The 57671-nt window shown below is 61.1% G+C and carries 41 protein-coding genes (1 of these 41 running past the window's edge); 13 read left to right on the top strand and 28 right to left on the bottom strand.

What is annotated here, in order from left to right; translation table 11 throughout:
- Together PseAD21_RS08770 and PseAD21_RS08765 are read right to left on the bottom strand one after the other, a co-directional pair.
- Window positions 1-55: the 5' portion of an acyltransferase gene (locus tag PseAD21_RS08770; RefSeq protein ID WP_102355345.1), read on the bottom strand. Its footprint begins 971 nt before the window's first position; only the first 55 of its 1026 coding nucleotides appear in the window; it begins with the start codon at window positions 53-55; its stop codon lies beyond the left edge, outside the window.
- A gap of 183 nt (window positions 56-238) precedes the next feature.
- Entirely contained in the window at window positions 239-2533 is a 2295-nt protein-coding gene (locus PseAD21_RS08765) for a fatty acid cis/trans isomerase (protein ID WP_102355344.1), read from the bottom strand.
- A 155-nt stretch (window positions 2534-2688) separates the two neighbouring features.
- On the opposite strand from PseAD21_RS08765, the gene metH reads away from it, so the two are divergent.
- Complete coding sequence (gene metH, locus PseAD21_RS08760; protein ID WP_102355343.1) at window positions 2689-6399, top strand: methionine synthase; 3711 nt, start codon at window positions 2689-2691, stop codon at window positions 6397-6399.
- Window positions 6400-6456: 57 nt separating this feature from the next.
- Here metH and PseAD21_RS08755 read toward each other — a convergent pair whose 3' ends face one another.
- Window positions 6457-13578, bottom strand: coding sequence for an NEL-type E3 ubiquitin ligase domain-containing protein (locus PseAD21_RS08755; protein ID WP_256588110.1), 7122 nt, complete (start codon window positions 13576-13578; stop codon window positions 6457-6459).
- 115 nt (window positions 13579-13693) lie between these two features.
- On the opposite strand from PseAD21_RS08755, the gene PseAD21_RS08750 reads away from it, so the two are divergent.
- Window positions 13694-13912: a DUF2970 domain-containing protein gene (locus PseAD21_RS08750; RefSeq protein ID WP_102355341.1), complete on the top strand. Its 219-nt coding sequence runs from the start codon at window positions 13694-13696 to the stop codon at window positions 13910-13912.
- 6 nt (window positions 13913-13918) lie between these two features.
- On the opposite strand, the gene PseAD21_RS08745 is transcribed toward PseAD21_RS08750, so the two are convergent.
- The gene (locus PseAD21_RS08745; RefSeq protein WP_102355420.1) at window positions 13919-14992 is read right to left on the bottom strand and encodes an ABC transporter substrate-binding protein; all 1074 of its coding nucleotides are present in this window, start codon (window positions 14990-14992) and stop codon (window positions 13919-13921) included.
- 524 nt (window positions 14993-15516) lie between these two features.
- On the opposite strand from PseAD21_RS08745, the gene PseAD21_RS08740 reads away from it, so the two are divergent.
- Together PseAD21_RS08740 and PseAD21_RS08735 are read left to right on the top strand one after the other, a co-directional pair.
- Window positions 15517-17175, top strand: a complete 1659-nt coding sequence (locus PseAD21_RS08740; protein WP_102355340.1) for a nitrite/sulfite reductase — start codon at window positions 15517-15519, stop codon at window positions 17173-17175.
- Window positions 17159-17653: a DUF934 domain-containing protein gene (locus PseAD21_RS08735; protein WP_008080464.1), complete on the top strand. Its 495-nt coding sequence runs from the start codon at window positions 17159-17161 to the stop codon at window positions 17651-17653. Before PseAD21_RS08740 ends, PseAD21_RS08735 begins: the two co-directional genes overlap by 17 nt.
- 66 nt (window positions 17654-17719) lie before the next feature.
- Here PseAD21_RS08735 and sohB read toward each other — a convergent pair whose 3' ends face one another.
- The gene (gene sohB, locus PseAD21_RS08730) at window positions 17720-18751 is read right to left on the bottom strand and encodes a protease SohB (protein ID WP_102355339.1); all 1032 of its coding nucleotides are present in this window, start codon (window positions 18749-18751) and stop codon (window positions 17720-17722) included.
- Window positions 18752-19112: 361 nt separating this feature from the next.
- On the opposite strand from sohB, the gene PseAD21_RS08725 reads away from it, so the two are divergent.
- Window positions 19113-20258, top strand: a complete 1146-nt coding sequence (locus PseAD21_RS08725; protein WP_102355338.1) for a polymorphic toxin type 44 domain-containing protein — start codon at window positions 19113-19115, stop codon at window positions 20256-20258.
- Window positions 20221-20646 carry a hypothetical protein gene (locus PseAD21_RS08720; RefSeq protein ID WP_256588109.1) on the top strand — a complete coding sequence of 142 codons (426 nt, stop codon included), beginning with the start codon at window positions 20221-20223 and terminating at the stop codon, window positions 20644-20646. Before PseAD21_RS08725 ends, PseAD21_RS08720 begins: the two co-directional genes overlap by 38 nt.
- A 26-nt stretch (window positions 20647-20672) precedes the next feature.
- Here the strand turns inward: PseAD21_RS08720 and PseAD21_RS30230 are convergent, their stop codons facing one another.
- Entirely contained in the window at window positions 20673-20843 is a 171-nt protein-coding gene (locus tag PseAD21_RS30230; RefSeq protein ID WP_371859050.1) for a gp19.5 family protein, read from the bottom strand.
- A gap of 247 nt (window positions 20844-21090) precedes the next feature.
- On the opposite strand from PseAD21_RS30230, the gene PseAD21_RS08715 reads away from it, so the two are divergent.
- Together PseAD21_RS08715 and PseAD21_RS08710 are read left to right on the top strand one after the other, a co-directional pair.
- Window positions 21091-21801: a histidine phosphatase family protein gene (locus PseAD21_RS08715; RefSeq protein ID WP_102355337.1), complete on the top strand. Its 711-nt coding sequence runs from the start codon at window positions 21091-21093 to the stop codon at window positions 21799-21801.
- A gap of 64 nt (window positions 21802-21865) precedes the next feature.
- Entirely contained in the window at window positions 21866-22183 is a 318-nt protein-coding gene (locus tag PseAD21_RS08710) for an SCP2 sterol-binding domain-containing protein (protein WP_102355336.1), read from the top strand.
- Window positions 22184-22388: 205 nt separating this feature from the next.
- On the opposite strand, the gene PseAD21_RS08705 is transcribed toward PseAD21_RS08710, so the two are convergent.
- The 10 genes from PseAD21_RS08705 to PseAD21_RS08660 form a co-directional block, all read right to left on the bottom strand.
- Window positions 22389-23963: an ABC transporter ATP-binding protein gene (locus tag PseAD21_RS08705; protein ID WP_102355335.1), complete on the bottom strand. Its 1575-nt coding sequence runs from the start codon at window positions 23961-23963 to the stop codon at window positions 22389-22391.
- A gap of 14 nt (window positions 23964-23977) precedes the next feature.
- A complete protein-coding gene (locus PseAD21_RS08700; RefSeq protein ID WP_102355334.1) occupies window positions 23978-25000 on the bottom strand; it encodes an ABC transporter permease in 1023 nt (340 codons plus the stop codon).
- Window positions 25000-26064: a microcin C ABC transporter permease YejB gene (locus PseAD21_RS08695; protein WP_102355333.1), complete on the bottom strand. Its 1065-nt coding sequence runs from the start codon at window positions 26062-26064 to the stop codon at window positions 25000-25002. The genes PseAD21_RS08700 and PseAD21_RS08695 overlap by 1 nt, the downstream gene beginning before the upstream one ends.
- Complete coding sequence (locus tag PseAD21_RS08690) at window positions 26051-27901, bottom strand: extracellular solute-binding protein (protein ID WP_102355332.1); 1851 nt, start codon at window positions 27899-27901, stop codon at window positions 26051-26053. The genes PseAD21_RS08695 and PseAD21_RS08690 overlap by 14 nt, the downstream gene beginning before the upstream one ends.
- A 221-nt stretch (window positions 27902-28122) precedes the next feature.
- Window positions 28123-30765, bottom strand: a complete 2643-nt coding sequence (locus PseAD21_RS08685; RefSeq protein WP_102355331.1) for a TonB-dependent receptor — start codon at window positions 30763-30765, stop codon at window positions 28123-28125.
- A gap of 117 nt (window positions 30766-30882) precedes the next feature.
- Window positions 30883-31386 carry an RES family NAD+ phosphorylase gene (locus PseAD21_RS08680; protein WP_102355330.1) on the bottom strand — a complete coding sequence of 168 codons (504 nt, stop codon included), beginning with the start codon at window positions 31384-31386 and terminating at the stop codon, window positions 30883-30885.
- The gene (locus tag PseAD21_RS08675) at window positions 31383-31859 is read right to left on the bottom strand and encodes an MbcA/ParS/Xre antitoxin family protein (protein WP_178082109.1); all 477 of its coding nucleotides are present in this window, start codon (window positions 31857-31859) and stop codon (window positions 31383-31385) included. Before PseAD21_RS08675 ends, PseAD21_RS08680 begins: the two co-directional genes overlap by 4 nt.
- Window positions 31860-32128: 269 nt before the next feature.
- Window positions 32129-35050, bottom strand: a complete 2922-nt coding sequence (locus PseAD21_RS08670) for a TonB-dependent receptor (RefSeq protein WP_102355329.1) — start codon at window positions 35048-35050, stop codon at window positions 32129-32131.
- A 90-nt stretch (window positions 35051-35140) separates the two neighbouring features.
- A complete protein-coding gene (locus PseAD21_RS08665; RefSeq protein ID WP_102355328.1) occupies window positions 35141-36088 on the bottom strand; it encodes a FecR domain-containing protein in 948 nt (315 codons plus the stop codon).
- Window positions 36085-36594, bottom strand: coding sequence for a sigma-70 family RNA polymerase sigma factor (locus tag PseAD21_RS08660; protein ID WP_102355327.1), 510 nt, complete (start codon window positions 36592-36594; stop codon window positions 36085-36087). The genes PseAD21_RS08665 and PseAD21_RS08660 overlap by 4 nt, the downstream gene beginning before the upstream one ends.
- A gap of 296 nt (window positions 36595-36890) precedes the next feature.
- On the opposite strand from PseAD21_RS08660, the gene PseAD21_RS08655 reads away from it, so the two are divergent.
- The 4 genes from PseAD21_RS08655 to PseAD21_RS08640 all read left to right on the top strand — a co-directional run bounded on the left by PseAD21_RS08655 (window position 36891) and on the right by PseAD21_RS08640 (window position 42107).
- Window positions 36891-38609 carry a hydrogenase maturation protein gene (locus tag PseAD21_RS08655; protein WP_102355326.1) on the top strand — a complete coding sequence of 573 codons (1719 nt, stop codon included), beginning with the start codon at window positions 36891-36893 and terminating at the stop codon, window positions 38607-38609.
- Between the two features lie 310 nt (window positions 38610-38919).
- Entirely contained in the window at window positions 38920-39783 is an 864-nt protein-coding gene (locus tag PseAD21_RS08650) for a LysR family transcriptional regulator (RefSeq protein WP_102355417.1), read from the top strand.
- Window positions 39784-39894: 111 nt separating this feature from the next.
- Entirely contained in the window at window positions 39895-41040 is a 1146-nt protein-coding gene (locus PseAD21_RS08645) for an SRPBCC family protein (RefSeq protein ID WP_102355325.1), read from the top strand.
- Complete coding sequence (locus PseAD21_RS08640) at window positions 41037-42107, top strand: SMP-30/gluconolactonase/LRE family protein (RefSeq protein WP_102355324.1); 1071 nt, start codon at window positions 41037-41039, stop codon at window positions 42105-42107. The genes PseAD21_RS08645 and PseAD21_RS08640 overlap by 4 nt, the downstream gene beginning before the upstream one ends.
- A gap of 151 nt (window positions 42108-42258) precedes the next feature.
- On the opposite strand, the gene PseAD21_RS29745 is transcribed toward PseAD21_RS08640, so the two are convergent.
- Window positions 42259-42423: a hypothetical protein gene (locus tag PseAD21_RS29745; RefSeq protein WP_178082108.1), complete on the bottom strand. Its 165-nt coding sequence runs from the start codon at window positions 42421-42423 to the stop codon at window positions 42259-42261.
- A 109-nt stretch (window positions 42424-42532) separates the two neighbouring features.
- Complete coding sequence (locus PseAD21_RS08630; RefSeq protein WP_003225561.1) at window positions 42533-42775, bottom strand: YdcH family protein; 243 nt, start codon at window positions 42773-42775, stop codon at window positions 42533-42535.
- A 204-nt stretch (window positions 42776-42979) separates the two neighbouring features.
- Here PseAD21_RS08630 and PseAD21_RS08625 point away from each other — a divergent pair, with 204 nt between their 5' ends.
- On the top strand, window positions 42980-43501 hold the full coding sequence (locus PseAD21_RS08625; RefSeq protein WP_102355322.1) for a DUF4142 domain-containing protein: 522 nt from the start codon (window positions 42980-42982) through the stop codon (window positions 43499-43501).
- 211 nt (window positions 43502-43712) lie between these two features.
- On the opposite strand, the gene PseAD21_RS08620 is transcribed toward PseAD21_RS08625, so the two are convergent.
- From PseAD21_RS08620 to lexA, 10 genes are all read right to left on the bottom strand, one after another.
- Complete coding sequence (locus PseAD21_RS08620; protein ID WP_102355321.1) at window positions 43713-46346, bottom strand: excinuclease ABC subunit UvrA; 2634 nt, start codon at window positions 46344-46346, stop codon at window positions 43713-43715.
- A gap of 186 nt (window positions 46347-46532) precedes the next feature.
- On the bottom strand, window positions 46533-48644 hold the full coding sequence (locus tag PseAD21_RS08615; protein ID WP_102355320.1) for a PAS domain-containing sensor histidine kinase: 2112 nt from the start codon (window positions 48642-48644) through the stop codon (window positions 46533-46535).
- 134 nt (window positions 48645-48778) lie between these two features.
- Window positions 48779-49468 carry a GntR family transcriptional regulator gene (locus tag PseAD21_RS08610; protein ID WP_102355319.1) on the bottom strand — a complete coding sequence of 230 codons (690 nt, stop codon included), beginning with the start codon at window positions 49466-49468 and terminating at the stop codon, window positions 48779-48781.
- A gap of 352 nt (window positions 49469-49820) precedes the next feature.
- Complete coding sequence (locus tag PseAD21_RS08605) at window positions 49821-50480, bottom strand: DUF799 domain-containing protein (protein ID WP_102355318.1); 660 nt, start codon at window positions 50478-50480, stop codon at window positions 49821-49823.
- Entirely contained in the window at window positions 50477-50845 is a 369-nt protein-coding gene (locus PseAD21_RS08600) for a DUF4810 domain-containing protein (RefSeq protein ID WP_003225593.1), read from the bottom strand. The genes PseAD21_RS08605 and PseAD21_RS08600 overlap by 4 nt, the downstream gene beginning before the upstream one ends.
- A 29-nt stretch (window positions 50846-50874) precedes the next feature.
- On the bottom strand, window positions 50875-51561 hold the full coding sequence (locus PseAD21_RS08595) for a CsgG/HfaB family protein (RefSeq protein WP_178082111.1): 687 nt from the start codon (window positions 51559-51561) through the stop codon (window positions 50875-50877).
- A 259-nt stretch (window positions 51562-51820) separates the two neighbouring features.
- Entirely contained in the window at window positions 51821-54919 is a 3099-nt protein-coding gene (locus tag PseAD21_RS08590) for an error-prone DNA polymerase (protein WP_218244971.1), read from the bottom strand.
- Window positions 54895-56310, bottom strand: coding sequence for a DNA polymerase Y family protein (locus PseAD21_RS08585; protein WP_102355315.1), 1416 nt, complete (start codon window positions 56308-56310; stop codon window positions 54895-54897). Before PseAD21_RS08585 ends, PseAD21_RS08590 begins: the two co-directional genes overlap by 25 nt.
- Window positions 56311-56317: 7 nt before the next feature.
- Window positions 56318-56935, bottom strand: coding sequence for a translesion DNA synthesis-associated protein ImuA (imuA, locus tag PseAD21_RS08580; protein WP_102355314.1), 618 nt, complete (start codon window positions 56933-56935; stop codon window positions 56318-56320).
- Window positions 56935-57552 (bottom strand): transcriptional repressor LexA, encoded by a 618-nt coding sequence (lexA, locus tag PseAD21_RS08575; RefSeq protein WP_102355313.1) that lies wholly within the window; start codon window positions 57550-57552, stop codon window positions 56935-56937. Before lexA ends, imuA begins: the two co-directional genes overlap by 1 nt.
- Between the last annotated feature and the right edge of the window lie 119 nt (window positions 57553-57671).

Genomic DNA, 57671 nt, shown 5'->3' with positions numbered 1-57671 from the left:
GACAGACCACCGTCCATGCGGCAAGCGCCCGCAGGGCCTGCACTGAAATCAACATTGAGTGCTCCTGTCCACGATTCCTGAAACACCACTGAACCCTGTGGGACCGGGCTTGCTCGCGAATGCGGTGTGTCAGGCGACATCCATTTCGAATGAACTGACGCTTCGCGAGCGAGCCCGCTCCCACAGTTGAGATTTGCGGTGTTGCTAAAGGTTGGGACAGCAGGCCGGCCTCAAACGATCAAAGATTCTGGTAGCGGTTCATGTCCAGCACGCCCTCTTCCACCGGGTCGGTTTCGTGGATGTATTGGCTCAGGTCGTGGAAATAGAACCAGAATTGCGGATGACTGCGGCGAATTCCCCATCGTTCGACGATTTTCTCGAAACGGTTGGCGTCCTTGGCGTTTTCCATCGCATCGACAAACTCCGGTACTTGCTCGGCCGCAATGTTGAACATGAAGTTGGGGTAACTGCTGAGCACACCTGGATAAATGGTCAAGGTGTCCAGCCCCGGCTGATAGCGCAGCGATTCGCCCAACAGGAACGCCACGTTGCTGTGCGCGCGGTTGCGCAGCAGGCTGTAGACCTCGCGCTTGCCGCTGCGGGTTTCGATGCGCAGCATGGTGGCTTCCGGCAATTGATCGATCACTTTCAGACCGGCCGCCGGACGCGAGGTCAGGCGACTCAGCGCCTGCTCGGCGTTCTGCAGCGCCGGGTCGATATTCGGTCGCGAGCAGTAGGCGCCGTCACAACGGTTGATCGGATCCGGCCGCGCATTGAGGTCACCGTAACGCGCCAGCAACTGCATGGCGAAATCATATTTCGGGTCCTTCGAATCGAGTTTCAATGCGCTCGGCTTGTCGTCATCAATGGCCTCGTAATCGAGCCACATCTTGAACTGGCCGCTGCTCTGGTACCAATCGTCGAGATAATCCTCGCGGGAATCGGCCGGCATCAGGCGCAGGAAGTTCTGCTCGGCGCCGTTGCGGATCAGGTCGAAATACAGACGGGTCTGCGCCTGATGGGAGACGTTGCCGAACACATCGAAGTTGACCGCCAACTGGTAATAGGTGCGCTCCAGCAGCGGATAGTCGAACAGCCACATCGTCTGTGGCACTTCGCCGATCAGGCCTTTGGTCACCGAGGCGCTGTCGAAGTGGCGGAAGATGCTCAGCAGCGCGTTGTCGTTGCCGGCCCACAGGGTCGACCAGCTCGGCGGCGGTTGGTCGGCGTAGCTGTCGCGGCGCAGGGCTTCGTATTCATTACGCTTGTTACGGTAGTTGTGCCACAGACTCAGGACACTGCCGACGTCGTCGTTCTGCCCCGGCATCGCCAGCAGCGGCGTGGCCTGCCCGCGATAGTTGGGGTCGGTGATGTACAGGTCATGTTCCGGGGCCTGGAACAGTGCCCAGAAGTTGTCGCGGATCACGTCGGTCGCGATCTGCCCGCGGCACACCGGCCCGCGAATGAACGTGCGCACGAAGTATTCGGCGTTGTCGAGCATGAACTGGTAACGCGCCTGGGCCGGAATCGCCTCGAAGGTGGCGAACGGATTGGCCCGACTCTGCGGGCCGTAACCCGGCAGCGCATTGACCTGCCAGTTGCCGCTGTAGAACAGGCTCTTGACCCGCGCCATCTTCGCCGCGCTCAGCGGATAGGTGATGTGGGTCTTGTGCACGATCACCCCTTGCACCGGCCACAGGCGGTAATACACCTGAGTGCCCGGGTCATCGTTCGGGCGACGGGTGGCGATCAGGTCGATCGGCTGGCCCGTCGGCGTACGCGAACGCACCCACTGGAAGTAATGCCCCGGCTCGCCGTCCTTAAAGTAGATGTGCGCGAGAAACCAGTGCTCGAACAACCAGCGCCCGACCAGACTCTGCCGCGCTCCCGGGGTGTTGAGCAGGTTTTCCCACTGGACGATTTGCAGCGCCTCTTTGGCGCTCGGCGCCAGGCCTTGCTCGTCAATCGGCGCACCGGACGCCAGCCAGCGTTGCAACGTCTGGTATTGCTGATCGGTCAGGCCGGTCACCGCCAGCGGCATGCCTTCTTTCGGGTGGGCGCCGGCGTAGCCTTCAAACTCGGCGGGCATCGCGCACATGTTTTCCCGTTGCAGGCCGAGGGCGATCTCCTCCGGCAACCTGGCATTGGGGGTCAGCGGGGTTTTGTGTCCCAGCTCCAGCATCCGCGCCATCAGCGCGGCCTGACTGCCCTGGGCGTCGAGCACCGAATAGAAGCCCTTCTGCTGCCAGGCGCGTTTGCCGAAGGCGTCATAGAACAGTCGGGTGGTCGGTGCGGCCTGAGTGCGCTCACCGTCGTAGACCGGCATCTTGCTCGCGCCTCTGCCAGCACCTTCGCCGCTGCCCAGATTGAGCTGACAGGCGGAGTCGTAACACGCATGGCAGGCCACGCACTTCTCGGTGAAGATGGGTTGAATGTCACGGGCATATGAAATAGCGGGCGAAATCGAGAGCTCTTGCGCCACCGCGCCAAAGCTTAAGAACAGCAAGAAAATGCTGATGACGCGGTACGACATGCCCTTGATCCCGATCCTGAAAAAAACGCCGCGAGTCTACAGTATGACGCCCGCACCAACATGAACGATATTCATGCAAAAGCGTGACATGCTCCAAAACCGCACAGGTTTGTTATGATCCCGGCCCTTCGTAATGGTCTTTTCGAGTAGTCCAAATGTCCGATCGCAGCGTCCGCCTTCAAGCTCTCAAGCAAGCCCTCAAAGAGCGCATCCTGATTCTCGACGGCGGCATGGGCACGATGATCCAGAGCTACAAGCTCGAGGAGCAGGATTATCGCGGCAAACGCTTCGCGGACTGGCCGAGTGACGTCAAGGGCAACAACGACCTGCTGGTGATCACCCGTCCGGACGTGATCGGCGGCATCGAGAAAGCTTACCTGGATGCCGGCGCCGACATCCTCGAAACCAACACTTTCAACGCCACGCGCATTTCCATGGCCGACTACGGCATGGAAGAACTGGCCTACGAGTTAAACGTAGAAGGCGCACGTCTGGCGCGCAAGGTGGCCGACGCCAAGACCGCCGAGAACCCGGACAAGCCGCGTTTCGTCGCCGGCGTGCTCGGCCCGACCAGCCGCACCTGTTCGCTGTCGCCGGACGTCAACAACCCCGGCTACCGCAACGTCACCTTCGATGAGCTGGTGGAGAACTACACCGAAGCCACCAAGGGCCTGATCGAGGGCGGCGCCGACCTGATCCTGATCGAAACCATTTTCGATACCCTCAACGCCAAAGCGGCGATCTTCGCCGTGCAAGGCGTGTTCGAAGAGCTCCACATCGAACTGCCGATCATGATTTCCGGGACCATCACCGACGCCTCCGGCCGGACCTTGTCGGGCCAGACCACCGAAGCGTTCTGGAACTCGGTGGCGCACGCCAAGCCAATCTCGGTCGGTCTCAACTGCGCGCTCGGCGCCAGCGAATTGCGTCCGTACCTGGAAGAGCTGTCGAACAAGGCCAGCACCCACGTTTCCGCGCACCCGAACGCCGGCCTGCCGAACGAATTCGGCGAGTACGACGAACTGCCGTCGGAAACCGCCAAGGTCATCGAAGAATTCGCCCAGAGCGGCTTCCTCAACATCGTCGGCGGTTGCTGCGGCACCACGCCGGGGCACATCGAAGCCATCGCCAAAGCTGTTGCCGGTTACGCACCGCGTGAAATCCCGGACATTCCCAAGGCTTGCCGCCTCTCGGGTCTGGAGCCGTTCACCATCGATCGCAGCTCGCTGTTCGTTAACGTTGGCGAGCGTACCAACATCACCGGTTCGGCCAAGTTCGCCCGCCTGATCCGCGAAGACAACTACACCGAAGCGCTGGAAGTCGCCCTGCAGCAGGTCGAAGCCGGCGCGCAGGTGATCGACATCAACATGGACGAAGGGATGCTCGATTCGAAGAAGGCCATGGTGACCTTCCTCAATCTGATCGCCGGCGAGCCGGACATCTCCCGCGTGCCGATCATGATCGACTCCTCGAAATGGGAAGTGATCGAAGCCGGCCTCAAGTGCATTCAGGGCAAGGGCATTGTCAACTCGATCAGCATGAAAGAAGGCGTCGAGCAGTTCATCCATCACGCCAAACTGTGCAAGCGCTACGGCGCCGCCGTGGTGGTGATGGCGTTTGACGAAGCCGGCCAGGCCGACACCGAAGCGCGCAAGAAAGAGATCTGCAAACGCTCCTACGACATTCTGGTCAACGAAGTCGGCTTCCCGCCGGAAGACATCATCTTCGACCCGAACATCTTCGCCGTCGCCACCGGCATCGAAGAACACAACAACTACGCAGTCGACTTCATCAACGCCTGCGCCTACATCCGCGACGAGCTGCCATACGCCCTGACCTCGGGCGGTGTGTCCAACGTGTCGTTCTCGTTCCGTGGCAACAACCCGGTGCGTGAGGCGATCCACTCGGTGTTCCTGCTGTACGCGATCCGTGCGGGCCTGACCATGGGTATCGTCAACGCCGGTCAGCTGGAAATCTACGACCAGATCCCGCAGGAACTGCGTGACGCCGTTGAAGACGTGATTCTCAACCGCACGCCGGAAGGCACCGACGCCCTCCTCGCCATCGCCGACAAGTACAAGGGCGACGGCAGCGTCAAGGAAGCCGAGACCGAAGAGTGGCGCAGCTGGGACGTCAACAAGCGTCTGGAGCATGCGCTGGTCAAGGGCATCACCACGCACATCGTCGAAGACACCGAAGAATCGCGCCTGTCGTTCGCACGCCCGATCGAAGTGATCGAAGGCCCGCTGATGTCCGGCATGAACATCGTCGGCGACCTGTTCGGCGCCGGCAAAATGTTCCTGCCGCAGGTGGTCAAATCCGCCCGCGTGATGAAACAGGCGGTGGCGCACCTGATCCCGTTCATCGAACTGGAAAAAGGCGACAAGCCCGAAGCCAAGGGCAAGATTCTCATGGCCACCGTTAAAGGCGACGTGCACGACATCGGCAAGAACATCGTCGGCGTGGTGCTGGGCTGTAACGGCTACGACATCGTCGACCTCGGCGTGATGGTCCCGGCAGAAAAAATCCTGCAAGTGGCCAAAGAGCAGAAATGCGACATCATCGGCCTGTCCGGCCTGATCACCCCGTCGCTGGACGAAATGGTCCACGTCGCCCGAGAAATGCAGCGTCAGGATTTCCACCTGCCGCTGATGATCGGTGGCGCGACCACCTCCAAAGCGCACACCGCGGTGAAGATCGAGCCGAAATACAGCAACGACGCCGTGGTCTACGTGACTGACGCTTCGCGTGCCGTGGGCGTAGCGACGCAGTTGCTGTCGAAAGAATTGAAGGCCGGCTTCGTCGAGAAGACCCGTCTGGAATACGTCGATGTACGCGAGCGCACCGCCAACCGCAGCGCGCGTACCGAACGTTTGAGTTACGCCGCAGCGATCGCCAAGAAGCCACAGTTTGACTGGGCGACATACCAGCCCGTCAAACCGACCTTCACCGGCGCGCGGGTGCTGGACAACATCGACCTCAACGTTCTGGCCGAGTACATCGACTGGACGCCGTTCTTCATCTCCTGGGATCTGGCCGGCAAATTCCCGCGCATCCTCGAAGACGAAGTGGTCGGTGAAGCCGCGACTTCACTGTACAAAGACGCGCAGGAAATGCTCGCCAAACTGATCGACGAGAAGCTGATCAGCGCTCGCGCAGTGTTCGGTTTCTGGCCGGCCAACCAGGTGCATGACGACGACATCGAGCTGTACGGCGATGACGGCAAGCCATTGGCCAAACTGCATCACCTGCGCCAGCAGATCATCAAGACCGACGGCAAGCCGAACTTCTCCCTCGCCGACTTCGTTGCGCCGAAGGACAGCGAAGTGACCGACTATGTCGGTGGTTTCATCACCACCGCCGGCATCGGCGCCGAAGAAGTGGCCAAGGCTTATCAAGACGCTGGCGACGACTACAACTCGATCATGGTCAAGGCCCTCGCCGACCGTCTGGCCGAGGCTTGCGCCGAGTGGTTGCACCAGCAGGTGCGTAAAGAGCACTGGGGTTATGCCAAGGACGAAGTGCTGGACAACGAAGCGCTGATCAAAGAGCAGTACTCCGGTATCCGCCCTGCCCCGGGCTATCCGGCCTGCCCGGATCACACCGAGAAGGCCGCACTGTTCGCGCTGCTCGACCCTGAAGCTGCCGAAATGCGCGCTGGCCGCAGCGGCGTGTTCCTCACCGAACATTACGCAATGTTCCCGGCCGCAGCGGTCAGCGGCTGGTACTTTGCCCATCCGCAGGCGCAATACTTTGCCGTGGGCAAGGTCGACAAGGACCAGGTGCAGAGCTACACCTCGCGTAAAGGCCAGGAGTTGAGCGTGACCGAGCGTTGGCTGGCACCGAACCTCGGCTACGACAACTGATCCAACGGGTGGATCCCGGCGCCGGTTTGACCGGCGTCGGGAACTGCGCTTTCAGTTTCAGGCGTTGGACAGATGACTTGAAGAGCCCGGGACCGGCGTTTTTACAGCATTGATTGCATCGATTTCCTGCTGCGAAAGCTCGATCATCTTCACGTTGCGTTCGGCCGTACGATCGAACAACCGGTTCAAGTACTCTGGATCGTCGGCACTCAGTCCGTCATCTTCCCCGTCCTCGATCGATTGCAACGCATCCAGTTTCCTGAAGTCTTCGGGGTACTTATCCTGAAGGTATTCCACCCAGTAATCGCGCTGAATCAAATCCTCCAGAAATTTGTCCGATCGTTCGGCGTTACTGACTTCCGTCCGCGCCTCGACCAGTTGTTGCGGGCTGACGCCCGACGCATACGTCATGTTTTTCGGCTGCCCCGGCAACTCCAGGCCGTCCTCCCAACCTGCGGTCAAACCGATTCGATAACCCAGGCGCATCTCGGCTTCATCGAAACCACTGCGGGCTGCCGCTTTTTTCGCCAATTCATCGACCTTGTCCAGGCGAAACAGTCGCCGCGACAGATTCAACAACACCCCACCTTTTGTGCCTGATCGACCTGACGGCAATTCAAGCAATGCGTTATGGGTGAACACCTTGGTTTCCAGACCACTGAAGGTCAGGATCCGTCCATCAACGCAGGTGCCGTGGGTGGTCGAGCCGGCGAAGATGACTTCCCTGAGCTCGGTGTCGGTCGCGGCGGCTTCCATGACGGTCCATACCCGTCGCGTCAGGTCAGCGTTGGCCACCCTGAATTCGCGCGTGTCCTGCAGTCGTTCCAGCAGATGGAAGAACGCCGCACTGTCCGGCTCGGCAGCCAGTTGTTCCCACAGCGCATCGCGAACCGCCAATTGTTCGGGCGCGAAATTGGCCAGCCATGGGGCTTTGTACTGCGCCTGCGACGGCTCGATCGGCACGATCTCGTCGGATTCAACGCTGTCAGTCGTTTCGGTCAGCCCGCCCGCGCCGTCGTCAACCATCTCTTCCAGATCAGCGCGTGAAAAACCCAGTACCCGGTGACGTTCACCCGCGGCCTGATAAGCCCTGAGTCGCTCAAGACTTTCCTCGGACAAATTGTAGTTGTCGGTCAAGTCCGTACCATTCATCAACGCCTCGTGGGTACCGTCCAGTGCGTCCTCCGGCAGTGTGCTGATGTCGTTGCGGCTCAGATTGAGCATGCGCAGATGCTCCGCCTGCAACGCACCTTCGGGCCAGACGAACAGATTGTTGTTGCGCAAATCGAGCGCTTCCAGTCGCCCGAAATAATTGACATCGAACGACTCCAGGTTGTTGTAACTCACATCCAGCCAGGTCAGATGTTCCAGACCGGAAAGGGCCTCATACAAGTGCTCGGAATCGTAGAAACGGTTACTGGAAAGCTCCAGCCGCTCCAGCGCAGACATGTTGCGCACCGATTGAGGTAAAGCCTCCAGCTCATTGCCGCCAAGCTCCAGAGTCCGTAACTGAGTAAAGGCTGCGAGAAAACCGCTGGCGCCCTCGGCACTCAGCCTCGTCCCTGTCAGGTTGAGCGTGCGGACATGCGCAAAGTCGTCTGGTAGCGCCGGGATATCTCCCAATTGCAACCCGTTCAGATCCAGTACGGCTTGCGTCACACCTTGCAGGTTGGGCAACCTTGCCCGCCAACAGGTGAGGATTCGCCAGGCCGCCAGACTGCGGGTCTGCGAGGAGATGACCCAGTCTGTTCCACGGGTCTCGCGGGTGTAAAGCCAGCCATTCAGTTGGCGCACCAGCGTATCAAAAGTCTGGTTCCAGGCGCCGATCCGAGCACCCGTTTCAGCGTTGGTCGCTCCGCTGGCGCGCATCTGCTCAATCAACTGCGATGCTTGTTCGGCACTGAAGGCCGGCTGCATGCGCTGAAGACTGTTGATCATCAACGTCTCACCCTCGCCTGCCGCCGCGTGGGGATATGGCAGCAATTGCCTGGCAATCGAGAGTCCACTCTCCGCTGGAGGAAACGTCAGCGGGACCGGCTCATTGGCAAATGCTTGCAGCGCCCCCTCGGGCAGCCCGAAGTCAAACTCGATCCGCTGTTGCACAGCACGCAGCGCTGCCGTCGCGGCTGGCGTCAAAGGGTTACCGGTCAGATTGCTGTTGAGCACGGCATGGCTGTCCAGAAACGCTTGAGGCAGCGTGGTGATCTTGCTGTTGCGCAAGTCCACCCAGGTCAGCTGAGCGAGCGCTTCAGCACCCGCAGGCCAGGTTTGCAGATCCGTGCCTTGCAAGTTCAGCGCTTTCAAGCGCGTCATGCCAGCGACGGTCAGTCCGGTCAGAGGGTTGTTGTGCAAATCGAGATATTCAAGGGCCGGCATTGATTCCAGGCCTTGCTGCAACCGGGGCGTGTCCGTCAACAGATTATTGGAGAGATCCAACCGTGACAGCCTCGCAAGGCTACCCCGTTCAATCGGCAACTCATGCAGGGCGTTGTCGCTCAGGTCGAGCGTCTGCACCTCCCGAAAGGCCGCCAGGAAGCCGCGCAGTTGCAAGGCATCTACTCGCTGGCCCAACAGAAGCAAGGTACGTACATGTGAGAATGCATCGGCAGGCAATTGCGGAAGCTCGCTGAGCATCAACCCCGACAAGTCCAGCGTCGAGGCGGATACCGTTGAACCGTAGCGTTTGAAAAGTCCCTTGCGCCAACTGGTTCTGATGGCATGCGTCGCGTTGGATCGCCCGATTATCTCCCTGAGTGACTCTTGCGAGGCCATGCCCGTTTGCAACCAGTCAACAAGCTGCCTGTCGAGGGTTGCAAACTGCTCGCTCACGGTTTCGATGGCTGCGTATCGTTGCTGCTCGTCAGGCCACTGCTCAAAGAAGCGGTCGAAGATGCTCTGCGGCGACGCGCTCAAGCCTTCGCCCAGACGCTTCAATTCGCCTTTGCAGTAATCCCGGACCATCGCTTCGCGGTCAATAAGATGCTCGGGATGTGTCTTGACGTACTCATAGGCGACCTTGAAGTTTTCGCGGGAGAACTTCGACCAGTCAAGTGACAACCCCGACCACAACTTTTCGTGCCCCTCGAGCAGCCCTGCGGGCAAGGTGCTGATCCCGGTGTCCTTGAGGTTCAGGCGTTCGAGATCAGGCAGTTCAAGTACCCCGGCCGGCCATTCGAGCAAGGAATAGGCGACGATCTCCAGCTTGCGCAGTTTGTGCAACGGGCTGACGTCGAAGGCAATCGGCTGGTAACCCGACGAACAGACTGTCAGTTCCTCAATTCGGGTGAGCCTGCCCAACCGTGCCGGCATGTCAGCGGCAAACGGGACCGCGCTGTAAAGCGTCAGACTGGTCAGCCGCTCCATGCCCTGCAAGGCTTGCGGGACATTGCTGAACGTCTCGCTTGTCGCATTGATGGTCAGTTTCTCCAGATGCGGGAAAACGCCCAGCAGCACGTCGGCATTGGTATCGGTGATGCAGCGACCACGAACATTCAGCTCACGTACGTGAGAAAAGTCTGCTGTCAGAAGCGGTAGTGCCTCATCACATACTAAGTGCAACTGGCCGAAACGTGGATGGACGTGCGCCAGCGGTGAAGTTCGCCAGCTCTGCTTGATGTTGTGCACGACGCTGGACTTGCCACCAATCATCGATTGCAGCGTGGGTTCCGGTGTCGGTTGGCCCTCCCATTCGGCCAGTGTCGCCTCAAGCTCTTGCCATTCGCGGGTACGCCTTTGCAGTAGCTCATAGATTTGTGCGTCGCTCTTGCCCGACGCCAGTTGCTGAAGAATGAACCCGCCCGCCTGCTGATCGGTGAGGGTTGGATAGACATTCTGCACCCGTGGCACCAGCAGCGGATTAACGCCCTGCCCGCGTCCACTGGCGTAATAACCGAGGCCATGCCCCGGCACGCGCAGTGCCGGTTTGAAGGGTTTGCTGACGCCATGGCGCTTGCCGGCCAACCGGGCCAGTTCAGAGCGATGTTGATGGGCATGGTCAATCACCAGTCGACGCAGAGAAGCACTCTGACTGACGTCGGCAAGCCCCAAGGCCTGGCGGGACTTGTCAGGCAAGGCATGCATGACCGAGGCGAAAAAGTTATCGCCCTGGCGAGGAATGCCGTTGAGTTCCTCTGCACGTTCGTTGAAGGCCTGATAGGAAGGCCCCCGTTTGACCAGATATTTGAGCGGGTGGGTGCTTTCAGCGCCGAGACTATCGATCAACGGCCCATGGGTGCTGTTCTCGCGCACTTCCAGACGTACATCGGGCGACCAGCCAGGGAGTCTTTCCAGCACCCGAAAAGCCAGCCACCGGCTCTCGGCCGACGCCAGGTTTTCCATGTGCAGCCCGGCGACGGCATGATCGAAGCGCCTGCGCTGCGCGTAATCTCGCGACGCTTCCAGCAGCCTCAGAGGCACGCGCCTGCCACTGTCCAGACGCGCCAGCTCCTCGGCGTCTGCCTGCAGCAACACTCTGATGGCTGCCGGGCTGCCCAACCCGGGCGTCGCCCGTTGCAGTCTGGCAACCCGTGGTTCGTGCGAATGCGGCTCAGCATAGAGTTGCTCGAACATCGCCGGCTGACGGGTCTTCAGGAAATCCGCCAACTGCTTCCTGAATTCAACTGGTCGGGCTTCATTGACACGGGCCGCTTCAGCCCCCAGCAACCGGATAATCTCCGGCTCATCCAGCGTATCCAGAATACGCCCGGGCATCTGTTCACTCAGGACATCGGCGCGAGTGATCCGGATCGGTGCCTTGATACTGTCACCCGGCAATAACGCCTCAGTGCCATGCTTGACGCTAGCTCCGGACCAATCCGGGCCGTCGAAGATCTCAAGTACGCGCCCGGCTGGCCAGCGTGGCATTTGCGGCAGCAACGGCAATGCCAGCAGGAACTGGGCGTCAAGGCTGGTGCCTTGCTCGATCTGGTCGATGATCCGGATCACACCCTGATCAGCCTCGAACAGGCGCAAGGTATCGGCCAACGCCAGAGGTACAGGCAAATGATCCATGTGCATTTGGCGCAGAGCGTCATCACTGACTCCACTGACATCCGCGATATTGAGCAATTGCTCGTCGGAAAAGGCTTCGGTGCAATGGCCCATGCGTCGCAACAAAGTCAATCGATCCCAGCTCAGCGGCCGCTCCAGCGTATTCCGCCAGGCCCCCAGACGATTGTGTTCGAGGATAGGTTGAAAGGCTGAAGCATCGTTCGGATGGAGAATGCGCCATTGGTTCAACTGTTCGTCGAAGTGCGTCTGGTAGACCTTGCCCTGCTGGCGAATGTACGTCTTGCCATTCAATCGATGCAGGCCTTGCGCATCCGGGACAGACGCTGGATTCAATCCTGCAGGGCTTTCATAGGACGCAAGGTCAGGTGTCCATAACCGCCACTGGCCGTCGGGGCGCTCAATCAGTTCAGCGCTCTCGATCACCGCGACGGGCTTGGCCGCGCTCAGTCTGCCAAGGCCTTTTCCGACACCGGCCATGACCCCGATCAACGCGAGGTTTTCCGCCACATCGACCAGGTGCCCCTTGGCGGCCTGACGATCACCTTCAGTCCATTCGACAGCGCCCTCGAGCGACTCGTACAGCAACTGACCGGCCATCACCGTCATCATGATCTCGCCCAGCACCGGTACGAACATCGACACCATGTTCAGCGCGAACATGCCGAATTCCAGCAAATGATTGAGCCTTTTTGCGCGGACATTCGCGTCAACGTCTGCCGTCGGTACGGCGTGAGCACGCGCATCGGCGATGAACTTGTCGCTGTGCTGTTCATAGAGGTACTGCCACAGATCGGTATTGGCCGCCCAGATACCCGCCACGCCTTTGCGGACAATGCCGAACGGATTGAGATAGGGATCTTCCTCCGGTTCACGTTTGCCCGGACGCTCGGGCGGCAGCTCCTTGATCTGTGTAAGAGCAGAGAACGGTGGAATCATCTGGATGACTTTCACCCAGATCGAACGCAACGGATCTACCGGTGCGTCCGCCGAAGACCGGGTGAATTGACTGAAGTAATAAGGACGGTCGGCATAGGCCACGAACTGACTGAAAAAGCGCTGATAGGCCGTCGCCGCCTCATTCGAAGGCACAGAGTCAGGCGCCGTGAATTTGCGTTTGAATACTTCGCGCATCTGCGCTGAGGTGTAGCGTTTGAGCGGATGTTCCGGATCATGGGGGATGTAGACGATGAACTCGTTGGTGTAGCGATTGCGTTCGCTGATGCTGAACACCACACAACCGGTCATCCGGTGTTTCATCAGGCTCAGGTCGCGAAACCACACAGGTTTCTCGCCAACACGCGGATGAATCTCACCGTCGACGACCGACAGAATCATTCTATAGTCGTCCGGTTCGATGTCCTGCTTCAGCAGGGCCAGCTCGGCAGCTGCGCGCAGTGCGGTTTTCTGGCTGCTGATGAATTGCTCGCGCAATGCGCTGGCCGTCTGAAAGAACGCTTTCACGCGCGTCTGGTATCGGGCACCAATATCCAGCGTACGACACAGCGACAGAAACTGACTGACGGTGATCTCGGCCGTCACAGCCTGGAATGTACCGGGGTTCGACGTCTCTACGACAAACCCGGATTCGCGATGAAAGGCCCCCTCTTCGCATTCCGCCGCTTCGAAATTATGCAGGGCTGCCTGCAGCAGTGAGAGTTTCAATACTTCAAAACTGGACACCTCGATTTCCAGTGCACTGACTTCCAGAGCGTGCCTGAGACACAACAGGGTTTTGTTGACGTCGAGCTCGACATTGAATTGATCTTTAAGCGCTTTTATCAGTTGCGCCTCGGCAAATGCCTCGATGCTCTCAAGCGCCGCCATCGTCTTGTCCAGCCGTGACTGGGCAAGAAAGCTTTCAGTGACGCGCGCCTGCACGTCGCGTAATTGCTCAGCAGACAACTGCTGATACCACTGCGGCAACTGCGTGCCGGCACGTTTGATATGGGCACGACGTTCGGCGCTGGCATCGATCAGCCAGCCGGGCACCACGTGCTCAAGGCGCTTGCCGTGAATACTCGCGCTGGCCACAACCTTCGTTTCAACAGGCAACGGGCTGCGAGAATTCTTCGCCACTGCCGGCTGCGTCGGGGGATGAATGGACATTCTGTCGCTCCTGAAAAATGGAACGACAGAACACCATTTCCGCCTCGGCTGACTGCGGTACATAGTTATCGCTTCGGTCGCGAGTTGTTACCGACTGCGTCTGCAGTGACGAGGTGGCAACGGCACAATCCGACAGGTTGGCTATGCTCTCAGGGGAACCTAAACAGACGGGGGATTTATGGACGATCCAGTCGACAACAAACCGCCAACCTTCTGGCAGATGCTGCACAGCGTCATGGCTGCGGCATTCGGGGTGCAGAGCGGGAAAAACCGGGCCAGGGACTTCACCCATGGCAAGCCCAGCCATTTCCTGATCCTGGGCATTCTGTTCACTGCGGTGTTCGCCCTGACACTGTTTGCCATCGTCAAACTGGTGCTGCATTTCGCCGGGGTTTGACGTCGCTCAGTGCATCAGCGTTTGCAGGCCGAACGGGTAACGGTACGAGGCCGGCTTGCCCTTGGCTGAAAGCTGGCGGAAGTTCACGCCATAGTTGGGCGATTTGCCCATCGCCAGCAGTTGTCGGGCCTGGGATTTGTCGATCAATTGCAGCAACGGAATCTGCCGGTCACGCCCCCCGTATCGATCCAGATCGACACCCGACTCATGATCGTGCAACTCGACCAGTGCCCACCCCCCCAAGGTGAAGTGCTCACCCACCAGCGCGCTCAGACGCCCATCGATAACGGCTTGCAGCGCAGCGGGCGAAGTGTTGACCGCACTGAAAAAAACATCGCTGCCAGGCCGCTTCCCTGCTTCGGAAAAAGCCCTCATCGCACCGAAGGCCATTTCATCATTGGCCGACCACACCAGCGATACGTCGGGATAACGCTTGACCAATTGCCTGGCCTGCTCATAAGCGCGCTGTTGAGTCCAACCGCTGTAGACCAGTTGCCGCAACCGGACCTGCGGATGCTCGGCCAAGGCACGCTGCATACCCCGCTCGCGCAGTTGTGCCGACGGTGTGATTTTCAATCCGGAAAAGGCCAGCGCTTCAATCTGTTCGCCATTTTCAACCGGCGGATGCACCTGAATCAGTGCCTTCATCATCAGATATCCACCCTCTTCGTCGTTGGGAATCAGACTGCCAATGCGGTCGGGACGGTCTCCCACCAGGGCTTCCTGATCAGGCGTCAGCACCGCGTTGACCATGAACAGCTTCACGCCGCTGTCCTGGGCCATGCGCAGAATCTGTGGCGCGACGTATTGTTCATTGACGAACATCAGATAGTCGGGGCGATTGGCGCCCTGCAATGCGAGGCGCGCTTGAGCCAGAGTGAGTTCCGGCTGACGCTGGGAATAGAGGATCTGCAAATCGATGCCCAGATCGCGGGCGGCGGCCTGCATGAATTGCGAATAGCTGACCCAGAAGGCTTCTTCGGTCGAGCCCGGATTCAGAAAAAGCACCGATTCCGCCCGCGCGCAGGTTCCCAGAACCATGCCGAAAAGCAGCAGAGCGAGGTGGAAAATCTTCAACATGAACATCCGGGCCCAAGGAAAAATGGCCGCGCATTATAGCCCTCGAACCAGCGGCTATTGACGCCTGATCCCGTTATTTGTCCGACAATCTGTCGGAAGCGGACCCGGATGAGTCGTTTACTGATGACTGACCCAGAATACCGCTGTCCCTACAACGAGAATGATCAGGAACAAAATGGCCCACGCATCGACACTGCTATCGCTTTTTCTTGCCTTGGTCGGGTTGCTCATTGCATCGCCTCTTGTCGGTTTTATCGGTGATTGCAGAAAGACTCGACCACAGTTAAGACGATGATTGTCCGCACGACAAATGTGGGTTAGTTGACAGCCATTCTCGTTAGGCGATTTGGTTCTTTACATATACTCAAACATCACTTTTGCGCATAACTGCAAACGGGTATATTGCCCCGGCTCCGTTAGGGAGTGCGCGGCCGTGCGCGCAGAATTGCAGAGGCACCATCGGACTCCAGCAAGCGAAAACGCAGCGTTTTCCGAGTAGCCCAAAGCCTGAGAACAGGACTTATATGTACGTATACGACGAGTACGATCAGCGGATCATCGAGGACCGCGTCAAGCAGTTCCGTGATCAGACCCGACGCTATCTGGCAGGTGAGCTGAGCGAAGAAGAATTCCGCCCCCTGCGCCTGCAAAATGGCCTGTACATCCAGCGTTTCGCGCCGATGTTGCGCGTGGCGGTGCCTTACGGCCAATTGACTTCGCGTCAGACGCGCATGATGGCCAAGATTGCCCGTGACTACGACAAGGGCTACGCCCACATCAGTACCCGGCAGAACGTGCAGTTCAACTGGCCGGCGGTGGAAGACATCCCGGACATCCTCGCTGAACTGGCTACCGTGCAGATGCACGCGATCCAGACCAGCGGCAACTGCCTGCGCAACGTCACCACCGACCAGTTCGCCGGTGTCGCGGCCGACGAATTGATCGACCCGCGCCCATGGTGCGAAATCGTCCGTCAGTGGACCACGTTCCACCCGGAATTCGCCTACCTGCCGCGTAAATTCAAGATCGCTGTCAACGGTTCGACCGCTGACCGTGCAGCCATTGAAGTCCACGACATAGGCCTGGAGCCGGTACACAACGAAGCGGGTGAACTCGGTTTCCGCGTGCTGGTCGGCGGTGGCCTGGGCCGTACCCCGGTGGTCGGCGCGTTCATCAACGAGTTCCTGCCGTGGCAGGACCTGCTGAGCTACCTCGACGCCATCCTGCGGGTCTACAACCGCTATGGCCGTCGCGACAACAAGTACAAGGCGCGGATCAAGATCCTCGTCAAGGCACTGACGCCGGAAGTGTTTGCGCAGAAAGTCGACGCGGAAATGGAACACCTGCGCGGTGGCCAGACCACGCTGACCGAAGCCGAGCTGCACCGCGTCGCCAAGCACTTCGTCGACCCGGACTACAAGGCGCTGGACAACCAGACTGCCGCTCTGGCCGAGCTCGACCAAGAACATCCGGGCTTCGCCCGCTGGCGCAGCCGCAACACCCTGGCGCACAAGAAGCCGGGGTATGTGGCCGTGACCTTGTCGCTGAAGCCGACCGGCGTTGCCCCGGGCGACATCACCGACAAGCAGCTCGATGCCGTCGCCGATCTGGCCGAGCGCTACAGCTTCGGCCAACTGCGCACCTCGCACGAGCAGAACATCATTCTGGCCGACGTCGAGCAAAGCCAGCTGTTCACCCTGTGGGGCGAACTGCGTGAAGGTGGTTTCGCCACGCCGAACATCGGCCTGCTGACCGACATCATCTGCTGCCCTGGCGGTGATTTCTGCTCGCTGGCCAACGCCAAGTCGATCCCGATCGCCGAGTCGATCCAACGCCGTTTCGACGACCTGGACTACCTGTTCGACATCGGTGAGCTGGACCTGAACATCTCCGGTTGCATGAACGCCTGCGGTCACCACCATGTCGGCCATATCGGCATCCTCGGCGTGGACAAGAAAGGTGAGGAGTTCTACCAGGTCTCCCTCGGCGGCAGCGCCAGCCGTGATGCGAGCCTGGGCAAGATCCTCGGCCCGTCCTTCGCTCAGGAAGCCATGCCTGACGTGATCTCGAAGCTGATCGACGTGTACGTTGAACAACGTACCGAAGACGAGCGCTTCATCGACACTTATCAGCGTATTGGCATCGACCTCTTCAAGGAACGCGTCTATGCAGCGAATCATTAAGAACAACGAGGTCGTCGACGAAACCTGGCACTTGCTGCCCAAGGATTTCAACATCGACGAGATCAGCAACTGCGACGACTTGATCGTTCCGCTGCAACTGTGGCGCGAACACAGCCGCATGCTCAAGGCCCGCGACGGCGGCCTGGGTGTCTGGCTGGACGCCGATGAAGAAGCCGAAGAGATCGGTGAAGACGTCGCCGAGTTTCAGGTGATTGCCTTGAACTTCCCGGCGTTCACCGACGGCCGCAACTACTCCAACGCCCGCTTGCTGCGCGACCGTTATGGTTTCAAAGGTGAGTTGCGAGCAATTGGCGACGTGCTGCGCGATCAGTTGTTCTACATGCACCGTTGTGGCTTTGATGCCTTTGCCGTGCGCCCGGATAAAGACCCGTACGAAGCCCTTGAAGGTCTCAAAGACTTCTCGGTGACCTATCAGGCTGCCACCGACGAACCGCTGCCGCTGTTCCGTCGCCGCTAAGCTTTCGGGTTTACTGCGCAAACAAAAACGCCGGTCATTGACCGGCGTTTTTTGTGGCTGACTGTTTTACCAGAAGCGCTGTTGCGTCAGGCGACTCCACCAGCTCAGCAGTACACGATCGACCGATCCGCTGGCCGCCATGCCGATGCGCTCCTGCAGGCTTTTGCGTTCGGCGTAATGCAGGTGGTAGACCTCAGCCTTTTTCGCCCGGTCTGCCAGATATTCATCGCTGGTCTTGAGTTCATCGACCAGTTGCTTGTCCAGCGCTGCAACGCCGAGCCAGACCTCACCGGTAGCCACGTCGTCAATCGCCAGTTGCGGGCGATAGCGGGCCACGAAGTTTTTGAACAACTGATGGGTGATGTCGAGGTCTTCCTGGAACTTCTCCCGACCCTTCTCGGTGTTTTCGCCAAACACCGTCAAGGTACGTTTGTACTCACCGGCGGTGAGGACTTCAAAGTCGATATCGTGCTTTTTCAGCAAACGGTTGACGTTGGGCAACTGCGCGACCACGCCGATCGAACCGAGAATCGCGAACGGCGCGCTGATGATCTTCTCGCCGATGCACGCCATCATGTAGCCGCCGCTGGCCGCGACCTTGTCGATGCACACGGTCAATGGCACGCCGGCCTCGCGGATACGCGCCAGTTGCGACGATGCCAGGCCGTAGCTGTGCACCATGCCGCCGCCGCTTTCCAGACGCAGCACCACTTCGTCCTTCGGTGTGGCGAGGGTCAGCAGCGCGGTGATTTCGTGGCGCAGGCTCTCGGTGGCCGATGCCTTGATGTCACCGTCGAAATCGAGCACGAACACCCGGGATTTGGCCTCGGGTTTGCTCTTCTGCTTCTTCTCGGTCTTTTCCGATTTGGCCTGCCCCTTGCGAAGGGCCTTGAGCTGATCCTTGTCGAGCAGGGTCTGCTCGAGGCGCTCACGCAGGCCCTTGTAGAAATCATTGAGCTTGCTGACCTGCAACTGCCCTGCCGACTTGCGCCGGCCCTTGCTGCGCAATGCAGCAAAACTGGCCAGCACCACCAGAATGGCGACCACCAGGGTTACGGTCTTGGCCAGGAAACTGGCGTATTCGGTGAAAAACTCCATAAGACATCCAATGAGGCGTTTGAGCCCCATTCTACGGGCGTCTTTCAGCCAATGTCTAACACTGTTGTAACGGAATTCTAACGGTTTGTGACACCTCAAAGGGCCATTTCCAGAGGCCTGCGCGGGCGCGATAAGGCTCAGGCAGGCTCGCGATAAGGCTCACGCGAGGGCACCCACGGGGGGACGCGAGGGCTGACCCTGATTGAGGTGGTCACTCAGATTTTTCTGTCAGATTCTCAAAGACCCGACTGAGCAGATTAAGACTTTTCCTACAGACCCGCCCTTCTGTTTCCGGTAGCCTCCCCGCGCCAGATTAAAGGCTGGTTATGTCTATGGACGAAAGACGCAAGGACGATGCTCAATGATTTCTTCTGCTCGACTGGGTGACAAACACGTCTGCCCTTTACCTGGGCACGGGACTACCCCTATCGCTTCTGCATCCGGTGATGTGAACATCAACTTCATGGGGTCCGCTCGTGTTGGAGATACCTGTGGGTGCGGTGCAGTCATCACTACAGGCTTTCCTTCCATTCAGGTGAATGGCCGTCCTATGGCCCACTTAGGGAGCCCCACAAGCCACGGCGGGACAATCATCACGGGGTCAGGTGATGTCGGTGGTGGCTTTGTCATGGGTGATGCTGGTGGCGCAACGATCATCAACTTCATGGCCCTTGGAGCGTTCCGGCCGGATGGCTCTGTGGACGATGAGAAGATGGCGACCTTGTTGGCTGACCCGAATCTTAAAGAGAAGGCATTAGCGGCGAACGCTTTGGTAGACCCTAAGGCTGCCAGTAAGGAGCCTGAAGAGAAACCCGAGCCGAAGGCAGAACCTCCAGTCTGTACCGACCCAGACATGATGGAGAAGGTGGCGGACTACATCGCGGACGAGATGAATCGCAATATTCATCACCCTTCCGTTTTGAAGATGAAAGAGCTGCTCAGATACGACATTGCCAAAGAGACCCGCAAGCAAATGGATCTGCCTTGGTATGCTCAAGTTGGCGCGACGAGCCCTCAAGCAATCGGGGCGGCAAACGGCGCTGCTGCAATGGCGATTTGGACTGAGCGTGTTGGACAAAATCGGGATTGGGACCACAAGCCTAAAATCTATGCGAGGTTCGGTAGCTATTACCAAAAGCAAGGGGAATACGACTATTTCTATGATATCTGGTCAAATATCCACTACGGCTACGTAGGGCGAGCTGGCGGCCTTTCTGAAAGCGTGTTGGCCGATGGTGCCGGTGTTGAGCAGATTGCCTCGGACTCCATCCGAAAGGTTTTCGATTGGAATAAACGTCGGGGGCCTCACGCAACCCCAGGTGTCGATGGGATGAAGGCTTATGACGATGTACCGGATCGGATATCGATTGGCATAGGGATCAAACTATTCGCTGAGCATCCTGACGGAGGCATCACCGCCAAAATGATCATGGAGAAGGTTCTTGCAGTTAAACCAGAGGATTGGGGCGATGGCGTTATTGTCCACGTTTGCAAGCAAGCTGAGTAAGGGGAAAGTCGTAGTTCTTCTCCTGCTTGCAATACTCGTATTTTGGTATGTGACGTTGCCCAGAGTAGTCGTCAATTACCCCACGGGTGGCCGGGAGGAGCTGCGCTATATTTGGAACACTCAGCACCGTATCGACAAAGGAGGCATGCTCCCCGGTGAAGGGACGGCGGACATCGGCCATATTTTCCCTGATAAGGATTTCTTCATGATGTTTGATTGGTGGTCCGACAAGAAGCTTCGGAGGTGCATCGACATAACGCCAAAATGGGCGTCAACGACAGAAATCAATCTTGACGCCACAGGCAGGATCGACATAGCCAAGACCTCTCCAAACGTTATTTCCCGCTTGAAACCTTGCAAAGGCGAACTTGACCCTTTCCGGCCCTAAGTAGCCCTGCCAGCACCACGGCAAGGTCACCCATCACAGCCACCAAGTAGAACGCAGACAACATCCCCAAAGCCTTCGACCAAAGGACCACCTTGAGCAGCTCCCAGAGTGACAAGGAGTAGACCAAAAAATCGGTAGGTGACACGGTGGGTAGCCAGAGTGCGGAGTACAGCACAGGTCTTCCACCGTGTAGTCATCGCATAGCCCTCCTTGAGCTGTAGGTTTGGTGGTGTTGATAACCACCCACTCTCAGAGCCTCTAAAGGACTCCTCTAATCAGGGGGGGGGATATCCCTTACCCATGCGCCGCCTCGTCGACCAGCCGTGAAACCTCTGGCAACAGGCCTGTAACAAGCATTTCAAACAAGCGTATGTTTTTTCATTGACAGTACTCCGTCATCCTCATAACCTCGCCAAACCTTCAACGTACCGGGATGACGCGGACGTGGGCAGTATCTATCTGATTCGACATGGCCAGGCCTCCTTTGGTGCAGACGACTATGACGTCCTGTCACCCATCGGTGTGCGCCAGGCAGAAATCCTCGGCCAGCACCTCGTCGAACTGGGAGTCCGTTTCGATCGCTGCCTGGCGGGCGACCTGCGCCGCCAGCAACACACGGCCACCAGTGCGCTGGAGCAATTCACCGCCAAAGGCCTGTCGGTACCGACGCTGGAAACCGACGCCGCGTTCAACGAGTTCGATGCCGACGCGGTGATCCGCGCCCTGATCCCCGCCATGCTGGTGGACGAACCGGAAGCCATCGACATCCTGCGCAACGCGGCGCAGAACCGTACCGAATTCCAGCGCATCTTCGCCTTGGTCATCGAGCGCTGGCTCGCCGGCACCCACGACACCCCGGGCCTGGAAAGCTGGCTGGGTTTCGTCGAGCGGGTGCAAGGCGGGCTGCAGCGCATCCTCGAACAGGCCGACGGCAACCAGAAAATCGCCGTGTTCACCTCCGGCGGCACCATCACCGCCCTGCTCCACCTGATTACCCAAATGCCTGCCAGACAGGCATTCGAACTGAATTGGCAAATCGTCAACACCTCGCTCAACCAGCTGAAGTTCCGCGGTCGCGAGGTGGCTTTGGCTTCCTTCAACAGTCATGCACATCTGCAGCTGCTGAAGGCTCCGGAACTCATCACTTTTCGCTGAGTCCGGATAACTGTGACCCTTGCTGTAATCACCCAGCTCCCATTACCCAAGAAAGGATCGAACCATGACCTCCGTAGCTGATGCCGTAAAAGCGATGCAAGCCAAGTTCAACCCAGCCGCTGCTGCCGGTCTGGACCTGGTCTTCGGTTTCAACATCACCGACGAAGACAAGCAGTACTCGCTGATCGTCAAAGACGGCACTTGCGACATCAAGGAAGGCGAAAACCCAGATGCCAACTGCACCCTGGTGCTGGACAGCGAAACCCTGAAAGGTATCGTCAGCGGTGAAACCGACGGCATGCAGGCGTTCATGGGCGGCAAGCTGCGCGTTGAAGGCGACATGATGCTGTCGATGAAACTGTCCGAACTGTTCCCGTCGTAAGACGTCGTTCGGTTTGCAGAAAATCCCGCCCTGGTGGCGGGATTTTTGCGTTCAGGCATCAAGGATTTCGCTGAAGCACCGACTGCCTTCGCGAGCAAGCCCGCTCCCACAATGGAGCCGGCGGCAACCCGCCAATCCCGAAACAGCCAATCCCCCCGGTGGGAGCGGGCTTGCTCGCGAAAGCGTCAGCTCTGGCAGCAGGTCATCAACCGGCAAATGACGCGGCCAGCAGCTCCTGCGTATAGGGGTGCTTTGCCGCGCTGAAAAGATTGCCGGTCTCCCCCCGCTCCACCACCTGTCCTTCCTTCATCACGATCAGATCATGAGCCAGCGCCCGCACCACCGCCAGGTCATGGCTGATGAACAGGTAGGTCAGACCATGCTCTTGCTGCAAACGCCGCAGCAGCGCCACGATCTGCTTTTGCACCGTGCGATCCAGTGCCGAGGTTGGCTCATCCAGCAGGATCAAGTCGGGCTTGAGCACCAGTGCCCGGGCAATGGCGATGCGTTGCCGCTGCCCCCCTGAAAATTCGTGCGGATAGCGATGCCGCGTTGCCGGATCGAGACCCACTTCACGCAGTACCTCGATCACCGCCTGCGCACGCTGCGCGGCATTCAAATCGCTGTGCACCTGCAATCCCTCGGCAATGATCTGTTCGACGCACAGACGCGGACTGAGACTGCCGAACGGGTCCTGAAACACCACTTGCAGGCGTTTGCGCAGCGGCCTCAGCTGCTTGCCGCTCAACGCCTCCAGCGCCTCACCGGCAAAACGAATGCTGCCCTCGGCGTCGATCAGCCGCAAAATCGCCTGACCCAATGTCGACTTGCCCGAACCTGACTCGCCGACAATGCCCAAGGTCTTGCCGCGTTGCAGGTTCAGATCGATGCCCTTGACCGCCTGCAGGTAAGTCTTCGGCCGCCACCCACCGCCGCCGAGACGGAAGCGCACATTCAGATCGCGCACTTGCAACAAATCCTCGGTGGCGTCGAGACATAAGGCATGCCCGCCAGGTTCGGCATTCAGCAACTCGATGCTGTAAGGATGCTGCGGGGTGCGGAACAGTTGTTCGCACGATGCCTGCTCGACGATCACACCGCCGCGCATCACCGCCACCCGCTGGGCAATCGTGCGCACCAGATTCAGGTCATGACTGATGATCAGCAACGCCATGCCGAGCCGCTGCTGCAGCTCCTTGAGCAACAGCAGAATCCTGCGCTGCACGGTCACGTCGAGCGCGGTGGTTGGCTCGTCGGCGATCAGCAACTGCGGCTCACAGGCCAGCGCCATGGCAATCATTACCCGCTGTCGCTGGCCGCCGGAGAGCTGATGCGGATAGGCCTTGAGCCGTTCCCGGGGGTTCTGGATGCCAACCAGTTCCAGCAATTCAAGAGTGCGCTCACGGGCTTGCGCGCCCGCCAGGCCTTTGTGCAGCGCCAGGCTCTCGCCGAGTTGCCGTTCAACCGTGTGCAGTGGATTCAGCGAACTCATCGGCTCCTGAAAAATCATCGCAATGCGATTGCCGCGCAGCTGCCGCAGATAACGCTCATGCACGCCGAGCAGCTCTTCGCCGCGGTAGCGAATGCTGCCGTCGATCCGCGTGATGTTCGGGTCGAGCAGTTGCAGGATGCTGTGGGCGGTCACCGATTTGCCCGAGCCGGACTCGCCGACCAGCGCCAGGCACTCGCCCGGGCGGATGTCGAGGTCGAGGCCGTGCACCACTGGCTGGCCGTTGAATGCTACACGCAGGTCGCGTATTTCGATCAGGTTATCGCTCATATCAACTCCTCGGCTCAAGAGCGCGGATCAAAAGCATCTCGGCAGGCTTCACCGATAAACACCAACAGAGAAAGAATCAGCGCCAACGTAAAAAACGCAGTCAGCCCCAACCACGGCGCTTGCAGATTGCTTTTACCCTGGCCGATCAGTTCGCCCAGCGAAGCGCTGCCGGCAGGCATGCCGAAACCGAGGAAATCCAGCGCCGACAGCGTGGCAATCGCCCCGGTGAGAATGAACGGCAGATACGTCAGGGTCGCGCTCATCGCATTGGGCAGGATGTGCCGGCTGATCACCTGCGCATCGCCAACCCCCAGCGCCCGCGCCGCTTTGACGTATTCAAGGCCACGGCTGCGCAGGAACTCGGCGCGCACCACGTCGACCAGGCTCAGCCAGGAAAACAGCGCCATGATCCCTAGCAGCCACCAGAAATTCGGCTCGACGAACCCGGACAGGATGATCAACAGGTACAACACCGGTAGCCCCGACCACACCTCCAGCAGCCGCTGCCCGAGCAGATCGACCCAGCCGCCGTAATAACCCTGCAAGGCACCCGCGGCGATGCCGATCAGCGCGCTCGCGGTGGTCAATGCCAGGGCGAACAGCAATGACACCCGCGTCCCGAAGATCACCCGCGCCAGTACATCCCGCGCCTGATCGTCAGTGCCCAGCCAGTTCTCGCCGCTCGGTGGACTCGGTGCCGGCTCCGTCAGGTCGTAATTGACCGTATCAAAACCGAACGCAATCGGTGCAAACCACAGACGCCCGCCCTGCCCCTCGATAAGCTGCCGCACCTGCGCACTGCGATAGTCAGGCTGAAACGGCAGCTCACCGCCAAAATCCTGCTCGGTGTAGCGCTTGAACGCCGGGAAATACCATTGGTCCTGATACTCGACCAGCAGCGGCTTGTCATTGGCGATCAATTCACCGCCCAGGCTCAGGCCGAACAGCAGCAGAAACAGCCACAACGACCACCAGCCACGCCGATGCGCCTTGAAGCGCGCCCAGCGGCGCTGTCCGATGGGAGATAAGGTCAGCATCAGGCAGTCCTCGCGGTGAAGTCGATGCGCGGATCGACCAGCGTGTAACACAGGTCGCCGAGCAGTTTTATCAGCAGGCCGAACAGGGTGAAGATGAACAGCGAACCGAACACCACCGGATAATCACGCGACACCGCCGCTTCGTAGCTCAGGCGGCCGAGGCCATCCAGCGAGAAGATCACTTCGATCAGCAGCGAACCGCCGAAAAACACCGTCACCAGCGCCTGAGGAAGACCGGCAACCACCAGCAGCATCGCGTTGCGGAACACGTGGCCGTACAACACCTGACGTTCACTCAGGCCCTTGGCCCGTGCCGTCACCACGTACAGCCGCGAGATCTCGTTGAGAAAGCTGTTTTTGGTGAGGATCGTCAGCGTGGCGAATCCGCCGATGACCAGCGCGGTGACCGGCAACACCAGATGCCAGAAGTAGTCCGCGACCTTGGCCCACAGCGACAACTCGGCGAAGTTGTCCGAGACCAGTCCGCGCACCGGAAACCAGTCCAGCGCACTGCCGCCGGCAAACACGATGATCAGCAGCAGCGCAAACAGAAACCCCGGCATCGCATAGCCGATGATGATCGCCACGCTGCTCCAGACATCGAACGCCGAGCCGTTGTGCACCGCTTTGCGAATGCCCAGCGGAATCGACACCAGATAAGTGATCAATGTCGCCCACAAGCCCAGCGACAAGGTCACCGGCAGCTTCTGCCAGATCAGTTCGGTGACACTGGCACCCCGGAAAAAACTCTGGCCGAAGTCCAGCCGCGCGTAGCTTTTGAGCATCAGCCACAGGCGTTCACCGGCGGGGTTGTCGAAGCCGTACTGGCGCTCGATGTCAGCCACCAGTTTCGGATCGAGGCCACGGGTGGCGCGGGATTCGCCACCCATGGTTTCCACATGACCACCGCCCACCGCCGCGCCGACGCCGATGCCCTGCAAGCGCGCAATCGCCTGTTCCACCGGGCCACCCGGCGCGGCCTGCACGATGACGAAATTGACCAACAGAATGGCGAGCAAGGTCGGCACGATCAGCAGCAGACGCCGCAGACTATAACCCCACATGGGCGTACTCCTTTTGCTGTTGCTGCAGCTGCGTGGAGGTCAGCGCGGTCGGGCTGATTTCCCACCAAGTGTCGAGCCCGGCGTCGTACAGCGGCGCCGTCGCCGGGCGGCCGAAACGGTTCCACCATACCGTGGAAATCCCCGGCGGGTAGTAGTTGGGAATCCAGTAATAACCCCACTGCAACACCCGATCCAAAGCGTGGGCATGACGCAACAGGCTGTCGCGGTTGTCGGCCTGCACCAGCCCTTCAAGCAACGCATCGACAGCCGGATCGCGCAGCACCATGTAGTTGTTGGAGCCGGGATCGTCCGCCCCGTCGGCGCCGAAGTAATTGAACATCTCGCGCCCTGGCGCCTGGCTCACCGGATAGCCGACCACGATCATGTCGTAGTCACGATTGCGCACGCGGTTGGTGTATTGCGCGGTGTCGACCTGACGGATATCGAAACCGATGCCGATCTGTGCCAGGTTGCGCTTGAACGGCAACAGCAAGCGTTCGAAGCCCTTCTGGCCGTTGAGAAAGGTGAACTGCAGCGGCTCGCCACTGGCGTTCACCAACTGATCGCCATAAGGTTTCCAGCCGGCGGCCTCCAGCAATTTCAACGCTTGCAACTGCTCGGCGCGGATGTTGCCGCTGCCGTCGGTTTTCGGTGCTTCGAACACCCGGGTGAAGACCTCGTCAGGAATCTTGCCGCGCCACGGTTCGAGGATTTCCAGTTCCTCGGCATCCGGCAACTCAGTGGCCGCCAACGCACTGTGCGAGAAGTAACTGCGCTGGCGCAGGTACATGCTGCGCATCATCTGCCGATTGCTCCACTCGAAGTCCCAGAGCATGGCGATGGCCTGACGCACCCGGCGATCCTGAAACAGCGGTTTCTGCAGATTGAACACGAAACCTTGCGAACCTTGCGCGGCGCCGGGCGCGAGATGTTCACGAAGCAATTTGCCCTGCTCCAGCGCCGCCCCCGCATAGCCGATGGTGTAGCTGGTCGCGGAAAACTCGCGGTTGTAGTCGAAGCCGCCAGCCTTGAGCACTTGCCTGGAAACATCGGTGTCGGCAAAGAACTCCACGCTCAAGTGATCGAAGTTGTACAGCCCGCGAGTGATCGGCAGGTCCTTGGCCCACCAGTCGGCGACGCGCTGAAACTTCACACTGCGTCCGGCGTCCACCGCGCTGATACGGTACGGGCCACTGCCCGGCGGGATCTCGAAACCGGCGCCCTCGGCGAAGTTGCGCGTGCGCCACCAGTGTTCGGGCAGCACTGGAAGCGTCGCCAGATCCAGCGGCAAGGTGCGGCTGTCGTTGTTCTTGAAGTTGAAGCGCACTTGCGTCGGCGACTCCACCACGACTTCGGCGACATCGCGAAACTGTTGGCGGTATTTGAGACTGCCCTGGGTGGTGAACAGCTCGAAGGTGTAGCGCACGTCTTCGGCGGTGATCGGCGTGCCATCGTCAAACCTGGCCTTGGGATTGAGGTAGAAACGCAGCCAGCGGCGATCTGCATCCAGCTCCATCTGCTGAGCCACCAGGCCGTAGACACTGTAGGGCTCGTCCTTGCTGCGATAAGCCAGCGGCGCGTAGAGCCAGCCGTCGACATCGGCCACGCCGGTACCTTTGTCGATGTAGGGAATCAGGTGATCGAACGGGCCGCTTTCCAGCGAGGAGCGGCGCAGGGTGCCACCCTTCGGGGCGTTGGGGTTGGCGTAGGCCAGGTGCTGGAAGTCCGGGGCGTATTTGGGAGCCTCGCCGTAGACCGTCAGCGCTGGTTGCGGGGCGGCCCAACTGAATGAGGTTAAAAGCGCAACGGCACTGAATAAAATGAGTCTGGAGAACATGGGCAGATCCTTTTACGCGGTGCTGCGACTGGCCTCTTCGCGAGCAGGCTCGCTCCCACATGGAGGGCGGGCTCATCGCAAATCCCCTGAGGGAGCTTGCTCGCGAAGAGGCCAGTACAGTCACCACACATCCTGCCTACCTGTGATGTGCAACAGGCCGGCGACTTTTATAGGGCGGGCTTAGATCAATAAGTGACTAAAACCCGCCCACACTGGGCAAGTCAGAACTTGTAGCTGACCCGCGTGTACAGCGTCCGGCCAAACGGATCGCCGTATTTCGGGTCGTAGCCGCTCTGGAAGGTGTAGGTCTGGTTGCTGAACGGCGGCTCGCGGTCGAACAGGTTCTTCGCGCCGAGGGTTACGCTGAGGGTTTTGCGCCAGGTATAGGTGCCGGCCAGATCCCAGACGTTGTACGAGCCAACGTAATCGTGGGTCTCGCGGTCGGAGTCGTGGTAGCCGCTGGTGTAGCGGTTGGTCAGGGCGACGCCGTAGGGGCCGTAGTTCCAGCTGCCGGTCAGGCTGTGACGCCAGCGGGCCACGGCGCCGGCCGAAGCAAAGTCGCCGCCACGGAAATCGCCAAGCTTGTCGATGTAGTCGCCCTTGAGCTGCTGCTGGTACTCGTAACGGCTGACGTACGTGCCTTGCAGGCCAATGCCGAAGTTACCGTACGGGGTGCTCGGCAACCGGTAATCGAAGCTGACGTCGACGCCGTTGGTCTTGATCTTGCCGAGGTTGGCGAGGCCCGTAACGATGTGATCGATGGAGCCGTCAGGCTTGCGGATCAGGCGATCCGGGTACAGCTCCGGGTTCTCGAACACCGCTGACTCCGGGAACTCGGCGATCTGGTTGGCAATGTTGATCCACCAGAAATCCAGCCCGGTGCTCAGGCGCTCGAACGGCTGATAGACGAAACCGAGGGTGACGTTGCGCGCGGTTTCCGGGCTGAGGTCAGTGTTGCCGCCGGTGCGGCTGTAGAACTGCTGGGCGCAGTCGCGGTTGGCGATCCCGCCGTTGCTCGGGTTGCCACCGGCGCACAGCCGTGGATCGTTGTAGTTGGCGACAGTGAACGTGGTGAAGTTGGGGTTATACAACTCGTACAGCGAAGGCGCACGGAAACCCTCACTGTAGGCGCCACGCACCACCAGCTCCTTGAACGGCTGGAAGCGGAACGAATATTTCGGGTTGGTGGTGCTGCCGAAGTCGCTGTACTTGTCATGCCGCACGGCGGCGGACAGTTCGAGGCTGTCGAGCACCGGCACGTTGACCTCGGCGTACTGCGCCGAAACGCTGCGATCACCGGCAACGCTGGCATTCGGATCGACACCCAGGCTTTGCACATCGGCGGCGAACTGCGCGAAGCCCTGATGGAAATCCTCCTTGCGATACTCGCCGCCCAGTGCCAGTGCCGAAGGGCCGGCACCGAACCAGTCGCCAATCTCGCGGCTGACACGTCCGTCAATCGCCTTGACCCGCCCGACCGCCGTCGAGTAATCGCCATCCACCGCGTTGGCTGCCAGCAACGCCTGCCCGGCAGCAGTCTGGGCGCCAAACGGATTGATGATACCGTTGGCAATACCGGCGCTCACGGCGCGGTCGTTGACGTAGCCAGCCTCGATGGCATTGACCACTTTGTTCTGGTTGTACGACGCACCGACGTTGTAATCCCAGCCGACCACGCTGCCGTCGAAACTCAACAGCAAACGCTGGCCGGTGTTGTCGTCTTCATGCTGACGAGCGCCGACTGCGGTTTCGCGCCAGTTCACATCCACCGGTTGTGTCGGGTCGAGGGCGAAACCGTTGGGGCCCGGGGTAATGCCGTTGCCGGGATAGAACGTCGTGCCGGGGCTGATCTGGTTGCCCATCAGCGTGCCGGGGCCGATCTGCGTGCGGTTTTCGTTGCGTGCCCAAAAGTATTCGAGGCTGACGTTGTGGTCGTCCGAGAGCTTGCCGGTGGCTTTGGCGAACGCCGAGGTCTTCTCGGTTTCCGGCACCAGATCGAGGTAGTTCCACAGGCTCTGGCGGCAGATACCATTGCGTGCCAGCAGACCCGGGGCGTTGCAACCTGAACCGGCCAATGGGTTGGTAGCGTTGCTGCCCTGACTCCAGTTGGCCGGCGATGCGGTGCCGGAGGTGTAATCGAGACCGCGTCCGGGCTGGTAGTTGTAGCTGTAGCCACGATCTTCGGCGGCCAGGCGTTGCTGCTTGTCATGACTGACCACGCCAAACACGTTGAAACGGTCATCCTGCAAATCGCCGAAGCCCCAGCTGCCGCTGAAGTTGCGACTTTCACCACCGCCGGCATGGGTCGGCGTGTCGTAGTTGGTGCTGAGTTGGCCTTCGGTGAGGCTGGTCTTGGTGATGAAGTTGATCCCCCCGCCGATCGCATCGGTGCCGTACAACGCCGAAGCGCCGTCACGCAGGACTTCGACGCGATCAATGGCGGCGAACGGAATGGTGTTCAGGTCAACCCCGGAGCCATTGATCGCATTGGTCGCGTTGTTACTCAGCCGCCGGCCATTGAGCAGTACCAGCGTCTTGTTCGGGCCGATACCGCGCAAATCGGCATACGACGCCCCGCCGCTGCTCGACCCCACCGAGCGGCCGGAACCGACCGAAGACTGATTGGCGGAAATCCGGCTGACCAGTTCTTCGGTGGTGCTCACCCCCTGCTCGCGCAGTTCTTCAACTCGCAGAATGGTGACCGGTACTGCAGTTTCCGCATCGACCCGACGAATCGCCGTACCGGTGACTTCCACCCGTTGCAACTGGGTCGTGGGTTCGTCGGCAGCGACTGCCGGCAAGGTATTGATCGCCAGCAGCAAAGCCAGGCTCAAACGGGATCTAACGGGTGAAAACTGAATCATGAACAGCCATCCCTGCGTTTTGGTTTATGCAGGGATGTGCAATGGACAGCGGCGTTTTATAGAGCCCGATTTAGACCATTGGGTGATGAGGTTATGCAAAAAAATGGCACGTGTGGATCAAGCCAGCTCCATCTCCCTCAGCAATCTTGTATCCAGCCCAAACCGCTCCTGGGAAACCATCCTGAACTGCCCCTCCGCCAATTCGCAGCTTACCAGCAGATTCCACGAGTGCCGGGTTGCCGCCGAGGGGATCAGTACAAACGGATGCTCAGCCAATAACGCATCGGCGAACAGTTGTTGATTGGGGGATGGCTTGGCGGGGCTCAACCAATAAGGATTCGGCACATCCTCCGGCTGCACGATTTTCACTTTTGCTTCGCTGACGACTTCAAAACACGTGAGCACATAAGGTTCACTGTCCAGCGCATCAAAGCTGTGATGCGCTGCCACCTCCAGAATGGCCGAGGACGGATCGACTGATGCATAAACGACTCGCCGCCCGGGTATGTTCCATCGGCCACCATTGAGATTTGAACCCATCCCGCTGTCCCACGTCCCTCCGTAAACCTCGGCGTCCAGCCGCCAGGCATACCAGTGATCGTCCCAGGGCAAGGGATTCATGTGTAAACCCCGTATATCAGTTGCCCCAGATACTGCTCCACCATCTGAAACCCCAGTGAATGCCGGATCAACTCCACCGGTACGCGTCCGTTCAGGTAGGTGCTGGGTTTGCGCAGCCACTCCTCGGCCCGTGACTGCCTCCCGAAGGCGCGAGTGGCCTTTTCCAGCACCAACGCATATTGGTAGGCGACAACGCTCTGCTGCGGGTCAAGCCGTACCGTTTTACCTTCCTTCAGTAATCGCCGTACGGTGCTGACCGACTTGCCGGTGATGCGTTTGACCATGTCGCCTTGCAGATAAAGCTCAGACGTTGAAAGCATGTTGACGACATCGTTCAGCTCAAAACCTTCGTCGGTCAGGTCAACAATCAGAAAGGCGTCGTCGCCTATGTTCTGGCCATGGACGAGCAAGTCGACAGGTCTGCCCTCGGCCCTCTTCACCCCCGTCAGCCGGGGTACCTTGACGCTGGGCATCGTGACCTCCTCCATGGGGCATCTGGCACGATCGGTGCGCCAGTGAAGGCGATGGGAATAAGCAGGCGTTTCGTATTCGAGGTGGGGAGTTCGCATAATCCATCCGTTATCAGAGGCCTGAACGTCCAAGCCGTTTGCGACTTCAATGTCATGTCCGATGCTATAGATCACGCTTCCGACGACCAACCTGAGAATGTCGTCGGAAATATCCCCGTTTCTGCGAAATCCCGACCTGTTTCCGTAGGACATTACCCACGAATACCGCGCGCTCAACTGCCGAAGTGATAACTCACATCCAGCCACCACTGCCGCCCGTACGGGTCGTAGTTACCGGTCGGGTAATACGGCCAGCCAGCCGAGTCATCGTGTTTGATCTGGTTGAGCACGTTGTTCACGGTCAGCCCGACGCTGGCGCGGTCATTGAGTTTGTATCGCGCACTGGCGTTGAACACCGTCCACGGCGACAGGCGCCCGTCACCCGCGCCGTTGGTCACCGACCCATAGCGAATGCCCATCAGCGTCGCCGTGGCCTTCTGGTAATCCCAAGTCAGACTGGCGTTGACCTTGCTGCGCCAGTCGTAATTGGTTTGCGAAGTGCGCCAGTCCTGAGTCGGAGCCTCGTCCGACTCCTTGTAGAAATGCGACAGCACCAGGGTGTAGCCCAGCGCCGAGCTGAACGCGCCGTACTGGCCGGCGCCCCAGCGGATGTTGCTTTTGAAGTCCAGACCGCTGACCCGCTCGCTGGCGGCGTTGATCGCGTTGACTCGCACCCGTTGCAACTGATTCGGATCGATGGCGGCAGTGCCCGGGTTGCGATCAATGCGCGCCAGGGTCGACTGGCAGTTGGCCGAGTTGATGTCCTGCGTACCGTTGCGGCATTCGTTCTCTTGCTGCAACAGGCGGTTTTCGTCGACGGTGGTCAGCAGGTCGTCGATCTCTACACGCCAGAAATCGGTGGAGAAATCGAAATTGCGTGACGGCGACCAGACAAAACCGTAGGTCCAGGATTTACCGCGCTCGGACTCAAGGTTTGGCGTGCCGCTCTGGGTGTAATCGACCCGCCCGCGATCACACGCGCCCTGCACGCCCTGGCTGCAACCGTAGTAGTCGATCTGCGCCGGGTAATAGCCGTTGCTGTCGGACTGGTAGATGTAGTTCAGGTCCGGCGCACGGAAACTGGTGCCATAGCTGCCGCGCAGCAACAGGCTGCTGATCGGGCGCCATTCCAGCCCGAGGTTGTAGGTCTTCTGCTGTTCGGAACGATCGCTGAATTTGTACTGGTCCCAGCGCCCCGCCACTGTTGCCAGCACGGTGTCGGTGACCGGAATGCTGAACTCGCCACCGGCGGCATAACGCTTGCGCGAACCACCGGAGCTTTGCGCCGGGCTGACGCCGTAGAAAGTGCCGTCATTCAGGCCGTCATCCGGGTCGACGCGGTATTCCTGCTTGCCCGCCTCCAGCACGCCGGCGAATCCCACCGGGCCGGCCGGCAAGTCAAACAGATCGCCATTGATCGAAGCGTTGTAGCTGGTCGAGACCGACTTGCTGCGCTGGGTCAGGTTGCTGCGAAACTGCTGCCATTCCTGCGGCGTCAGCGGTCGGTCGAGGCGCGACGTATCGGGAGCGAACACCGGGTAGCCGTCACGCGTACCCAGTTGCGGGCCGAGGTAGAAATCCTGAATCGAGGACAGCGGCGTGTAGCGTGTGGTCCTGACGCTGCGGTATTCCGAGCGGTTGGCCGCCAGATCGTAGCTCCAGCCGGTGTCGGCGATCTTGTCCGAGAGGCCGAGGGTGCCGGTCCATGAGGTGTCGGTCCACTTGCTGTTGTTGCTGGTGCGACCGCCGATTTCCTCTTCACCGTAACGGCGGTACCAGCGCTCCAGATTACCGCTGTTCTGGTTGATGAAATCCGGCGAGGTGAACGTCGGGCCACGGGTGTTGTTCTGGATGTGGTCGAGACCATACATCAAGTCGGCAAACACCTGACCGCTGTCGCTGAAATGCCAGGTGCCACGGGTGTAGCCGTCGTAGTTTTCCTTTTGCGTCTGGATGGTCCAGTAATCGTTGTACATCTGATCGGTGCGGCAGCGGCCACCGTTGTTGAGCAGTTTGTTATCGAAGGTGCCTTGATAGGCGCCGCAGCCGGGGCCCAGGTAGCGGTTGTTGCTCAGGTCGCGGCGGTAACCGACGTCCGCCAGCGGCCCGCTCTGCATGAAGCCACGGTCGTCGGCCCAGATCGGATCGCGATTGGTCAGCTCCACGCCGAACAGACCGTCGAAGTCGCCCCAACTGCCACCGCCGCTGATTTGCAGGCGCTGGTTGTCACCCCCGCCGCGCTCGCTGGTGCCGCCCTTGAGATTGACGTCGACGCCATTGATCTGCTTCTTGAGGATGATGTTGACCACCCCGGCAATCGCGTCCGAACCGTAGATCGCCGAGGCGCCGCTGCTGAGGATTTCAATCCGCTCGATGACCGCCGAGGGAATGTTCGCCAGGTTGGTGAAGTTGACCTTGCCGTCGTATGGCGTCGGGTAATCGGCGACGCGTCGACCGTTGATCAACACCAGTGTGTGGTTGGGGCCGAGGCCGCGCAGGTTGATCGCGCTGGCCGCCGGTTGCCAGGTGTTGCCGTAGTCCTCGCCCTGGGTCATTCCGGTGTTTTGCGTTTGTGTGGCCAAGGCGTCGTAAACGTTCTTGTAGCCGCGCGCTTCCATCTCTTCGTGGGTGATGACGTTGACCGGGGTCGCGCCATCGCTCTGCGCGCGGGCGATGCGCGAGCCGGTGACGGTGACTTTTTCCATGCGGTAATCGGCGCTGGTGGCCGGTGCCACGGCGCTGACTTTTGCCGCCAGCGGCGTGCTCGCCTCGCCTTCGCGCACGCTCAGGCCCTGAGCGCTTTGCTCGACTTGCAGGCCGCTGCCGAGCAGCGCCTTCTCCACCGCCTGACGCCCGCCCAACGCACCGCGTACCGCACTGCTGCGCTTGCCTTGCACCAGGTTCTGGCTGAAGGAAATCGGTACGCCGGTCTGGCGCGAGATGTCCAGCAGCACCTCATCGAGTGGCCCGCTGGCAATGTCGAAGGTGTATACCTGAGCGACCGAATCCTGCGCATGAACCGCGATCGGCCCAAGCCCCAGCGCCAGGGCGGCGGCGAGGGTCAAGCGAGGTAATTGTTGTTTGAATGAAATCATCGAGGGCTTCCCTGTTGAAGGCGTCTGCAGGGAATGAGCAGCGGGCCGGCGCTTTTTATAGGGCGGCGATTAGGCCAAGAAGTTATGAGGCTATAACCGCGCGCCGATGCTGACCCAGTACGGGTTGTGCCAGGTGACGCGGATCGGCAGCGAACGCTCCAGCAGTTGCAGCGTGCGGTCACTGTCATCGAGCGGATAGAGACCGCTCAGGCGCAAGTCGGCCACCTCGGGACTCAGGTGCAGGATGCCCCGGCGATAGCGACGCAGGCTGTCGATCACTTCGCTCAGCGGCCGGTCGTGCACTTCCAGGCGACCTTGCACCCAGGCGCTTTCCTGACCGTTGCTGCGCTGCAGAGCCAGAATGTCCTGCGCGTTGAACGCCAGACTCTCCCCCGCCTCCACCACTTGCCGCGCACCGCCGGCCGTGACCACTTCGACCTGCGAATGCAGCATCACCAAGCGGGTAAAATCGTCGTTCTGCTGCACCAGAAATCGGGTCCCGAGGGCACGCATCCGGCCGTGCTCGGTCTCGACCATAAACGGTCGCGCGCGGTCCTTGGCCACGTCGACCAGCAACTCGCCGCTGCGCAACGCCAACAGGCGCTGCAGCGGATCAAACTGCGCCACCACCCGCGTCCGCGCATTCAGACTCAGCGCACTGCCATCCTCCAGGGTGAAATCGCGCCGCTCGCCGATGCCGGTTGCCAGCTCCCCGGCCTCCGGCAGCCAGCCGTAGCGGCGCCCGAGTAACCCGGCCAGCACAGCGATACCGAGCACACTCAGGCTGCCGCTGAGAAAACGCCGTCGACTCGATGGTGCATTCAGGCTGTGCAGCAGGCTGTTGCGCGGTAGCCCGCGCAGGGTTGGATGACGCAGCAGGTTCAGGCCGCCGCCCATTTGTTCGATGATCCGCTGGTGCCGTGGGTCAGCCGCTCGCCATGCCTCGAACGCCGCACGCTCGCCGCTACTGGCTTCGCCGGACTGCAACAGCGCCATCCACTGCGCGGCCTCATCGATCACCGCTTCGTCCGGCCTCATGCCTGCATCGCCTGATAGCAGCGCTTGAACGCCTCGACCATGTATTGCTGCACGCGGCTGGTAGAGACGCCGAGTTGTGTGCCGATTTCGCTGTAGGTCAAACCGTCCAGTTGATGGTAGAGAAACGCGGCCTTGGCCTTGGCCGACAAACCGTTGAGCAAGCGATCGACCGCCAGCAGCGCCTCGATCACCAGCGCCCGCTCTTCCGGCGATGGATGCACCGGTTCCGGCGCCAGCGCCAGGCTTTCCAGATAGGCGCGTTCCAGATCCTGGCGGCGCCAGCCTTCATAAACCAGCCGCCGAGCGATGGTGGTCAGCAGCGCCCTTGGTTCGCGAATCGCGCTCGGGTCCGGCAGGGCCAATACCCGTAGAAAGGTTTCCGAGGCGATGTCCTGTGCACTGTGTGGGCAACCCAGCGTGCGGCCAACGGCAGCGCACAGCCAGCGATAGTCCTTTTGGAACATTTGCCCAATCATCCGGTAATGCGGGTTTTGAAACTCCCCCATGCCTTGCTCCCTGAAACGGGTCCCACCCGCTGCGAAAAACTACCATTCTGCCGGGATCGTCCGGCTCCAGATCAGATGGCGACTGTGCAATAGCGCTGCAGACATTTGAAGTAATTAAAAATCAGGATAAACAAACTATTGAGAATAAGCCGCTCTGTCGGCGCAGAAATATTGACTGACACAACGTTGACCCCGGTCAGTTGCCCGCCTTGAAGCACTGACTAATCTGCGCGCTCCATCGAAAGCCAAGGACGGCTCACCGAGAGCCCGCGGCTGCCCCTTCAAGGAAGAAAACCATGCGATCACTGAAGATTATTCTGCTGTCCTCGGCATTCAACGGTCTGACCCAACGCGCCTGGCTGGAACTGCGTCAGGCCGGGCATTCGCCCAGCGTCGTGGTGTTCACCGACGAAGCGTCGGTGTGCGAACAGATCGAACACAGCGGCGCCGATCTGGTGATCTGCCCGTTCCTCAAGGACCGCGTACCTCACGCACTGTGGAGCAATGCCCGACGTCCGGTGGTGATCATCCATCCGGGCATCGTCGGCGATCGTGGCGCCAGCGCGCTGGACTGGGCGATCAGCAACGAGCTGACCCGTTGGGGCGTGACCGCCCTGCAAGCGGTGGAAGAAATGGACGCCGGTCCGGTCTGGGCCACCTGCGAATTCAACCTGCCGTCGGGCTTGCGCAAATCCGAGCTGTACAACGGCCGGGTCAGCGATGCGGCCATTCTCTGCATCCGCGAAGTGGTCGAGAAATTCATTGAAGGCTTTGTTCCGGTCGCGCTGGATTACACCGACCCGAATGTCCGTGGCCGCCTGCAACCGAACATGAAGCAGGACGACCGCACCTTCAGCTGGCACGACTGCTCGCGCTTCATCAAACGCTGCATTGACGCCGCCGACGGCCAGCCGGGTGTGCTGGCGAGCCTGGCCGGCGGGCAGTATTACCTGTACGACGCGCACCTTGATCAGCGCACCGGCATTCCCGGCCAGATCCTCGCGGTGCATGACGACGCCGTGCTGGTCGCGACCGGCGATCAAAGCCTGTGGATCGGCTCGCTGCGGCGCAAACCACTGCCCGGCGAAGAGACCTTCAAGCAACCGGCGCGGCATGTGCTGACCGGGCAATTGGCCGGAGTGCCGACCCTCGACTGGTCGATCGCCAGCCAACCGTTCAACGACGAGGCGTATCAGCCGATCCGCTATCGCGAATCCGGGCATGTCGGGGAGCTGACCTTCGAGTTCTACAACGGCGCGATGAGCACCGAACAATGTCAGCGCATGGTCGAAGCGCTGCGCTGGGCCAAGTCCCGGGACACTCGGGTGCTGTTGATCAAGGGTGGACGCGGCAGTTTTTCCAACGGCGTGCACCTGAACGTGATTCAGGCTGCGCAGGACCCGGGCGCCGAGGCCTGGGCGAATATTCAGGCGATCGATGATGTCTGCGCCGAGCTGCTCAGCGCGCAGCAACTGGTGGTCAGCGGCGTAACCGGCAATGCCGGAGCCGGCGGCGTGATGCTGGGGCTGGCCGCCGACATTGTGTTTGCCCGGGCCGACATCGTGCTCAATCCGCATTACAAGAGCATGGGCCTGTATGGCTCGGAATACTGGACCTACAGCCTGCCCCGCGCGGTCGGCCCGGCGATGGCCGAGCAACTGACTCAGGCTTGTCTGCCGGTCAGCGCCATGCAGGCGCTGCAACTGGGCATGGTCCAGGAAATCGGCCCACGCTGCCCGGATGAGTTCTCGCTGTGGCTGCTGCAACGGGCCAACGCAGCGCTGACCGATCCGACCTATGCCGCCGTGCGTGAGCGCAAGTTGCGGGTCGATCAGGTGCTGATCGAGCAATGCCGTGAAAACGAATTGCAGGAAATGCAGGAAGACATGCTCTACAACCGCCACCAGTTCGCCGAAAAGTGCAGCCACTTCGTCTACAAGCGCAAAGCCTGCGGCACGCCGGCGCGACTGGTGGCGGATTGGGCGCGGGTGCGCAAGACCGAGTTGGCGGGTTGAATGTGTGGTGACCGGGCGGGCCTCTTCGCGGGCAAGCCCGGCTCCCACAGGGTTGTGCATCGTTCGCGAAATTTATGTCCAGCGCCAGGCACTGTGGGAGCCGGGCTTGCCCGCGAAGGTGGTGTGTCGGACACATTGGTTTGACAGGGTGACCGCTATCGCGAGCAGGCTCACTCCTACAGGGTTCTGCATCGTTCGCGAAATCCATGCCCACCGCAGAACCCTGTAGGAGTGAGCCTGCTCGCGATGAACGATGACGCGGTGTCGGGCCGGCACTTACAATGCCCGCACTTCAGACATCGGCCCGCCCATGGACATCGACCTCGCCCGCACCTTTCTGGAAATCGTCCGCCACGGCAGCCTGGCTGCGGCGGCGCAGAAGTTGTTTGTCACGCAAACGGCGATCACCGCCCGGGTGCAGAAACTCGAAAGTCAGCTGGGCAGTACGCTGTTCGTGCGCAACCGCGCGGGCGCGAAGTTGACGGCCAATGGCGAAGCGTTCGTGGTCTACGCCAATCAACTGGTGCAGACCTGGGAGGCGGCGCGGCGTGACCTGCCGCTGTTGGACGGGTATCACAACGTGCTGCACATCGGCGGCGAAGTCAGCCTGTGCAACCCGTTGATGCTCAGTTGGGCCGCACAACTGCGCGAGAAGATCCCCGGTCACGCACTGCGCATGGAAATCCGCGACGGCGAAAACCTGCTGCGCCAACTCGAACTCGGCGTGCTTGATGCCGCGCTGGTCTATCAGCCGGAATACTGGCCCGGCCTGCAAGTCGAGCAGGTGCTGGAAGAAAAACTGATTCTGGTGCGTGCGCCGAACCGCCCGGATCCCTACGTCTACATCGACTGGGGTCCGGATTTCCGTCGTCAGCACGACGCCGCCCTGCCGGACAAAGCCAAGGCGGCGCTGAGCTTCAACCTCGGCCCACTGGCCCTGCAATACATCCTCGAACACGGTGGCAGCGGCTATTTCCGCACCCGCGTAGTGCGCAGCTATCTGGAAAGCGGCGCGCTGGAAACGGTGACCAAAGCCCCGGAATTCGGCTACCCGACCTATCTGGTGTACGCCCGCGAACGCGACTCGGCCACCCTGCAGCAGGCCTTCGATCTGCTGCGTCAGGTGATCGAGACCGATGACGACTGGTCGCAGCGCTGGAACCCGTTGAGCTGATCGGCCGCTTTACACCGGAGCATGGCGCAACTGACCTCAAGGTGCGGCCTGCACAAGCGGCCGGATCGGCTAATCTGCCGGGTATAACAACAATACCCACAGGTGAACGCAGTGAGGCAGACCACCGAGGCATTTCGCAGCCGTTACCGCGCGGCCATCCATCCGCTCTACAACCCGTGGCTGCACGGCGCTTTCGTGCTGCTGTTCGGCGTGCTGGCGATCGGCGCGTTCTGGAACAGCGTGCAGCAGGTACGCGCGCTGGAATGGCTGACCGTGCCGCTGACTCTGTTGTTTTTCAACTTTGGCGTGTACATCGTCCATCGCCATCTCGGCCACCACAAAAAGACTTTCGCCAAGCTGTTTTATGCGCGGCATGCCGGTGACCATCACAGCTTTTTCACCCCCGGACACATGACCTATGACGGCGCCCGCGACTGGCGGGTGATCCTGTTTCCGGCCTGGTTGATCGTCGTGCATACGCTGCTCATCACGCTGCCGCTGTGGTGGCTGTTCGCACAGGTCAACGCCAATGTCGCCGGGCTGTTCGGCGGCTGCATGGTGCTCGGTTATCTGACCTACGAGGTGTTTCACGCCTGCGAGCATCTGCCGCCAGATAATCCGCTGAGCCGTCTGCCGTGGATCCGCCAGATGCGTCATCTGCATGAACTGCATCACCGCCGCGAGCGCATGCAGGAGCGCAATTTCAATATCGTTTTTCCGCTGATGGATTACCTGTTCGGCACTCTGTACTGGGAGCCGCAACCCGCCCCGTTGCGCTATTCGAGACCGCCCATGACCCGCATGCAGCACCAGATCGATATCGCTGGCGAACCGGTCGCCGTGCTTCGTTACGCCGCCAGCGTCCATCACTGGCCCGAATGGCACCCCTCGTCGCTGAAGATCGACGGCCCGCAAGGCCCGCTGCATGCCGGGGCGCGCTTTGAGGAAGACATTCATGCCGGTGGGCGCGCCGGTCACTTGAGCTGGGAAGTCAGCGAGTACCTGCCGGGCCGGCGCTGGTGCGCACGGGCGCGGGGCGATCACGGTTTATCGTTGCTGCTGACCTACGAATGCACCGCCGAAGCCGACGGCACGCGGTTTGTACGCACCCTGGATTATCGGTTCGACGGGTTGGGCATGCGCCTTGCCAATCTGTTGCTGCTGAAACGGCGCATCGAGCGTGAATCGGCCACGTCGATGCAGGCCCTGCGCGACATGGCGCTCAAACACCTGACACTGACGGGGCATCATTCATGAAGCGACTGCTGTTGCTGCTGGTCATCCTCATCATCGCCTTTCTGCTGTTGATGCCAACCAAGGTTCAGCCGGTGGCCTGGAAGCCGCCGCCGGCACCGTCGCTGAGCGAAGGGGTGTACGCCGAAAACCAGCGGCTCAAAGCCATCGAACAGGTTGGCCCCGGCGACATCGACGGCCCGGAAGCACTGCTGCTGGAAGGCGACTTTCTGATTACCGGCCTGCATGACGGGCGGTTGATCCGCACCAGCCTCGACGGCAAGGAACGCAAAGTCCTCAGCGACACCGGCGGCCGGCCCCTGGGCCTGGCGCGGCATCCCAACGGTTTGCTGGTGATTGCCGACGGGGTCAAGGGCCTGCTGTCACTCGACGCTCAAGGCCAACTGATCGCCCTGACCACGGAGGCGAATGGCGTACCGTTCGGCTTCACCGACGATGTGGCCATCGACAAACCCGGGCATTACGCCTATTTCAGCGATGCCAGCAGTCGCTGGGGCTATGGCCATGACGGTGAGGCGATCATCGAGCACGGGGGCGACGGGCGTTTGCTGCGCTACGACTTTCAGACGGGCAAGACCAGCGTGCTGCTGGACAAACTGCAGTTCGCCAACGGCGTGACGCTCGGCCCGGATGACGCCTATGTGCTGGTCAACGAAACCGGCGCCTACCGCATCAGCCGCTACTGGCTGAGCGGCCCCAAGGCAGGCACTCACGACCTGTTCATCGACAACCTGCCAGGCCTGCCGGACAACCTCGCGTTCAATGGCAGCAACCGCTTCTGGGTCGCGCTCTACGCGCCGCGCAGCGCCTTGCTCGATGGCAGCGCCGGGCATCCGCTGGTGCGCAAGATGATCGTGCGGGCACTGACCGTCTTGCCTAAACCGGTGGAGAAGCGCGGGTTTGTGCTGGGACTGGATCTGCAGGGCAAGGTGATCGCCAATCTGCAGGATGCCAGCAGCGGCAATTACTCCCCGATCACCACGGCGCGCGAGTATGGGGACTGGTTGTATTTGGGGTCGTTGAAGGCCACGCACATGGCGCGGTTACCGTTGGCTGCTGCGTTGAAGTGATGCTTGGCAAATGTGGGAGCGAACCTGCTCGCGAAAGCGGTGTGTCAGGCGAAAATGATTTCGACTGTACTGGCCTCTTCGCGAGCAAGTCCGTTCCCACAGTTGAAATGCAATCCCCTGTGGGAGCGGGCTTGCTCGCGAAGGCAATCTGTCAGTTACCCGACCTGTCGAACTTGTCGGGATCTTCGTCTTCAGGAAGATCCTCCTCCGGCTCCTCGGGATGAGTCGAGGTGTGCGCCGGGCTGTTGGGCTCCGGATGCGTCGGAACCGGGTCGAATGCGCCCTGCTCTTCACTGGGGAATCTGGGTTTGTTCATAAGGCACCTCGCAAAGAGTCGCGTAATGAAGACTCTGAACATTCGAGGTGCCATTGGTGACTGTCGTTCCCGTCGCGTCACCACCAAGGGTCGGTGGCGCGACTGACGGTCAGGATCGAGCCTGCAACTGCGCAACGATCTTGTCTTTGACCTGCAAGCGCTTCTCTTTGAGTTTCTTCAGTGTGTCATCACTGGGCGCATCCGAGGTCGCCGTCTCGGCCTTGACTACTTCGGCGTCCGCCTGGGAATACTTGTTGATCAGTGCGTCCAGAAATGGATCCTCGGTGCGTTTTTGCTGGATCTCTTCCTTCGTAAGTTTCAAGTCCTGGTACAGGTCATGGGTCACCGGCATGGAACACCTCCGTCAGTTGATCGGCAGCCGACGCGACCGATTGCGTCAGCCAGTATCAGAATGGCCTTGGTTGAGCCGTTCTGTCGACCACCTGTCAGACCAGCGGTGGCCGTTCGTCGCCCTGTCGTAAACGCGATCAAACCTTTGCCTGCTCCGTTCCCTCCATTGAATAACGTCAACAAAAACCTGTGTGGAGATACACCAATGGACGGATTCAACCTGCGTCATCTCATGTTGGCTGTCGCTTTGAGCAGCGGCATGGGCAGTGCCTTCGCGGCCACCTCGAACAATTTCGTCGACAACGCCGCAGCCGGTGGCATCTCGGAGATCGAGACCAGTCGCCTCGCCCTGGAAAAAAGCCAGTCGGCCGACATCAAGGCATTCGCCAACATGATGATCACCGACCACGGCAAGGCCAACGATGAGCTGGCCGGCATTGCCAAGGCCAATGACATCAAAGTCCCGGACACCACCACCCTGATCAAGCAGGCCAAGGAAAAGATCCTCGACCTGCGCGATGAGTCCTTCGACGCGGCCTACGCCAACAACCAGGTCAAGGCCCACGAAGAGACCATCGAACTGTTCAAGAAAGAAGCCAACACCGTCACCGACGACCAGGTCAAAGGCGCCACGGAGCTGAAAGCCTTTGCGCAGAAAATGCTCCCGGCGCTGGAAAAACACCTGACCGCTGCCAAAGAACTGCAGGCCAAACACCCGAGCAAATAACAGCGCACAAAAGGGTCGCATTCATCAGATGAGTAGACCGCAAAACCCCGTAGGAGTGAGCCGGCTCGCGATGGTGTCAGGTCAGATCATTCATTCTTGGCTGACACGCCGCTATCGCGAGCAGGCTCACTCCTACAGGGGGTTGCGTGTATCCACCGAGAACCCTGTGGGAGCGAGCCTCCTCGCGAAGGGGCCGGCCGGGGCGCCGCAGTTATCGGCTCAAGGCCCGGGCCAGAAACGGCGCAGTCCGGCTCTTCTTGCTCGCGGCGACTTTCTGCGGCGTGCCGGCCGCGACAATCCTGCCACCCTGATCCCCAGCGCCTGGGCCAATGTCGATCACCCAGTCGCTCTGCGCCACCACGCGCATTTCATGCTCGACGACGATCACTGTGTGCCCTGCCGTGACCAGATTATCCAGTTGCTCCAGCAGCCGATCGACGTCTCGCGGGTGCAATCCGGTGGTCGGTTCGTCCAGCACGTACAAGGTCGCACCACGCTGATTGCGTTGCAGCTCGGTGGCCAGTTTGATGCGCTGCGCCTCGCCACCGGACAGCTCGGTGGCCGGTTGCCCGAGCCGTAGATAACCGAGGCCGATGTCACGCAGCACCTCCAGCGAACGACGAATCCCCGGCTGTTCGGCGAACACCTCAACCGCCTCATCCACCGTCAGTTGCAACACCTGCGCGATGCTCAAGCCTTGCCACCGAATCGCCAACGTCTGCGGGTTGTACCGCGCGCCATGGCAAGTCGGGCACGGCGCGTACACGCTCGGCATGAACAGCAATTCAACACTGACAAAACCCTCGCCTTCGCAGGTCGGGCAACGGCCCTTGGCGACGTTGAAGGAGAACTGCCCGGCGTCGTACCCCGCCGCCCGCGCCTGGGGGGTGGCGGCGAACAGTTTGCGCACGTTGTCGAACAAACCGGTGTAGGTCGCCAGATTCGAACGCGGTGTGCGGCCAATCGGTTTCTGATCGACCTGCACCAGCCGCTTGATCGACTCCAGCCCCGCCGTCACCTGGCCGCTGCTGACCTGCGGCGCATCGTCTTCGAGGCTGAGTTCTTCCGACTCCTGCTCAACCACTGGACGCCCCAACTGCGCGCCTACCAGTTCCAGCAGCGCCTGACTGATCAGGCTTGATTTGCCGGAGCCGGAAACCCCGGTCACCGAGGTGAAGCAGCCCAAGGGAAACTCGGCGCTGAGGTGGTTCAGGTTATTGCGGCTGATGCCCTCAAGTTTCAGCCAGCCGCTCGGCTTGCGTGCAGTGCGCGAAGTGTCTCGGGCTTCGGCAAACAGATAGGCCCGGGTCTGCGATTCGTCGATCTCGGCCAGCCCTGCCGGCGGACCGCTGTACAGCACCCGGCCACCCTTCTCGCCCGCCGCCGGCCCGACATCGATCAGCCAGTCGGCGCGGCGCATGGTTTGCAGATCATGCTCGACCACAAACAGCGTATTACCGTCGGCCTTCAGCCGCTGCAAGGCCTCGAACAACGCTTCGCCATCGGCCGGATGCAGGCCGGCGGACGGTTCGTCGAGCACGTAGATCACGCCGAACAGTTGCGAGCCCAATTGCGTTGCCAGCCGCAAACGCTGCAGCTCGCCGGACGACAGTGTCGGCGTGCTGCGCTCCAGCGCCAGATAACCCAGGCCCAGGTCAGTCAGGGTGCTGACCCGCTCCAGCAAGTCCTCGGCAATGCGCTGCGCCGCCAGACGTTTTTCCAGCGACAGGTTTGGCGTATGGCGCACATCTGGCGCGCTGGCGTGGCCGCTGGCACCGTGGGCGACGCGTTGCTGGCGAGCCTCGCGGGTTTGCGCATGGCTCAGGGTTTCGCCGGTTTCTTCGGCGTGCTCCAGATACGTCGCCGCAGCCACGGGTTTCAATACTTCGGCCACTTGCAGCAACGGCATCTGCGACAACTCGCCAATGTCGTAACCGGCAAAAGTCACCGACAACGCCTCGCGCTTGAGGCGCTTGCCGTCACACAACGGGCACGGGCTGCCGAGCATGAACTGTGAAACACGCTTCTTCATCAGCGCACTTTGCGAATGAGTGAAGGTGTGCAGGATGTACCGCCGGGCGCCGGTGAAGGTGCCCTGATAACTCGGCTCCAGGTTGCGCTTGAGGGCGACCCGGGTTTCTTCCGGGGTCAGCCCGGCGTACACCGGCACGGTCGGGGTTTGTTCGGTGAACAAAATCCAGTCGCGCTGTTTTTTCGGCAGTTTCTTCCAGGGGATGTCGACGTCGATGCCCATGGTCACCAGGATGTCACGCAGGTTCTGCCCCTGCCACGCCAGCGGCCAGGAGGCCACGGCGCGTTGGCGAATAGTCAGGTTCGGATCGGGCACCATCAGCGCTTCGGTCACCTCATAGACCCGTCCGAGGCCGTGACACTCAGGGCAGGCGCCTTGCGGCGTGTTCGGCGAAAAATCCTCGGCGTACAGCATCGCCTGTCCCGGCGGATAACTGCCGGCGCGCGAATAGAGCATGCGGATCAGGCTCGACAACGTGGTCACGCTGCCCACCGAGGAACGCGTGCTCGGCGTGCCCCGTTGCTGTTGCAGGGCCACGGCCGGCGGCAGGCCTTCGATGGAGTCGACATCCGGCACGCCAACCTGATCGATCAGCCGCCGCGCATACGGCGCCACCGATTCGAAATAGCGCCGTTGGGCCTCGGCGTACAGGGTCGAGAACGCCAGCGACGACTTGCCCGAACCGGACACCCCGGTGAACACCACCAGCGCATCGCGAGGAATGTCGACGTCGACGTTCTTCAGGTTGTGTTCACGGGCGCCACGCACCCGAACCATGCCGGCGGGTGCCTTGGAGGTACGTTTGGAAGTCATTGGCTGTCCCTGCAGAAAAAATTAGGGGCGAAGCTGAACCCTGTGGTGAGGGGATTTATCCCCGATCGGCGGCGCAGCCGCCGCAGCCACTGCAAATGCCATGGGAGCTGGAAAAATGCAGGGGAGCGCTGCGCACTCCATCGGGGATGAATCCCCTCGCCACAGACAATCCTCTGCCATAGGTGATCACGCACTCAGCACCGACCGTATCATCTGCAGCAACGCCTCCGGGCTATACGGTTTACCGAGCAAATGCGTATCAGGGCTCAGTTGGTGGTTGCGCGAAATGATGTCGCGGGTGTGGCCGGAGGTGAACAGCACCGCTACCGGTGGCGCCTGGACCTTGGCCCATGCCGCCAGATCGGAACTCTTAATCAACCCCGGCATCACCACATCGGTGAAAATCAGATCGACTTCGGCACCTTCCAGCAGCATCTGCATCGCCACGTCGCCATTGCCGGCGGTCAGCACGCGGTAGCCTTCTTCGCGCAGCAACTCCACAGCCGAGGCGCGTACTGCGTCGTTGTCTTCGACCACCAGAATGGTCTCGTGGCCGCCGCCCTGCTGCTTGCCGATACTCGGCGTCTCAGCGAGGACCGGGCGCAGGCTACGTGGAAAATACAACTGCACGCGCGTGCCCTCGCCCACGGTGCTGTCGATCTCGACGTGCCCGCCGCTTTGTTTGACGAAGCCGAACACCATGCTCAAACCGAGCCCGGTGCCCTGGCCATCGGCCTTGGTGGTGAAGAACGGCTCGAACACCTGTTCGAGCATTTGCGCGGGAATGCCTGCGCCGGTGTCGCTGACCACCACCCGTACGAAGTCACCGGCGACGATGCCTTTGCCGGCGCAAAAGGTGCTGTCCAGCCGCGTGTTGAGCGCGCTGAGGACAATCGTGCCCTCGCCCTTCATCGCATCCCGGGCGTTGATCGCCAGGTTGAGAATGGCGTTTTCCAGCTGATTGCGATCGACGTTGATGTGCCACGGTTCTTGCGGCAGTTGCACGTCGATCTGAATGGTTTCACCCAGCGCGCGCTGCAGCAATTCACCGACGCCGTCGAAGATCTGTCGCGGATCGCACACCGCCGGCGATAGCGGCTGACGCCGGGCGAACGCGAGCAATTGCGACGACAGCTTGGCGCCGCGCTCGACCGCCGCCAGCGAGGCGCTGACCCGACGCTGCACATTGGCATTGCCCGGCTCATGCCGCGCCAGCAAATGCAGATTGCCGGCGATCACCTGCAGCAGGTTGTTGAAGTCGTGGGCCACACCGCCGGTGAGTCCGCCAATGGCTTCGAGCTTCTGCGACTGGCGCAACTGCTCTTCGGCGGCCAGCCGTGCATTCACTTCATCGGCCACCCGCTGTTCAAGGTTTCGGGTGAATTTGAGCAGGGATTCTTCGGCGTTCTTGCGCTCATGAATGTCGATCAACACCCCGGGAAAACGAAACGGCGCACCGTGCTCATCGAACTCGCACGCGCCGCTGGCGAGCACCCACAGATAGCTGCCGTCCGCGCGCCGCACGCGGTATTCGGCGTTGTACGGCTCGCCGGTCTGCAGCGAATGATTGACCCGATCCTGCACCCACGCCAGGTCATCCGGGTGAATCCGCGATTCGGTGAAGGACTGCGGCAGGTTGCTCAGGTCCTGATCCGGCGGATAGGAAAAGGTCCGGGCGAAACGCTCGTCGGCGGAAAGCACATTGTTCTTCACGTCCCAGACAAACGAGCCGAGCAAGGCCCCGGCATTCAGCGCCAGACGCACCCGCTCGTTGTCGGCCCGATAGGCATCTTCAGCGGCCTGGCGCAGGCGTTCGGAGCGCATGAATTCGGTGGTCTCGACCACCATCGCCATCACCCCGGACGGCACGCCGTCATCGTTGCCGACCGGGCTGTAATACAAATCCATCCAGACATCTTCGGGCACGCCATCGCGCAACAGCACCAACTCCTTGTTGCGGTAGGACAAGGTGCCGCCCGCCAGGCAGGTGTCGACCACGTGCCGGTTGAATTCGGCGACTTCCGGCCAGCCTAACTCCACCGGCACGCCCAACAGATACGGATGGCGGCCACCGGCAAACTGCGAGTAGGCGTCGTTGTAGATCATGTACCCGGCGCGGCCCCAGAGCATGACCATCGGCAACGGTGAGGCCAGCATCAATTGCACGGCGCTGCACAGACTGGCAGGCCAGGTGTCGAGCGGGCCGAGTTCGGTCTGGCGCCAGTTGAACGCACAAATGCGCCCGGCCATCTCGCCTTTCCAGCCGTCACAACCGTGGCTATCGGATAAAAACTGCATCGATTGACTCGGTGTCCTGTGGTGTTTGCCCGATACATCGCGACGCCAAAACGCCGCAACGCCCGTCTGTTTCGAGCGCCGTCGGCCGCATTGGTTTCATTAGAGGTATAGCCGATTTCACATCCGGCTCCGGTTTAAACGCCGATCAGGTGTTTGAGCGGATGGTAGCCAGTTTTCATCTTCGCGGCGACGTCCAGAATCGCCTTTTCGATACCGTTCAAATGCGTGCAGGTCAGTTCGATGGCGGCGCTCTGGTTGCCCGCTTCAATATGCTCGATCAGGCGCAGATGTTCGTTGTCGCGACAGGCTTCATGGCTGTCGTCATCCAGCGCGGCGATATACAGCGAGGCACGGGAAATCAGCTTCTGGAACCAGTCGAGCAGCACCGGATTGTTCAGGCTGCGCGCCAGTTTGATGTGAAACTCGCCAAGCAGATGGATCAGCCGCTCGTGGTCGCCCGCTGCGTGGGCTTCGTCTTCGAGCAGCAGGTGCTCGCGCAAGTCCTGCATCGCTGCAGTGTCCTTGCGGCGGCACAGTTCAGTGACGATACCGATCTCGATCAGGCGCCGGGTTTCGAACAGCGAACGGATCTCTTCGTTGCTCGGCAGCGACACCGATGCGCCTTTGTTGGGCTCGGTGGTAACCAGTCCTTCGGCCTCCAGTTGCTTGAGCGCGGCGCGCACCGACGTGCGGCTGACATTGAACAGTTCGGCCAGCGAGGCCTCGCCCAGCTTCATTCCCGGCCGCAGCGAACGCTTGCAGATCGCCTGGTAAACCCCTTGGTAGACGCGGTCGACCGTGGTTTCCGGTTTCTTCTCGGTCATTCGAACACTCCTTTAGCCTCCGGCGCACACGGTGTTCCAGAGTGATGCGCCGTTTGCGCACATAAGTGTGGCGCAGAATATCGCCTTCGGCGTCGAGATGCAGGGTCTGGATCGCAAGTTGAATGGGATTGAGGCAGCGAGAGGTTCGCGGGGGCTGGTGGGCCGGGGACTTTTTCGATAGAGGGGCGAACGGTTTTGCCCGCCCCCCAAATAAATCAACAGCCCAACACATTCCCCCTGTGGGTGCGGGCTTGCTCGCGAATACGGAGTGTCAGTCAGTGCATAGCTGACTGAGACAACGCCTTCGCGAGCAAGCCCGCTCCCACAGGGAATGTGGGTGTGCCGGTAATTTTCAGTCAGTGCCGTACTTCGGCGAACGCGGGCCATACAGCAGACCGGCGTGCTGACCGGCCGACAGCAGACGATTGCTCGCCACACCGGCCATCGGGTAACCGGCATCGGTCGAACTGTTGATCACCTGCTTCACCGCGGCGCTGATCAGCATGCCGACGAGGCCGCCACCACTGTTGTTGCCACCCTCTTCGCTCGACGCCCGTGCCGAACCGGTCCACAGCGTGGTGCCGGATTTCAGGTCCACCAGTTTGGCGGTGGCGGTCACAGCAGTTTCGCTGCTGATGACCATGTACCGCGTACCGTACTCGGTCACGGTGATGTACAGCGCAGCGTCGGCGCCGAAGATTTCCTTGAGCTTGTTGGCCGGCGCCTGATGGATGTCATCCGGCGTGGTCAGGCCGTTCTGGCGGAAGGTTTCGTCCACCAGAGCGATCGGCAGTACGTAGTAACCGGCCTCGGCCAGCGGAAACGTCACTTGCGACAACAGGCTGTACGAGGCTTTCACGTCGGGCGAAGTGTTCAGCGGCGGCAGTACCAGAATGGTCTTCGGACGTGCCTGTTTGTACGCTGAATAGTCGACGGTTTTCGGCGCGACGCAGCCACCGAGCACGGTCAGGGCCAAACCGGCGGCCAGCAGTTTCAGGGTGCGCGAGATCATTTGGCGTCTCCGGTCTTGGCGTTTTTAAGCAGAAAATCCATGTATGGGCCGGACTCGGGGAACAGCGCTTTCTCGGTGCGAAATTGCTGCACCATCTGGTCGTCCTTGCCCATGCTCAGGTACAGCAGACCGAGGTGCGCGTGGTAGCCCGGCGGCACGGCCTTGCCGGTGGAGCGGATCTTCTGCAGGTCGCGCTCCAGCACTTCGGCCTGGGCTTCCTTCGGCTCTTCGCCTTTGAAGTATTCGTAGACCTGCGGTTGGTAGTCTTCCCACTGGTACAGGGTTTTCGGGCTGCTGCAACCGGCCAGCAAGGCGCTGGCGGCCAGCGTCAGGGCCAGCAGCGACCGCGACAAAGTCAAATTCATGGGGTATTGCTCCTTGCAATGAATAGCGATCAGTTACCCGGTTTCCAGGCACCGGCGTTCATGCCATCAACCAGGCGGTTGATCGCCTCGCGCATGGCCAGATCGAGGACTTTGCCGTTGAGGGTGGAGTCGTACGCAGCGGTGCCGCCGAAGCCGATGATTTCGCGGTTGGACAAGGCGTATTCGCCGGCGCCCTGGGTCGAATACACCACTTCGGAGGTGCTGATGTTGACGATGTTCAGGTTGACCTTGGCGTAGGCGACCTGGGTCTTGCCACGGCCGAGAATGCCGAACAGTTGATGGTCGCCGGTTTCCTTGCGGCCGAACTCGGTGACGTCACCGGTGACCACGTAATCGGCGCCTTTCAGGCGTTGAGCCTGGCCCTTGATCGCCGCTTCCTGCTGGATCTCGCCCATATTGTCGCGATCCAGCACGCTGAAGCGGTTGGTCTGCTGCAAGTGGGTGATCAGGATGGTCTTGGCCTGGCCGCCGAGACGATCGACGCCGTCGGAGAAGATCCCGCGCATGTAGCTGGAGCGGTTATCGAACTTGCCCACCGCCATTGGTACGCGAACGCCGGTCCAGACCTGAGTGGCGCTCTCGACCTTGGCCACCGGCAGCGCGCGGGAGCTTTCGGTGGCGCAGCCGGCAAGGGAGCCTGCGAGTGTGCCGAGCACGGCAATCGCAACGCCTGAGACCAACATCCGGGAGATCATTCTCACTGTGCATTCCTTCTGAAAAAACGGTGTGTCCCGGCACGACAACGCGGTGGGGAGCGGGAAAAGGGGCGGCATTATGACAAAGTGCCATCATTCATGACAGGACTTTTTGACGCCAGGGAATTGGCTGTTTTGATCCGCACACAAATCAATTGTGGGAGCGGGCTTGCTCGCGAAAGCGCTGGGTCAGTCAATAGGGATGTCGGCTGATACACCGTCTTCGCGAGCAAGCCCGCTCCCACAGGGGATCAGCGCGCTAATGAAAATCGCGGCTCTGCACACGGATGCCGTCGAGCAGCGGGCTCAGGTCGCTCAACCGCCCGGCGATCAGGTGCCGGACTTCGCCTTCGCGCTCCCAGCGGCCATCGACCTTGAGCAGTTGCGAACCGACCAGCACCTGGCGCTGACGCTCGGCCAGATCGCGCCAGACCACCACGTTGACGTTGCCGAACTCGTCTTCCAGGGTGACGAAGGTCACGCCGCTGGCGGTGCCCGGTCGTTGCCGGCCGGTGACCAGCCCGGCGATGCTCACCGGCCGGCCGTGGTCGACATCCAGCAACTCCTGCGAGCTGCGACAGCGCAGGGCCTTGAGTGCGCCCCGCAGCAGCGCCAACGGATGCGGCCCCAGCGTGGTGCCAAGCGTCGCGTAATCGGCCTGCAGGTCCTCACCGACACTGGGTTTGGGTAGCAGCACATCGGGCTCTTCCTGACTCGGCAATCCGGCAAACAGGCCCAGTTGTTTCTGCACCCCGGCCACTTCCCAGCGCGCGCGATGCCGATGCCCGGCCATCCCGCGCAACGCCCCGGAATCGGCGAGCAACGCCTGGGCCCGACTGTCGAGCGCGGCCCGTTCGCCCAGGTCGGCGATATCGGCAAACGCCCCGCGCGCCCGCGCCGCTTCGATGCGCCGGGCATCGTCCTCGCGAAAGCCCTTGATCATCCGCAGGCCCATGCGGATCGCCGGTTGCGTGCCGCTGATCGGTTCCAGGCTGCAATCCCAGTCACTGGCGCGCACGTCCACCGGACGGATCTGCAATTGATGGCGGCGCGCGTCCTGAAGGATCTGATCCGGGCTGTAGAAGCCCATCGGCCAGCTGTTGATCAGCGCACAGGCGAACGCTGCCGGCTCGTGACACTTGAGCCAGCAACTGGCGTAGGTCAGCAAGGCGAAACTGGCGGCGTGGGATTCGGGAAACCCGTAACTGCCAAAGCCCTTGATCTGCTCGAAGATCTGCGCGGCGAATTCCGGGGTGTAGCCGTTTTTCTCCATGCCAGCGGCGAGACGCTCCTTGTGCGGCTCCAACCCGCCGTGGCGTTTCCACGCGGCCATCGAGCGACGCAACTGATCGGCCTCGCCGGGGCTGTAGTCGGCGGCGACGATGGCGATCTGCATCACCTGTTCCTGAAACAGCGGCACGCCGAGGGTACGTTTAAGCACCACCTCCAGCTCCGGCGATGGATAGGTTTCCTTTTCTTCCTTGTTCCGGCGGCGCAGGTACGGATGAACCATGCCGCCCTGAATCGGCCCGGGGCGGACGATCGCCACTTCGATCACCAGATCGTAGAAATTCGCCGGGCGCAGGCGCGGCAGCATCGACATCTGCGCCCGGGACTCGATCTGGAACACGCCGATGGTATCGGCGCGACTGATCATTTCGTAGGTCGGTTGGTCCTCGGGTGGAATCGTCGCCAGGCTCAGATCCAGATGGCGATGACGGCGCAGCAGGTCGAAGCAACGGCGGATCGCGCTGAGCATGCCGAGGGCGAGGATATCGACCTTGAGCAAGCCGACCGCATCGAGGTCGTCCTTGTCCCACTGAATGATCGTGCGCTCGGCCATGGCGGCGTTTTCCACCGGCACCAGCGTGTCCAGCGGCTGCTCGGAAATCACGAAACCGCCGGGGTGCTGCGACAAGTGCCGGGGGAAGCCGATCAGTTGCCCGGTCAGGCTCAGCACCCGACGCAGCACCGGGCTGTCAGGGTCAAATCCGCCTTCGAGCAAGCGCGCCAGCGGCGGGGGTTCATCGCTCCAGTGACCGCAGCAATCGGCCAGCGCATTGATCTGGTCCGGCGGCAAGCCCAAGGCCTTGGCCACATCGCGCACCGCACCGGCGGCGTGGTAGGTGCTGACCACCGCCGTCAGCGCTGCGCGACGACGACCATAACGACGGAACACGTATTGCAGGACTTCTTCGCGGCGCTCGTGTTCGAAGTCGACGTCGATGTCCGGCGGCTCGTTGCGCTCTTTCGACATGAAACGCTCGAACAGCAGCGTGGTGCGATCCGGGTCGATCTCGGTGATACCCAAGGCAAAACACACCGCCGAGTTGGCCGCCGAACCCCGGCCCTGACAGAGAATCTGTTGCTCGCGGGCAAAACGCACCACGTCATGCACGGTGAGGAAGTAGCTTTCGTAGCCGAGCTCGGCGATCAGTTTCAGCTCCTTATTGATCTGCCGCAGCACCTTGAAGGGCGCGCCTTTTTCCCAGCGCCAGGCGATGCCCTCTTTAGTCAACTGGCGCAACCAGGAACTGCCGGTATGCCCCTGCGGCACCAGTTCTTTCGGATACTGATAGCGCAACTCGCTCAGATCGAAGGTGCAGCGCCGGGCCAGTTGCACCGAGGCGTCGAGTAACGCCTGCGGATACAACTCGCGCAACACCTCGAGACTGCGCAGATGGCGCTCGCCGTTGGGGTGCAGGCGCAACCCCGCCTCGGCCACCGGGACGTGATGACGGATCGCGGTCATGGTGTCCTGCAAGGCTCGCCGGCCACGGGCGTGCATGTGCACGTCGCCGCTGGCCACGGCGGCAATCTGCAGCTGATCCGCCAGACTCAGCAGTGCCGCCAACCGGCGCTGATCGTCTTGCCCGCGATGCAGTTGCACCGCCAGAAACAGACGCTCGCCGAAGGTCTGTTTCAGCCAGCGGCCCTCCTCGACATCATCCACGGTGTCCGGCACCCACACCGTAAGCAACCCCGGCAGCGGCTCGCGGAAATCCTCGCGCAGCACCTGGTACTGGCCTTTCTGCGTACGCCGCCGGGCTTGGGTGATCAAGCCGCACAAGGCCTGATACCCCGCCAGATTTTCCACCAGCAACAGCAGTTTCGGGCCGTTGTCGATGCGCATTTCGCTGCCAATGATCAGCGGCAATTCTACCGATTTCGCCGCCTGCCAGGCGCGGACAATCCCGGCCAGCGTGCACTCGTCGGTGATCGCCAGCGCCTGGTAACCGTGCTTTTTCGCCCGCTGGAACAGCTCAAGGGCACTGGAGGCTCCGCGCTGGAAACTGAAGTTCGACAGGCAGTGCAGCTCGGCATAGCCGTGGTTCATGCAAACCAGCCCTGCAGCCATAACGGACCGCCCTCGCCCACGGCCCGATAGGCCCAGCCCTGCTGACCGGCGCGGTTCTGGATCAGGTAGTAATCGCGGCGCACGTCGTCACCGTCCCACCAGCCGGACTCGATGCGTTCCGGGCCCATGAGGATCCGCGCCGAACCTTCGGCCACGCTCTGCGGTTCGCCGAGCAGCCAGCCCGGGCGCTGAACGCTCGGCAACCCGCTGCAGCGCTGCTTGTCGACGCCGTTCTGCCAGGCGCATTCCGGGCGATGGTCAGCCTGGAAGCGCAGGCCCTGCACCGCGTCGTCGCCGAGCCGTGCGCGCAGGCGTTCGCGCAACTGCTCCCAGGGCAAGGTCTGTTGCGGACGCTCATCGAACAGTTCCTGAAACTGCGGCACGAAACTCGGCAGATCTTCGGCACGCAAGCGAAAACCGCGCACCGGCGCTTCGACCTGCACCTGCTCCAGCCGGCCCCGGGCCAGTTCGAAGAGCATCGCCGGATCGCGCTCGGCGCTGAGCAGGCCGACCTTGATCAGCGTGTCCGGCAACCCGGCATGTTCCAGGTGCAGATCAAAACGCTGCACGCCGCTGTCGCGTCCGCAAAGGAACGCCGACAGGTCACCGGTCAACCGGCGCAACGGGAACAGCAGCGCCTGATGGGATTGCACGTCGAAATTGAGTTCGATGCGCACATCAAAACGGTCCGGCGGCAGATAGAACGCCAAGGCCAGCGGGCGCGCGCCGAACAGGGTGTCGAGGTGTTTGAGCATCGATGCTTCAAAACGCCGAGCCAGGGCCTGACGCGGCAGACTCTGCACCTGGCTCAGATTGCGCAGGCCCATGCGCGCCAGCGCCGTGGCGACTGGCGGTTCCAGCCCGACACGGTCGACGGGTAACTGCCCGAGGTGATGCTGCAAGGCTTCACCGTCGGGCACCACCAGGCCATCGTAGGCGTTGGCCAGCACGCGCGCTGCCACCGGATTCGGTGCGGCGACGATGCGATGGCGAAAGCCCAGCTCGGTCAGCTCCTTGCGCAGCCGCGCTTCGAACTGCGCCCAGGAACCGAACAGGCCCAGGCTGGACTCGATCTCGAACACCACGGTACGCGGGTAATGCACGCTGACCTGCGCGCTGAAACGATAGGCCCACGCCGCCAGAAACTGCTGCCAGTGCTCGACCTCGGCGAGGTCGTAGTCGGCGGTGGCAAAACCTTTGCTCAAGGCCTGCGCGGCGGTCATCGACGGGCCGGCGCGCAGGCCGAGCTGACGCGCCGGCGCATTCACCGCTTGCAGCACCCGGCGCTGGGCCGGGCCGCTGAGCAGCACCAACGGTTCATCGGGATCGGGACGCTGACGCAGCACCGCGTCGAGCGCCAATTGCGGAAACAGAATGCAGACCCAGCGCATGACGACCTCAGTGCCCCACGGCAAACGCAATCGGCGCCGTACGCGCCAGTCCGCCGCGGCATTTGAGTACGCGCAACTGGGCAGGTTTGGCGTCGATGGCAATCCGTAGCGCCGCCGGCGACGGGTTGACCGCCTCGCTCAACGGGCGCCAGGCAAAGGCCAGGGTCTGGCCGGTTTCCGCGGCCACCTGCAAGCGCCGCAACGCGCGGTCATCGGCCTTGTGTGGCCAGCACAGCACTGCGCCGCAACTGCCCGAACGCAGGCATTGTTCCGCCGCCCATAAGGCATCGCGTTCACTGGCCTGAATCACCGACAACCGACGCAGATCGATCCCGGCGTTCTCCCACGCTTGCGGGTACGGCACGAACGGTGGCGCCACCAGCACGATGCGCTCGCCCGCCGCCGACAACCGCGCCAGCGTCGGCCAAACCAATTGCAGTTCACCAACCCCGGGGCCAGCCAGCAGAATTTCGCTCAGCGCCGCTTCCGGCCAGCCACCGCTGGGCAATGCTGCATCGAGCGCGGCGTGGCCGGTGGGTTGCGGGCTGGCCGCCGGGGGCGCAGGCCGGCCCTTCCAGACCTGGCCGCCATTGAACAGCGTATCGAGTGCAATCACGGCGCCCATCAGCCTTGCCTCACCAGACCGCAGAACACCCCTTCGATGGCCAGGTCCTGATCGTCGCGCACGACAATCGGCTGGTACGCCGGGTTGCGCGGCAGCAGGCGCACCGTAGCGCCGACGCGTTCGAAGCGTTTGATGGTGACTTCGCCGTCGAGCCGCGCCACCACGATCTGGCCGTTGAGTGCCTCGGGATTGCGCTTCACGCCGACCAGGTCACCGTCGAGAATGCCGTCTTCGATCATCGAATCGCCCTGCACCCGCAGCAGGTAATCCGGGGTGCGGGAGAACAGCGCCGGATCGAGCATCAAGCGGCTATGGATGTCGGCATCGGCGCCGATCGGCGCACCGGCGGCGACCCGGCCGAGCACGGGAACATCCAGCAGCTCCGGGCGCGCCGGTTGCCCGAGCAGGCGAATGCCCCGGGCCTGATGCGGATTGACCTCGATAAACCCGGCTTCAGTGAGCGCCAGCACATGCTTGCGCGCCACGCTGCGCGAGGCAAAACCAAAAGCCTCGCTGATTTCAGCGAGGCTTGGGGGCTGACCGTGTTCGGCGATGCGTTCGCGGATAAAGGTCAGGATGGCGGTACGGCGGGGAGTCAGATTGGTCATGGAGTACATTTGTACTCTTTCACGTTTTTGCTGGCAATGACCGCCAGTCAGCTCAACCCACGCTCGGCAAGAAACCCCGAGATTGATCGTCCCCACGCTCTGCGTGGGAATGCCTCTAGGGACGCTCT

The organism is Pseudomonas sp. AD21, assembly GCF_002878485.1.
Classification (GTDB): Bacteria; Pseudomonadota; Gammaproteobacteria; order Pseudomonadales; family Pseudomonadaceae; genus Aquipseudomonas.
Note: the sequence above shows the minus strand (reverse complement) of the source record. Positions and strands in the feature narration are given on the sequence as shown.

Coding starts and splice junctions, on each gene's coding strand:
- PseAD21_RS08765 (WP_102355344.1), bottom strand. CDS start 2,533: ATGTCGTACCGCGTCATCAGCATTTTCTTGCTGTTCTTAAGCTTTGGC.
- metH (WP_102355343.1), top strand. CDS start 2,689: ATGTCCGATCGCAGCGTCCGCCTTCAAGCTCTCAAGCAAGCCCTCAAA.
- PseAD21_RS08755 (WP_256588110.1), bottom strand. CDS start 13,578: ATGTACCGCAGTCAGCCGAGGCGGAAATGGTGTTCTGTCGTTCCATTT.
- PseAD21_RS08750 (WP_102355341.1), top strand. CDS start 13,694: ATGGACGATCCAGTCGACAACAAACCGCCAACCTTCTGGCAGATGCTG.
- PseAD21_RS08745 (WP_102355420.1), bottom strand. CDS start 14,992: ATGTTGAAGATTTTCCACCTCGCTCTGCTGCTTTTCGGCATGGTTCTG.
- PseAD21_RS08740 (WP_102355340.1), top strand. CDS start 15,517: ATGTACGTATACGACGAGTACGATCAGCGGATCATCGAGGACCGCGTC.
- PseAD21_RS08735 (WP_008080464.1), top strand. CDS start 17,159: ATGCAGCGAATCATTAAGAACAACGAGGTCGTCGACGAAACCTGGCAC.
- sohB (WP_102355339.1), bottom strand. CDS start 18,751: ATGGAGTTTTTCACCGAATACGCCAGTTTCCTGGCCAAGACCGTAACC.
- PseAD21_RS08725 (WP_102355338.1), top strand. CDS start 19,113: ATGATTTCTTCTGCTCGACTGGGTGACAAACACGTCTGCCCTTTACCT.
- PseAD21_RS08720 (WP_256588109.1), top strand. CDS start 20,221: ATGGCGTTATTGTCCACGTTTGCAAGCAAGCTGAGTAAGGGGAAAGTC.
- PseAD21_RS30230 (WP_371859050.1), bottom strand. CDS start 20,843: ATGACTACACGGTGGAAGACCTGTGCTGTACTCCGCACTCTGGCTACC.
- PseAD21_RS08710 (WP_102355336.1), top strand. CDS start 21,866: ATGACCTCCGTAGCTGATGCCGTAAAAGCGATGCAAGCCAAGTTCAAC.
- PseAD21_RS08705 (WP_102355335.1), bottom strand. CDS start 23,963: ATGAGCGATAACCTGATCGAAATACGCGACCTGCGTGTAGCATTCAAC.
- PseAD21_RS08700 (WP_102355334.1), bottom strand. CDS start 25,000: ATGCTGACCTTATCTCCCATCGGACAGCGCCGCTGGGCGCGCTTCAAG.
- PseAD21_RS08695 (WP_102355333.1), bottom strand. CDS start 26,064: ATGTGGGGTTATAGTCTGCGGCGTCTGCTGCTGATCGTGCCGACCTTG.
- PseAD21_RS08690 (WP_102355332.1), bottom strand. CDS start 27,901: ATGTTCTCCAGACTCATTTTATTCAGTGCCGTTGCGCTTTTAACCTCA.
- PseAD21_RS08685 (WP_102355331.1), bottom strand. CDS start 30,765: ATGATTCAGTTTTCACCCGTTAGATCCCGTTTGAGCCTGGCTTTGCTG.
- PseAD21_RS08680 (WP_102355330.1), bottom strand. CDS start 31,386: ATGAATCCCTTGCCCTGGGACGATCACTGGTATGCCTGGCGGCTGGAC.
- PseAD21_RS08675 (WP_178082109.1), bottom strand. CDS start 31,859: ATGCCCAGCGTCAAGGTACCCCGGCTGACGGGGGTGAAGAGGGCCGAG.
- PseAD21_RS08670 (WP_102355329.1), bottom strand. CDS start 35,050: ATGATTTCATTCAAACAACAATTACCTCGCTTGACCCTCGCCGCCGCC.
- PseAD21_RS08665 (WP_102355328.1), bottom strand. CDS start 36,088: ATGAGGCCGGACGAAGCGGTGATCGATGAGGCCGCGCAGTGGATGGCG.
- PseAD21_RS08660 (WP_102355327.1), bottom strand. CDS start 36,594: ATGGGGGAGTTTCAAAACCCGCATTACCGGATGATTGGGCAAATGTTC.
- PseAD21_RS08655 (WP_102355326.1), top strand. CDS start 36,891: ATGCGATCACTGAAGATTATTCTGCTGTCCTCGGCATTCAACGGTCTG.
- PseAD21_RS08650 (WP_102355417.1), top strand. CDS start 38,920: ATGGACATCGACCTCGCCCGCACCTTTCTGGAAATCGTCCGCCACGGC.
- PseAD21_RS08640 (WP_102355324.1), top strand. CDS start 41,037: ATGAAGCGACTGCTGTTGCTGCTGGTCATCCTCATCATCGCCTTTCTG.
- PseAD21_RS29745 (WP_178082108.1), bottom strand. CDS start 42,423: ATGAACAAACCCAGATTCCCCAGTGAAGAGCAGGGCGCATTCGACCCG.
- PseAD21_RS08630 (WP_003225561.1), bottom strand. CDS start 42,775: ATGCCGGTGACCCATGACCTGTACCAGGACTTGAAACTTACGAAGGAA.
- PseAD21_RS08625 (WP_102355322.1), top strand. CDS start 42,980: ATGGACGGATTCAACCTGCGTCATCTCATGTTGGCTGTCGCTTTGAGC.
- PseAD21_RS08620 (WP_102355321.1), bottom strand. CDS start 46,346: ATGACTTCCAAACGTACCTCCAAGGCACCCGCCGGCATGGTTCGGGTG.
- PseAD21_RS08615 (WP_102355320.1), bottom strand. CDS start 48,644: ATGCAGTTTTTATCCGATAGCCACGGTTGTGACGGCTGGAAAGGCGAG.
- PseAD21_RS08610 (WP_102355319.1), bottom strand. CDS start 49,468: ATGACCGAGAAGAAACCGGAAACCACGGTCGACCGCGTCTACCAAGGG.
- PseAD21_RS08605 (WP_102355318.1), bottom strand. CDS start 50,480: ATGATCTCGCGCACCCTGAAACTGCTGGCCGCCGGTTTGGCCCTGACC.
- PseAD21_RS08600 (WP_003225593.1), bottom strand. CDS start 50,845: ATGAATTTGACTTTGTCGCGGTCGCTGCTGGCCCTGACGCTGGCCGCC.
- PseAD21_RS08595 (WP_178082111.1), bottom strand. CDS start 51,561: ATGATCTCCCGGATGTTGGTCTCAGGCGTTGCGATTGCCGTGCTCGGC.
- PseAD21_RS08590 (WP_218244971.1), bottom strand. CDS start 54,919: ATGGCTGCAGGGCTGGTTTGCATGAACCACGGCTATGCCGAGCTGCAC.
- PseAD21_RS08585 (WP_102355315.1), bottom strand. CDS start 56,310: ATGCGCTGGGTCTGCATTCTGTTTCCGCAATTGGCGCTCGACGCGGTG.
- imuA (WP_102355314.1), bottom strand. CDS start 56,935: ATGGGCGCCGTGATTGCACTCGATACGCTGTTCAATGGCGGCCAGGTC.
- lexA (WP_102355313.1), bottom strand. CDS start 57,552: ATGTACTCCATGACCAATCTGACTCCCCGCCGTACCGCCATCCTGACC.